Origin of the sequence: Corynebacterium sp. HMSC067D03 (genome assembly GCF_001811185.1) — a bacterium.
Classification (GTDB): Bacteria; Actinomycetota; Actinomycetes; order Mycobacteriales; family Mycobacteriaceae; genus Corynebacterium; species Corynebacterium coyleae.
In genome coordinates this window covers 1-57,671 of the sequence record NZ_KV803811.1, presented here as the reverse complement: position 1 = coordinate 57,671, position 57,671 = coordinate 1, and the positions used below count along the sequence as shown (strand labels likewise).

General features: G+C 62.1%; 48 protein-coding genes and 1 pseudogene (1 of these 49 running past the window's edge). 20 read left to right on the top strand and 29 right to left on the bottom strand.

Annotated features, from left to right (window positions below):
- Positions 1–2,072: the 3' portion of a Pls/PosA family non-ribosomal peptide synthetase gene (locus tag HMPREF2785_RS04830; protein WP_070614399.1), read on the top strand. 1,750 nt of this gene lie to the left of the window's left edge; the window shows 2,072 of its 3,822 coding nt (coding positions 1,751–3,822); its start codon lies beyond the left edge, outside the window; its stop codon occupies positions 2,070–2,072.
- Positions 2,073–2,119: 47 nt separating this feature from the next.
- Here the strand turns inward: HMPREF2785_RS04830 and HMPREF2785_RS04825 are convergent, their stop codons facing one another.
- The 4 genes from HMPREF2785_RS04825 to HMPREF2785_RS04810 all read right to left on the bottom strand — a co-directional run bounded on the left by HMPREF2785_RS04825 (position 2,120) and on the right by HMPREF2785_RS04810 (position 5,623).
- Positions 2,120–2,878: a hypothetical protein gene (locus HMPREF2785_RS04825; protein WP_070614398.1), complete on the bottom strand. Its 759-nt coding sequence runs from the start codon at positions 2,876–2,878 to the stop codon at positions 2,120–2,122.
- Positions 2,879–2,883: 5 nt separating this feature from the next.
- Positions 2,884–3,393: a hypothetical protein gene (locus tag HMPREF2785_RS04820; protein ID WP_070614397.1), complete on the bottom strand. Its 510-nt coding sequence runs from the start codon at positions 3,391–3,393 to the stop codon at positions 2,884–2,886.
- A 1,388-nt stretch (positions 3,394–4,781) separates the two neighbouring features.
- Positions 4,782–5,186 (bottom strand): DUF6036 family nucleotidyltransferase, encoded by a 405-nt coding sequence (locus HMPREF2785_RS04815; RefSeq protein WP_070614396.1) that lies wholly within the window; start codon positions 5,184–5,186, stop codon positions 4,782–4,784.
- Positions 5,187–5,200: 14 nt separating this feature from the next.
- Positions 5,201–5,623 (bottom strand): hypothetical protein, encoded by a 423-nt coding sequence (locus tag HMPREF2785_RS04810; RefSeq protein ID WP_101740970.1) that lies wholly within the window; start codon positions 5,621–5,623, stop codon positions 5,201–5,203.
- A gap of 322 nt (positions 5,624–5,945) precedes the next feature.
- Between HMPREF2785_RS04810 and HMPREF2785_RS04805 the strand changes: the two genes are divergently transcribed.
- The 4 genes from HMPREF2785_RS04805 to HMPREF2785_RS04790 are packed head-to-tail and all read left to right on the top strand — an operon-like array spanning position 5,946 to position 8,886.
- A complete protein-coding gene (locus HMPREF2785_RS04805; RefSeq protein ID WP_070614394.1) occupies positions 5,946–6,833 on the top strand; it encodes a transporter substrate-binding domain-containing protein in 888 nt (295 codons plus the stop codon).
- A gap of 3 nt (positions 6,834–6,836) precedes the next feature.
- Positions 6,837–7,490 (top strand): amino acid ABC transporter permease, encoded by a 654-nt coding sequence (locus HMPREF2785_RS04800; protein ID WP_070614393.1) that lies wholly within the window; start codon positions 6,837–6,839, stop codon positions 7,488–7,490.
- Positions 7,480–8,151 carry an amino acid ABC transporter permease gene (locus HMPREF2785_RS04795; RefSeq protein ID WP_070614392.1) on the top strand — a complete coding sequence of 224 codons (672 nt, stop codon included), beginning with the start codon at positions 7,480–7,482 and terminating at the stop codon, positions 8,149–8,151. Before HMPREF2785_RS04800 ends, HMPREF2785_RS04795 begins: the two co-directional genes overlap by 11 nt.
- Positions 8,152–8,886 (top strand): amino acid ABC transporter ATP-binding protein, encoded by a 735-nt coding sequence (locus HMPREF2785_RS04790; RefSeq protein ID WP_070614391.1) that lies wholly within the window; start codon positions 8,152–8,154, stop codon positions 8,884–8,886.
- Here HMPREF2785_RS04790 and HMPREF2785_RS04785 read toward each other — a convergent pair.
- The 11 genes from HMPREF2785_RS04785 to groL form a co-directional block, all read right to left on the bottom strand.
- Positions 8,883–9,407, bottom strand: a complete 525-nt coding sequence (locus HMPREF2785_RS04785) for a GNAT family N-acetyltransferase (RefSeq protein ID WP_141750639.1) — start codon at positions 9,405–9,407, stop codon at positions 8,883–8,885. The two genes, HMPREF2785_RS04790 and HMPREF2785_RS04785, sit on opposite strands and share 4 nt — an antisense overlap.
- Positions 9,397–9,681 carry a type II toxin-antitoxin system TacA family antitoxin gene (locus tag HMPREF2785_RS04780; protein ID WP_070422461.1) on the bottom strand — a complete coding sequence of 95 codons (285 nt, stop codon included), beginning with the start codon at positions 9,679–9,681 and terminating at the stop codon, positions 9,397–9,399. The genes HMPREF2785_RS04785 and HMPREF2785_RS04780 overlap by 11 nt, the downstream gene beginning before the upstream one ends.
- 222 nt (positions 9,682–9,903) lie before the next feature.
- Positions 9,904–10,995 carry an ImmA/IrrE family metallo-endopeptidase gene (locus HMPREF2785_RS04775; RefSeq protein ID WP_070614390.1) on the bottom strand — a complete coding sequence of 364 codons (1,092 nt, stop codon included), beginning with the start codon at positions 10,993–10,995 and terminating at the stop codon, positions 9,904–9,906.
- 363 nt (positions 10,996–11,358) lie between these two features.
- Complete coding sequence (locus tag HMPREF2785_RS04770) at positions 11,359–14,790, bottom strand: LPXTG cell wall anchor domain-containing protein (RefSeq protein ID WP_168164677.1); 3,432 nt, start codon at positions 14,788–14,790, stop codon at positions 11,359–11,361.
- A gap of 262 nt (positions 14,791–15,052) precedes the next feature.
- On the bottom strand, positions 15,053–15,952 hold the full coding sequence (locus HMPREF2785_RS04765; RefSeq protein WP_070614388.1) for a prealbumin-like fold domain-containing protein: 900 nt from the start codon (positions 15,950–15,952) through the stop codon (positions 15,053–15,055).
- Entirely contained in the window at positions 15,952–16,860 is a 909-nt protein-coding gene (locus tag HMPREF2785_RS04760; protein ID WP_070614387.1) for a class C sortase, read from the bottom strand. Before HMPREF2785_RS04760 ends, HMPREF2785_RS04765 begins: the two co-directional genes overlap by 1 nt.
- 175 nt (positions 16,861–17,035) lie before the next feature.
- Complete coding sequence (locus HMPREF2785_RS04755; RefSeq protein ID WP_070614386.1) at positions 17,036–18,499, bottom strand: SpaH/EbpB family LPXTG-anchored major pilin; 1,464 nt, start codon at positions 18,497–18,499, stop codon at positions 17,036–17,038.
- Positions 18,500–18,957: 458 nt separating this feature from the next.
- Entirely contained in the window at positions 18,958–19,857 is a 900-nt protein-coding gene (gene ppk2, locus HMPREF2785_RS04750; protein ID WP_070422455.1) for a polyphosphate kinase 2, read from the bottom strand.
- A 101-nt stretch (positions 19,858–19,958) separates the two neighbouring features.
- Positions 19,959–20,126, bottom strand: a complete 168-nt coding sequence (locus HMPREF2785_RS11955) for a hypothetical protein (RefSeq protein ID WP_168156425.1) — start codon at positions 20,124–20,126, stop codon at positions 19,959–19,961.
- A gap of 29 nt (positions 20,127–20,155) precedes the next feature.
- Positions 20,156–20,311: a hypothetical protein gene (locus HMPREF2785_RS11950; protein WP_168156426.1), complete on the bottom strand. Its 156-nt coding sequence runs from the start codon at positions 20,309–20,311 to the stop codon at positions 20,156–20,158.
- A gap of 400 nt (positions 20,312–20,711) precedes the next feature.
- Positions 20,712–22,349, bottom strand: coding sequence for a chaperonin GroEL (groL, locus tag HMPREF2785_RS04745; protein ID WP_070614385.1), 1,638 nt, complete (start codon positions 22,347–22,349; stop codon positions 20,712–20,714).
- A 225-nt stretch (positions 22,350–22,574) separates the two neighbouring features.
- Between groL and HMPREF2785_RS04740 the strand changes: the two genes are divergently transcribed.
- The 7 genes from HMPREF2785_RS04740 (at position 22,575) to HMPREF2785_RS04710 (ending at position 30,475) form a co-directional block, all read left to right on the top strand.
- Positions 22,575–23,945: a dipeptidase gene (locus tag HMPREF2785_RS04740; RefSeq protein WP_070614384.1), complete on the top strand. Its 1,371-nt coding sequence runs from the start codon at positions 22,575–22,577 to the stop codon at positions 23,943–23,945.
- A 160-nt stretch (positions 23,946–24,105) separates the two neighbouring features.
- On the top strand, positions 24,106–27,111 hold the full coding sequence (locus HMPREF2785_RS04735; RefSeq protein WP_070614383.1) for a Na+/H+ antiporter subunit A: 3,006 nt from the start codon (positions 24,106–24,108) through the stop codon (positions 27,109–27,111).
- Positions 27,112–27,573, top strand: coding sequence for a Na(+)/H(+) antiporter subunit C (locus HMPREF2785_RS04730; protein ID WP_070422451.1), 462 nt, complete (start codon positions 27,112–27,114; stop codon positions 27,571–27,573).
- A 1-nt stretch (position 27,574) separates the two neighbouring features.
- Positions 27,575–29,275, top strand: a complete 1,701-nt coding sequence (locus HMPREF2785_RS04725) for a Na+/H+ antiporter subunit D (RefSeq protein WP_083279427.1) — start codon at positions 27,575–27,577, stop codon at positions 29,273–29,275.
- Positions 29,275–29,796, top strand: a complete 522-nt coding sequence (locus tag HMPREF2785_RS04720) for a Na+/H+ antiporter subunit E (RefSeq protein WP_180950054.1) — start codon at positions 29,275–29,277, stop codon at positions 29,794–29,796. Before HMPREF2785_RS04725 ends, HMPREF2785_RS04720 begins: the two co-directional genes overlap by 1 nt.
- Positions 29,793–30,071 carry a monovalent cation/H+ antiporter complex subunit F gene (locus HMPREF2785_RS04715; protein WP_070422450.1) on the top strand — a complete coding sequence of 93 codons (279 nt, stop codon included), beginning with the start codon at positions 29,793–29,795 and terminating at the stop codon, positions 30,069–30,071. The genes HMPREF2785_RS04720 and HMPREF2785_RS04715 overlap by 4 nt, the downstream gene beginning before the upstream one ends.
- Positions 30,068–30,475 (top strand): monovalent cation/H(+) antiporter subunit G, encoded by a 408-nt coding sequence (locus HMPREF2785_RS04710; protein ID WP_070614382.1) that lies wholly within the window; start codon positions 30,068–30,070, stop codon positions 30,473–30,475. Before HMPREF2785_RS04715 ends, HMPREF2785_RS04710 begins: the two co-directional genes overlap by 4 nt.
- An 18-nt stretch (positions 30,476–30,493) precedes the next feature.
- Here the strand turns inward: HMPREF2785_RS04710 and HMPREF2785_RS04705 are convergent, their stop codons facing one another.
- The 3 genes from HMPREF2785_RS04705 to HMPREF2785_RS04695 all read right to left on the bottom strand — a co-directional run bounded on the left by HMPREF2785_RS04705 (position 30,494) and on the right by HMPREF2785_RS04695 (position 33,150).
- Entirely contained in the window at positions 30,494–31,624 is a 1,131-nt protein-coding gene (locus HMPREF2785_RS04705) for a glutamate--cysteine ligase (protein ID WP_070614381.1), read from the bottom strand.
- A 276-nt stretch (positions 31,625–31,900) separates the two neighbouring features.
- On the bottom strand, positions 31,901–32,893 hold the full coding sequence (locus HMPREF2785_RS04700) for a LytR C-terminal domain-containing protein (protein WP_168164676.1): 993 nt from the start codon (positions 32,891–32,893) through the stop codon (positions 31,901–31,903).
- Between the two features lie 50 nt (positions 32,894–32,943).
- The gene (locus HMPREF2785_RS04695) at positions 32,944–33,150 is read right to left on the bottom strand and encodes a DUF3263 domain-containing protein (protein ID WP_070422446.1); all 207 of its coding nucleotides are present in this window, start codon (positions 33,148–33,150) and stop codon (positions 32,944–32,946) included.
- 15 nt (positions 33,151–33,165) lie between these two features.
- Here HMPREF2785_RS04695 and HMPREF2785_RS04690 point away from each other — a divergent pair, with 15 nt between their 5' ends.
- The 5 genes from HMPREF2785_RS04690 to cls are packed head-to-tail and all read left to right on the top strand — an operon-like array spanning position 33,166 to position 37,722.
- Complete coding sequence (locus HMPREF2785_RS04690) at positions 33,166–33,738, top strand: peptide deformylase (RefSeq protein WP_070452812.1); 573 nt, start codon at positions 33,166–33,168, stop codon at positions 33,736–33,738.
- A gap of 43 nt (positions 33,739–33,781) precedes the next feature.
- On the top strand, positions 33,782–34,849 hold the full coding sequence (locus HMPREF2785_RS04685; protein ID WP_070614379.1) for a hypothetical protein: 1,068 nt from the start codon (positions 33,782–33,784) through the stop codon (positions 34,847–34,849).
- A 23-nt stretch (positions 34,850–34,872) separates the two neighbouring features.
- Positions 34,873–35,469 carry a GNAT family N-acetyltransferase, cg3035/Rv0428c family gene (locus HMPREF2785_RS04680; RefSeq protein WP_070614378.1) on the top strand — a complete coding sequence of 199 codons (597 nt, stop codon included), beginning with the start codon at positions 34,873–34,875 and terminating at the stop codon, positions 35,467–35,469.
- A gap of 4 nt (positions 35,470–35,473) precedes the next feature.
- Positions 35,474–36,265, top strand: coding sequence for an exodeoxyribonuclease III (locus HMPREF2785_RS04675; RefSeq protein ID WP_070452821.1), 792 nt, complete (start codon positions 35,474–35,476; stop codon positions 36,263–36,265).
- On the top strand, positions 36,262–37,722 hold the full coding sequence (gene cls / locus HMPREF2785_RS04670; RefSeq protein WP_070614377.1) for a cardiolipin synthase: 1,461 nt from the start codon (positions 36,262–36,264) through the stop codon (positions 37,720–37,722). Before HMPREF2785_RS04675 ends, cls begins: the two co-directional genes overlap by 4 nt.
- Before the next feature lie 181 nt (positions 37,723–37,903).
- Here the strand turns inward: cls and HMPREF2785_RS11555 are convergent, their stop codons facing one another.
- The 4 genes from HMPREF2785_RS11555 to HMPREF2785_RS04650 all read right to left on the bottom strand — a co-directional run bounded on the left by HMPREF2785_RS11555 (position 37,904) and on the right by HMPREF2785_RS04650 (position 41,184).
- Positions 37,904–38,815 (bottom strand): endonuclease domain-containing protein, encoded by a 912-nt coding sequence (locus tag HMPREF2785_RS11555; protein ID WP_167594470.1) that lies wholly within the window; start codon positions 38,813–38,815, stop codon positions 37,904–37,906.
- Positions 38,816–39,064: 249 nt separating this feature from the next.
- Complete coding sequence (locus HMPREF2785_RS04660) at positions 39,065–39,796, bottom strand: ABC transporter permease (RefSeq protein ID WP_070451094.1); 732 nt, start codon at positions 39,794–39,796, stop codon at positions 39,065–39,067.
- Positions 39,789–40,712 (bottom strand): ABC transporter ATP-binding protein, encoded by a 924-nt coding sequence (locus HMPREF2785_RS04655; protein ID WP_070614376.1) that lies wholly within the window; start codon positions 40,710–40,712, stop codon positions 39,789–39,791. The genes HMPREF2785_RS04660 and HMPREF2785_RS04655 overlap by 8 nt, the downstream gene beginning before the upstream one ends.
- Positions 40,705–41,184: an NUDIX hydrolase gene (locus tag HMPREF2785_RS04650; protein WP_070614375.1), complete on the bottom strand. Its 480-nt coding sequence runs from the start codon at positions 41,182–41,184 to the stop codon at positions 40,705–40,707. The genes HMPREF2785_RS04655 and HMPREF2785_RS04650 overlap by 8 nt, the downstream gene beginning before the upstream one ends.
- 42 nt (positions 41,185–41,226) lie before the next feature.
- Between HMPREF2785_RS04650 and HMPREF2785_RS04645 the strand changes: the two genes are divergently transcribed.
- From HMPREF2785_RS04645 to HMPREF2785_RS04635, 3 genes are read left to right on the top strand one after another with little or no spacing between them, the layout of a single operon-like run.
- Positions 41,227–42,624, top strand: coding sequence for a hypothetical protein (locus HMPREF2785_RS04645; RefSeq protein ID WP_083279425.1), 1,398 nt, complete (start codon positions 41,227–41,229; stop codon positions 42,622–42,624).
- A complete protein-coding gene (locus tag HMPREF2785_RS04640; protein ID WP_246821158.1) occupies positions 42,621–43,682 on the top strand; it encodes a glutamate ABC transporter substrate-binding protein in 1,062 nt (353 codons plus the stop codon). Before HMPREF2785_RS04645 ends, HMPREF2785_RS04640 begins: the two co-directional genes overlap by 4 nt.
- On the top strand, positions 43,675–46,083 hold the full coding sequence (locus HMPREF2785_RS04635; protein ID WP_070614374.1) for a serine/threonine protein kinase: 2,409 nt from the start codon (positions 43,675–43,677) through the stop codon (positions 46,081–46,083). Before HMPREF2785_RS04640 ends, HMPREF2785_RS04635 begins: the two co-directional genes overlap by 8 nt.
- A gap of 162 nt (positions 46,084–46,245) precedes the next feature.
- Here the strand turns inward: HMPREF2785_RS04635 and HMPREF2785_RS04630 are convergent, their stop codons facing one another.
- The 7 genes and pseudogenes from HMPREF2785_RS04630 to HMPREF2785_RS11945 all read right to left on the bottom strand — a co-directional run.
- Positions 46,246–48,687: a hypothetical protein gene (locus HMPREF2785_RS04630; RefSeq protein WP_070614373.1), complete on the bottom strand. Its 2,442-nt coding sequence runs from the start codon at positions 48,685–48,687 to the stop codon at positions 46,246–46,248.
- Between the two features lie 6 nt (positions 48,688–48,693).
- Positions 48,694–51,924 carry a YPDG domain-containing protein gene (locus tag HMPREF2785_RS04625; RefSeq protein ID WP_070614372.1) on the bottom strand — a complete coding sequence of 1,077 codons (3,231 nt, stop codon included), beginning with the start codon at positions 51,922–51,924 and terminating at the stop codon, positions 48,694–48,696.
- 99 nt (positions 51,925–52,023) lie between these two features.
- On the bottom strand, positions 52,024–53,226 hold the full coding sequence (locus HMPREF2785_RS04620; RefSeq protein ID WP_070451088.1) for an acetate kinase: 1,203 nt from the start codon (positions 53,224–53,226) through the stop codon (positions 52,024–52,026).
- Complete coding sequence (gene pta, locus HMPREF2785_RS04615; protein ID WP_070614371.1) at positions 53,227–54,573, bottom strand: phosphate acetyltransferase; 1,347 nt, start codon at positions 54,571–54,573, stop codon at positions 53,227–53,229.
- Positions 54,574–54,652: 79 nt separating this feature from the next.
- Positions 54,653–55,720, bottom strand: coding sequence for an ATP-grasp domain-containing protein (locus HMPREF2785_RS04610; protein WP_070614370.1), 1,068 nt, complete (start codon positions 55,718–55,720; stop codon positions 54,653–54,655).
- A gap of 306 nt (positions 55,721–56,026) precedes the next feature.
- On the bottom strand, positions 56,027–56,710 hold the full coding sequence (locus HMPREF2785_RS04605) for a hypothetical protein (RefSeq protein WP_070422429.1): 684 nt from the start codon (positions 56,708–56,710) through the stop codon (positions 56,027–56,029).
- A gap of 255 nt (positions 56,711–56,965) precedes the next feature.
- Positions 56,966–57,671: pseudogene (locus HMPREF2785_RS11945) on the bottom strand (hypothetical protein); the annotation flags it as partial.

Below are 57,671 nucleotides of genomic sequence, written 5' to 3'. Positions count from 1 at the left end.
CTCCAGTCTCGGGCGCGACCCGCCTGGCGCAGACGCTGCTCATGGTGCCGGTGATGACTTTGAAGGCAGCCACAGCGGTGACGTGGGTGGCGGTCGCAGCAAATGTGCTGGGGCTGACTGAGTTGTCCTGGACCTGGCTCGCCGTGGCGTTTGCGGTGCTGTGCACGCCGCTGGGCCGGATCCCGATCGGCGCGCTCGGAGCGCGTGCGATCCGGGGTCGGATCGGGCCTGGGGTGTATCCGCGCGGCGGCGCTGTGCATTTGCAGCTGTGGACCGCTGAGCGGTGGCTGGCGGCCTCCGGCGCGATGAACATCGCCAGCGCAAACGCCGCCAAGGTCACCGCCCGGCTACTGGACAACACGGTGGGCAAGGACGTGGACATGCACGCGTTCGCGCCGGTGACAGGCCTGGCCACCATCGGCGAAGGCGCAGCCATCGAGCCCGGCGTGGACCTCGGCGGGTATTGGCTCGACGGCGACGAACTCCACGTCGGCACCGTGGTCATCGGCCCCGACGCCCGCGTGGGCGCGCGCTCCACCCTCATGCCCGGCACCGAGATCCGCGAGGGCGCCCACGTGGAGGCGGGCTCCACCGTCACCGGCGACAAACCGGTGAAGAAGCACGCCCGCTGGGCCGGCTCGCCCGCCCGCAAGAAGGGGCGCTCCAAGCACCGCTTCCCCAACGAACGCCCGCCGCGCCGCCCCATGTGGGCGCTTGCGTACGGCCTGACCTCGCTGGTCCTGTCGGTGCTGCCCGCGCTGGCGGTGCTCGGCGGTGCGGCGGCCACGCTCGGCCTGGCGCGCCTGGTCGAGACTCGCTCCGTGTGGGGCCTGCTGGTCTTCGCACCCGTCGGCGGCGTGGTCTACATCGGGCTTGGCCTCGCCCTGACCTGGGCCGGCGTACGCCTTGCGCAACTCGGCGTCCAACCCGGCGTCTTCCCCGTCCGCTCCTTGCGCGGCTGGAGCCTCTGGACCGTCACCCGTCTCATGGACGACGCCCGCACCCGCTACTTCCCCATCTACGCCGGCGCCGCCACACCCGTCTGGCTGCGCCTGCTCGGCGCCGACATCGGCGAACACGCAGAAGTGTCCACCGCGGTCATGGTGCCGAAACTCACCGAAGTCCGCGAAGGCGCATTTCTTGCCGACGACACCCTCGCCGGCGGCTACGAAATCGGCGGAGGTTGGATCCGGACCGACCACGCCGTCGTGGGTAAGCGGTCATTCGTGGGCAACTCCGGCATGGTCGCCCCGGGCCGCAAACTGGCCAAACACTCCCTGGTGGCGGTGCTGTCCGCGAGCCCGAAGAAGTCCAAGGCGCACTCGAACTGGTGGGGATCCCCGCCCGAGCGCATGCGCCGCGTGGAAGTCGAAGCCGCAGGTGAAGCGACGTACGAACCGGCGAAGGGGTTGGTGCGCAGGCGTGGTGTCGTCGAGACGATGCGCCTTCTGGCACCCATGACCCAGGCGGTACTCGCGGCCCTGTTCGCGGCTTGCGTGGTGACGTTGCTTGAGCGCGTCGGCTGGTGGACGTACCTGCTCGGCGGGCTTACCTGGATGGGCGTGGGCGTCGTCGCGGTGGCCTCCGCCGTGGTGGCGAAGTGGGTCCTCGTGGGCAAACACCGCGCCGGCGAACACCCGCTGTACTCCTGGTTCGTGTGGTTTAACGAACTGCAAGACCAGTTCATCGAAGTCATCGCCGCACCCTGGTTCTTCAACTGGGCCACCGGCTCCGGCGAAATGAACCTCGCACTGCGAGCCCTGGGCGTCCGCATCGGGCCCGGCGCGTGGGTCGAGTCCTACTGGTTCCCCGAAACCGACCTGTGTTCCGTCGGCGCCGGCGCCACCGTCGGCCCGGGCACCGTCGTGCAAACGCACCTGTTCCAGGACCGCGTGATGTCCCTGGATACCGTCACCATCGAGCCGTCGGCCACCCTCGGCGCCCACTCCGTCTCCCTGCCGGGCTCCGTCATCGGCGCCGGCGCGACCGTGGGCCCCGGCTCGCTGGTCATGCGCGGCGACGAAGTGCCCGCGATGACGGTATGGCAAGGCAACCCGGTGGAGCCGCGGTAGGTGGGGGCGGCCCGTCCCTTTCGCGGAAGTCGGGGGCCGATCCCGACTCATCGCTTCTCGGGAGGCAAACGCGGCTGAATCAGCTCAGGTACTGATATAGGCCCCCGGGGACGCAACCGTCTGATCTCTTGAAGAGCCTCGCTCCAATGTTCCTGGTCCAAGGGCAGCCAATTTTCAATGTCGGACATGTAGGAACTCGAGAGAATGTTGTTTACCGCAACTCGCTCAGATTTTGTCAGCTCTCGTTTTACTTCCGTCCTATTAGCGCACGCCAGTAGTGCGAGCGCATCTTGAACGTGACGTTCACGGTTTCCATCGGCGAGCCGGAGGGCGTGGCCCTTTATTGAGATGGCAGACCAAACGTTTGGCAGGCGGACCGCCCGCTCGTCACTAACCGGTACCTCCAGAACATCCTTGAGCGTCCCATCCGAAAGGATGCCGAGTGCTGATTTGGACCCGGGACACTTTACGACGTTGTACCCGCGCCATCGGTCGGGCGTATTTTCACTGTCTTTCCCCATCACATCAACACGAAATCCCTGGCCACCGAGAAACTGGTGGAGGAACCCTTCTCTAGTTAGTGGCAAGACTGGCTCGTATCCGCTTTCCTCCAATTTTTGTGCCACACTGCCCAGAGTCGAATGGTTAACCGGATCCACGACTATGTCGACATCTTCTGTTGGCCTGGCGTAGCCAACCTCATTCAACGCGCAGTGCAGGTGGGTCATCGCCCCGCCAACGAGCAACCAGTCTTCCCCATCAAGCGCAGACGCAACCTTGAGGAGCAACAGACGAACGTGGTCCATAGTGGCTACGCTGCGAGTGTCGAGTGCTCTACCACATACGCTCGGACCGCCTGTTGCAGCCGAGCATCCCCAAGCATGTAAGCATCAGCGAGAGCTTGTTGCTCAGTGCAATCTGTTTCCCTGATGAGGACACCTACACGGGATGTTTGATTACACAGCCCATAGATCCCCGCATCGATCAGTTCGTCTCGCGAGGATGCTTGCACATACCGGCGTCCCCCTGGCGCAAGCCCCATTTTCCGGGTGTCCAGTAGTCCTGCCTCAGCCGGCCGGAATTGATCCACGAGGTTGAAATAGGTCGGTTCGACATAAACGAGATCCCAGGCAACAAACGATTGCTCAGCGCCGAAAAGCCTAGTGAACTCCTCGGAGACGAATCGCGACAACGCTTGCGCGAGCATGAGGTTAATGGTTCCGTGCTCATCCAACACTGCGCGTCCGCTCTTGACCACACGTCTCATGTCTTCTAAATCTGCGTGGAAGTTCTCGGCAGCTTGCTCCAACGTAACCCTCACCTCGCACCTCCTCACTTACGGACATAGGGGACGAACCACTTCTCAGGGCTTTTGCCTGAGCCTAGTGGTTCGATCTGCACCTTTCTAGTCCCCGTTCTACGAATTTCTCGGGGATCGCTGTCAATCGGGCTCGGTGTAGACCCGTCTCGTTGTTCTCGGCATCTAAGGCAATGCAATCCCGTCGAGCCGCGGTAGGGGGAGCGGGTCGGCGGTGCGGGCCGTGGTGCGGGCCGCGCGCTTTTCCGGCGGCCTTCCTCGCCCCTCCCCGCGTAAAGGTCGTTACCTGGAGCCCGTTAGTGCGACCCTAACCCCGTACTAACGGGTTCCAGGTAAAGACTTCTAGCAGCCGAAACGCGGCGTCAAATATCACCTATCTCGAGAAATATCCCCTTTTCTAGAGCTCCGCTGCAATGACTTCAACGAATAGTTCGACTGGCCCATCAACGCTGCCGAACTGTTTCACCGCTTGCTCAATGTCTTGAGCATTGCGTAACCCCAGGTGTTTCGCGAGAACAACCGCATCTGTTGCGACCGGCTATTTGGTAGCAGTGTCGTGACTATCCGGTAGCGCTTCAGTGAAGCATCCGGTAGCAGCTCAAATTGCATGGGGTGATGATGGTTCCTGTATCCGCTTCATTAGGGTGCGGGACGTTCCAGATGAAGTCCGCATTTGAAATTGGAGCTATGCTGCGGAAGCCTCCCCGACCGCCCCAACTCATCGGCACTAACGAAGCCGGGTTGCATTTCATCTCGCTTCAGGAGCGGCCCAAGTTCATCCTTGATACCTGTCGATTCGGAGTAGTTGGTACCACGATTCCGCGTAGTTGGTACCGGTGCTCCACGTACTCGGTACTGCAGATCTCTTTCACAGTTGATGCTGGAAGCACCCTGTTTCGGTGATGTTGTGTCAGCGTGACCTGTTATAAGAAGTAGACGTCTGGAGCCTGCTCGCGGACTGCACCGCTGTCTCGACACCAGGCCGACAACAGTGGTGGGCATTCTGGGCAGCCCGGGGTCCGAGCGTTCTAAGCGCCGAAGACACATTGAACCGTTGCAGGCAGGCAGGCAGTTGCGAGTAACGCTGCCGGTGAGCCGTCTGCAGCATAATGGCCACCGAATCCGCATAGAAGTCATCACCATGCGCAACGGCGCCGCCTCAGTGGGCTGCTCGAACGACTAATGCCTAACAGCCGGGGCCGTGCAGTCGGCTCGGTTCGGCTGTCCACGTACCAACTAATTGGAACGCGGCAGTACCGAGCCTTCAGGACGCCGGTACCAAACCCGCCCCTGACAACGCGGCCATCCCTGAATTCTTCACCGGCTCGCCGACGGTGCCGAGCCCGGGTGAGCCTCCGCTACCGGATGCTCACTCAGCCGCTACCAAATACTCACCACACCGCTACCATTTCAGTCTTCTGAACAGCAGCATCATCGAGGTCCTGCTCCGCCTGGCGAGTCGAAACCACCTTGGTAAACAACAGAAACTCTGCTGACGCAATCTCGACAGTGAGATTCGGACCAATAACTAGGAGATCCGGACTGTGATCGGCCGAAAAAGGTAACCCGAGATCGTGCACCTGTGAGTTCACCCAGTCTGTAGGTAACCCGAGTTTTACGGCTGTTTCTTCAACCGCATTTCGAACTTGCCGGTAGTTCCCAAAAACAGAATCGATATCTGCCGTTGCCCTAGTCGCGTCGTACCTCAGAGCAATTGCAGCGCCTCCGATAACGCGGAGCGTCGCCTTCGCTCCCTGATTTCCTAACTGTTTCTCGAGCTCTGCAAGCGCGTGCAAGAGCTAATCTCGCGTCAGATCCACGGGCGATCGTGATCCTTCGCCGTTCGTAGATTTCCCTCACCCAAGCAGATACTTCTTTTACGGAAGGAGATCGGAGTCCGTTCAAGGTTGAAAACGAACCGAGAAGGACGACTCGTCGGGTAGAACCAGGCCTCAGGAGGTTCGGAAATCTCAACAGACCATCCAGGGCTCTCCCCAGGGAAGCGTTCGGAGTACGTCATCTCAGCAGCAGCTCGAATGACACGATCCCAATCTGCATCTCCAGTCGTATCCGGTTCACGGTGCGCCGCTATGAACTCCTTGTGATCTTTAATATCCCGGATCTCTGACACAACACGCTTCAGCACACGCACCACAAAAGAGGAATCATTCTCGGCAGCAAGTTCACATTGCACCCATTGTGCAAAGCGTTCATAGGTATAAAACTGATCCATTTGCGCCTCCTTCCTCAATTCGAGCCTTCGGCTTCGATTATGACCCACTAGCGCCTCTGCGTACAGACCAAACTCGACTGCCATGCAGCGATGCCGACCAATCGGCTGCACCGTACCTCCCTCGCAAATGTCGTTACCGGGATGTCGTTCGTGCCACTTCAACCCCGCACCAACGAATTCCTGGTAACGACTTCTAGCAGCCGAAACGCGCCGCATGAATACAAAGCGAACACCCCAGTTCACAAAACTAGACAGACTGGTGTACTTTTACTGAACCAAGCGGTATCCGCCGCCGTAGTTTTACAAAAGAAAGTTCACTGTCATGTCGCTCTTCCCTTCTCGCAACACCCGCAAGGGCCTCGCCGCCAGCGCCGCCGCGGTCCTCGCCGCCATTACCCTCACCGCCTGCTCCGCGGAGTCCGGCGATACCGACGCCACGAACGGCGCGGAGCCGGCAGCAGGTTTCCGCGACGTGGCCACGATCCAGGAGGCCGGCTCGGTGAAGATCGGCGTGTTCTCGGATAAGTCCCCGTTCGGCTACGTCGACTCGAACGGCGAGTTCGCCGGTTACGACATCGAGTACGGCAATCGTTTGGGCGAGGACCTGGGCGTAAACGTCGAGTATGTGCCGGTAGAAGCCGCTTCGCGTGTGGAGTTCCTGGACACCAACAAGGTCGACATCATCCTGGCCAACTTCACGGTGACCCCGGAGCGCCAAGAGAAGGTGGATTACGCCAACCCGTACATGAAGGTGTCGTTGGGTGCGGTCACGCCGGACAACGCGCCGATCGATAGCGTGGAGGGCCTTGAGGGCAAGAACGTGATCGTCGTTAAGGGTACGACCGCGGAGGCGTACCTGGAGAAGAACCACCCGGAGATCAAGCTGACCAAGTTTGAGCAGTACACCGAGGCGACGAACGCGCTTCTCGACGGCCGCGGCGACGCCTGGGTCACCGACAACACGGAGGCTCTCGCATGGGCTGGTAAGACCGATGGTTTCTCCGCGACGATCCCGACGCTGGGTGAGACGGACACCATCGCGGGCGCGGTGGCGAAGGGTAACGACGACCTGCGCGAATGGATGAACAACGAACTGGTCGATCTTGGCAAGGAGAACTTCTTCCACGACGCTTACGAGAAGACCCTGAAGCCGGTGTACGGCGACGCGGTTTCCGCGGATGACCTGGTCGTTGAGGGTGGCCAGCTCTAACTCATGGACGTTTCGGTCATTACCGAGAACATCCCGGTTTATGCTTCGGCGGCAGTCCTCACGGTGAGGGTTGCCGCCAAAGGCATTTTGCTCGCCTTCATCGTGGGCGCGCTGGTGGCCGGGGTGCGGTTTTTCAAGGTGCCTGTGCTCAGCCAGGTCGCGCGGGTGTACATCGAGCTCTCGCGCAACACTCCCCTGTTGGTGCAGTTATTCTTCTTGTACTTCGGCCTGCCCAAGATGGGCGTCGTGCTGGAGAGTGAGACCTGCGCCGTGGTTGGCTTGGCCTTCCTGGGTGGCTCGTACATGGCGGAGGCGATCCGCGCTGGCCTGGAGGGGGTTGCCCCGATTCAGTTGCAGTCCAGTTTAAGCCTGGGCATGTCGCGGATGCAGGCGCTGCGTCACGTTGTCGCGCCGCAGGCCACGGCGCTTGCGCTGCCGGCGATTACGGCGAACATCATCTTCCTGATCAAGGAGACCTCGGTGGTCAGCATCGTGGCACTGCCGGATTTGGTCTACACCGCCAAGGAGCAGATCGGCCAGACCTACGAAACGCGCGAGGCGTTGCTGCTTTTGGTCACGTTCTACCTGATCATTTTGCTGCCGGTTTCGCTCATCGCGGGACGTGTGGAGAAGAAGGTGCGTGCGAATGTTTTCTGATCTGCAAGTCCTCGCCGACGGCAACAACTTCCAACGCCTCCTGATGGGCCTTGGCGTGTCCATCCAGATCGCGCTGGCGTCGATGGGGTTGTCGATTGTGTTGGGGACATTGTTGGGGGTGGTGATGTCGTCGAAAAGCAAAATTGTTCGCGTAATCACCCAAACCTACCTGCAGTTTGTGCGCATCATGCCGCAGTTGGTGCTGCTGTTTCTGGTGTACTTCGACGCCACGCGCGCGTGGGGGCTGAACCTGGATGCGCGGGTGGCGGCGGTGATTGTGTTTACGCTGTGGGGCACAGCTGAGCTGGGTGATTTGGTGCGCGCCGCCATCGAGTCGGTGCCGCGCCACCAGTACCTCTCCGCTGCGGCGCTGGGCATTGAGGGGCGCGCGCTTTATCGTCACGTTGTGCTGCCGCAGGCGCTGCGCGGGCTGATCCCCGCGACGATCAACCTGACCAACCGCATGATCATGACCACCTCGCTCGTCGCGCTGATTGGCGTGGTGGAGGTGCTCAAGGTGGCGCAGCAAATCATCGACGCCAACCGTTTCGAATACCCGTCCGCCGCCCTATGGATCTACGGCGTGGTGTTCCTGCTGTATTTTCTCGTCTGTTTTCCCATCTCGCTCGCCGCGCGCAAGCTGGAAGAAAGGTGGAGCTAGATGTCGCTTATCTCGCTCGAGCATGTCTCCAAGACGTACCCCAACGGGCACAAGGCGCTTAACGACGTCACCCTGTCCGTCAACCCCGGCGAAGTCCTCACCATCATCGGCCCGTCTGGCTGCGGCAAGTCCACGCTGCTGCGCACCGTCAACGGGTTGGAGCCGGTGGACTCCGGCCAGATCCTGGTCAACGGCCGCGACGTGACCGCCTCCTCAACCAAGCTCAAGGACGTGCGTTCCGACGTTGGCATGGTGTTCCAGTCCTACGACCTGTTCCCCCACCTGACCGTGATGGAGAACCTGCTGCTCGCCCCGAAGGTGGTCAAGGGCGCGGACAAGGATGAGGCCCGCTCGCGGGCGCTTGCGCTGCTCGAACGCGTGGGACTCGCCGCCAAAGCCGACGCTCGCCCGCGTGAACTTTCCGGTGGTCAGAAGCAGCGCGTGGCCATCGTGCGTGCGCTGATGATGCAGCCGAAGGCATTGCTTCTCGACGAAATCACCGCCTCCCTCGACCCCGAAATCGTCCGCGAAGTTCTCGACGTGGTGGTTGGCCTCGCCCGGGACGGCATGACCATGATCGTGGTCACCCACGAAATGGCGTTCGCCCGCGCGGTTGCCGACCGCATCGCGTTTATGGACGCCGGCCGCATCGTGGAGATCGCCCCGCCCGAGGAGTTCTTCGCCGCCCCGAAGTCCGAACGCGCGCAACGCTTCCTGGACCAGTTGGTGTTTTAGGCGGTTGCGGGCTGGGTCATAAACTGTTTGATGCCTCTAATCGGTAGCAAGAGATGTAACGGTTGCTCCGGCATCTCCTGAAATTCTGCGTACTGCATGTAGAACCGTTTCGCGTGTTCATCCAACGCGTGTACAACCACTGCCGCGGCTCCAATTTCTCCAGCCACAGTGAAGCACCGCGCTAGAGCGTCTCTCAGCAGCGCTTTCCCAACTCCTTTCCCCTGCGCATTCACATCTACCGCCAACCGCGCGAGAATTAACACTGGGATCGGATCGGGACGCCCTTTGGAAAACGATTCTGGCGCAGCTCCAGCAACGATCCCGCCCGTACAGACCGCATAGTACCCAGCGACGCGGTCATTCCACTTGGAAACGTAAACAACGCAGTTGTGTGCCCGTTGATTCTGCATGGCGTAGCGGCGAAACCACACATCGAGCGACACCTCACCACAATGAAAACTCGAACGATCATCCGCCTTAACAAGTTTCCGAGGCGACTGAAGCACACCGTCAGTCGCCAAATTGAAACTCCTTGCCAAATGGAGTCTCCTCAGCGAAAAGTTTGCCAAGCTTAGAGAAGTCGGCCGGCTGGTCGAGAAGTTCCTCAACACGAGAGAAACCTTCTTCCCCCAACACAAAAAGTCGCTGATCAGCAAGTACCATCAATGCGCGCTCCACGGCACTGTCGAGCACAAACTGTGACACCGAAGTGTTTGTCACCTCAGCGGCCCTGCGGAAAAACTCCTCTTGGTGTGCGGATGTACGCAAGTTCAAGCGCCGGTCTTTAACTGCCATTTCAAACTCCTTAAAGCGATGTACTCACAACGTACTCACGATCGAGGTCGATAGCAAGAGTGTTTAGAAAGGAGGAAATGGTAGCGGTGTGGTGAGTATCCGGTAGCGCTGTTTGCGACCGTGGTTTGCGCCGTCGGTCTTCGGCGCGTCGGAGATTGTCAGGAAATTCGTGCGTGAGGTGGCTTGTGTCAATCACGAGACAACGGGCGCAGCCGCTCTCACTCACGAGGCTTTTCTCCCTCGCGGTGGAATCCTCTCCGGCAGCTGCTCCTCAACGACTGCCCCGAAGAGCACTTCCAGAGTTTTCCCTGTCGTGAGCTTCCTCTGTTGATACGTGTTGAGCACCGCACTGCGATACAGGGGAGGAACTACATCCGGTTCTTTAACCATCGGGATTTCAAAACCAGCGTTTTGAAATTCTTGACTATCGGGCTTGCATTCCACCTCCAACGCATAGGTTTCACCGGTGATAACACCAAGGTTTGCAAGATGCCCAAGCGTCGCGCTCCAACTCACACCGCACTGAGCAGAGACCGCCAGCGCTAGCGCTCTCCTTTCTGCGTGCTTCGTCTCCATCCGTTCTACAAAGGAGCGCGGCATCAGCAGATGCGCAGCGAACGAATTCATAGCGCGTTCGACGTCTCCGTGGCCGCAGCCGGTTTCGGAAGACGTGCGATACACCCAGTGGCCGAGCTCGTGCGCAAGCGTGAACCTGGACCGGAGAAGCCCAGCACACTTATCCACAAGGGCAATACCAAACTCAGCACCTGGTTTGCGTTCGATCTCAGTTACCGCGCCTTCAAACGGAGATCCAAGGAAGGACTGGGCAAACACAAGCAAGCCAACGCGCTCACAGAACGCGGAGAAATCCACAATCGGCTCATCGCCTGCGTCTGCCCAATCGCGTACCTCAGCCGCGCGACGAGCAATGGCGTCATGGTCTACGTCCAAACGAAACCCTTGATGCGCTGCGTGTGCGATAATGCCTTCGCTCACCAGTTGTTCGACGTGTACAGACACCCGCTCGAGAGCAAGATCAAATGCCGGAGAGACGCCTCCCTCCGGTGCTGGCTTCCGGCTTGCAACAAGTTGTGGCCGTTCCTCTAAGAACCATCCAATTGGCAGTCCTGTCGACTCCGCGACCACTGCAATGTCGAGCGACCGAGGGAGATCATCACCGGATTCAATCGCGACTAGCCGCTCGGACGAGATCGACGATCCCTCAGTCGTCTCGGCGATGCTAAGTTCTGCAAGTTCTCGCGCCAACGCCATACGTTGCGCGATCTTCCTCGACTGCTTAACAGCATCAGTCATGCGAATATTCTGCCTCATCTTGAGATGCCGGGTTCTCGGTCCTCACCACAGTGCCGCTAAGCCAGCGGCCTAAACAGCGGAGGATCTAATTCCATTGACAAGGCCGGTATCTCGCGTAAGGTCGTCCGCATAACTCCCCCGTCCTCTTCGGAGGCGGGTTTTCTTTTACCCAAAAAACTCCTGCTTAAAAGCAAAACTCTCGGCCGAACGAACTTTCATTGGCGAAGAGCATCGGGATCGTTTCGACCTTCGGGCACCACTACCAACGCCATGGACGTTGCACTAAAACGAAAACGGGCGTTGCCCTAAACTTCGATGTTCAGAGCAACGCCCGTTTTCGACTATCTACGAGATCCGCGCCGGTTACGCCGCTACCTTACGACGTCCCACAAGCGCACCCGCAGCGATCAGCGCACCACCGAGCAGAATCGGCAGTTGGAGGCCAGCACCACCGGTCTTCGGGAGGTCGCCCTGGCGGACGTTGGCGACTTCTAGATACGCCGTCTGCTTGTCGGAGACGACGCTCCACACACCCTGGGTCGAAATATCGGAGACCCATTTGCCGTCCGATTCGTACTCAACCGCGACTCCTTGGTCCTGAACGGTCCCGCGGAACCGGACTGGTGCAGTGAGCAACGAGTACACAACGCCATCATCTTGTGTCGGTGCCTTCACCTCGACCAGGTCGTACTCCTTGCCTGGCTCAAGCACCGCGTCAAGGGTGTACGTGCCGCGTTCGGTACCTGGTTCGAGGTTCCACGTCTGGGGGTCCTTGCCTTCGGCTGCGGCAACCTCGCGGACTTCGAACTTCGCATCCGATAGTGTGTTGCTGCGGTTGTCCAGATCAACTTTCTTCACCTGGAGACCGAACTTCGGCTGGTCAGTCTTAGTGTTCGCGACGACGCAGAAAACCGTTGCAACGTCGTCACCACTGGTGTTCACCGGAACTCTGAAGCCCGTCGCGCCCGCGTTCTGAACTTCCAGAGAGGACTCCTCACCGTTGAGATACTGCGTACACACAGCATTCTTCTTATCGTTCTTCTCGCCACGCTGATATAGCTTGTAGCCATCTTGCTGGTACTCAGTAATCGTTGCCGTAGCCGGCTTGTCGGTGACCAGGTTCCAGGAAGCCTGCGGTTTGTCCGCACCTTCCTCTTTGGCGGTTTTCTTGGAATCCGCATAGACCAAGTCATTATTGCCCGCATCGATAATCGAACTGTTCGCCATCACCGAAAACTCCCAGTCCTTCGCACCGTCGGTGAGCACCTTGCCGTTGGCGTCGACGATCTGCTTTTGGACGATAATCCGCCCCTTGCAAAGTTGATTAATCTCGTTCGCGATTTTTTCAAGCTGACCGGCAAGCTGAGAATACTCGTTGATGTGAACCGTGCTACCCGTTCCGGAGATATCCTCACCCATTTCCTTTACGGTGCGGGTGCCGTACGTCCAGAGATGCTCTTGGTCGGTAACCTTCTTCCTTTTCGTGTTAACAATGTCCATCAGCCCATCGCTGCCTTTTTTCGTGTTGATAGCGGTTTCAGCGTTAACAATTAGATCCCACGAATTTGTACCGTTGCCTTTCGCATAGGCGGCACTCTCCCATCCCTCGTAGGCGGCATACTCCCCCTCGAGATCAATGAGGTAATCGCCGTTTCTTCCGCCCTTTTCATAAGCCCGGGTGCTTAGCAAGTCTTTGAGGATATAATCCTGCGTAACGGTGTTGTTGTTCCCGAGCGTGAGATCCACCATGACCGGCACGATCCTCGTGCCCTCCCGCTTCAATTCATTAGCTGCAAGGATCGCCCGGTTCAAAGAAGTAGCCTGCACGAATGCACCAGTGTTAGGAAGCAAAGCCTTGTTGGGATCCCGGTCATAGTTCTGCCAACCGCTGTTGTCGTATGTCGGCATACCGTCTGTAATGAAGTACACGATGTCGTAACCAGACCCCTGCACCTGCTTCAAACCAGCTTCCCAGTTTGTCGCATTACCGGCGTTTTCCTTCTTCCACTCGTTAATTGCGCTGGTGATTTTGGGGTTTACTTCCCCGTTAACTGCTACATCTACTGGTTTTTTCCCTGTGGTTCCTTTAGTACCGGCCTTGGTCGCAAAGTTATAGATACCAACTTGGGTGCCTGGCGCGTCCTTCAACGCATTGACCATTGCCGTAGCCGCGTCACGACTTCCCTTGAAACCGTCGACGCTGCCAACCGCATTCTGCAATGAGAGCGAGAGATCAGCCACGATGGCGATCTTCAAACCACATTTCTTCACCATTTCCGGGTTCGGAATTTGGTCGTTCATCCAATCCGATCCGTCAGGGTTGGTAGGTGGGAGGTCAGGGACTGGTTTCTCGGTGAGGGACGTACCGTGAATAGTCGCAACGACGTCGACGCTCTCCGGCTTATCGCTGAACTTCGAAGTCATCGTGAACTTCGCACCGTTCGGCACTTCGACAGAGTCGACCCGTGCTCCATTCTGCACTGGGTAGACCTCGTACTCGACGTAGTCGCTCGATACGCTGATCACTCGACGCTCGAATGACGTGCCCGGTTCAGTTTTGTCCAATTCGAAGGTGTACCCCTCAATCGCCAAAATGCTGTTAGGCGCGCTAACGCGAACAACCGCTTTCGAGAACGTCGACTTTCCATCCACAGTCGTGGTGGATTCGTAAGGGTTCTCGCCGGTGGTTTTCGCTGGGCTCAGACGAATTCCACCCTGCCCTTCCATAACGAATCGTTTCGTCTCATCGTCGATAGAGGGAGTCTCCTCCTCCGTCGGGGAGGTCTCCGGCGGTGTCGGTTCCGTCGGAATCCTGAAGGAGCCGTAGACCTCCACTGCGTAACGCTGGCGGAGAGTATCCAAGTTGTCGCTCCAGGCAGGAACACCATCGACGCCAATCTTTATGGAGTCCTGTCCCGAATAGATGATGAGCTGCTGAGCGACTGGCGATTCACCAGTTTCCGGGTCGAAAAAGGCTGCCTCAAAACCCTTGACGCGATTTTTCTCGTTCTTAAGTTCCGTAGCATCTTTGAAATAGAACTGTTCGTCAGCAGCGTCGTTCTTGACGATCATCGCTCTGTTATTAGGTTTGCGGGTGTTGTCCTCAATATTGCGAACGACAACACGCGTGATCCTGATGTCTCGCCCTACCTGGTCAGGGTGTTCGCCGGTTGGTCGAACTTCGAAATACGGCTCCGTACCAATATTCTCAAACTTCTGTTTGCCCGCAGCGACGATCTCAGAGCTGAGCTTGATTTCCTCGGACCATTTCGTGTCGTTCGTAGCACGAGCCTGACCAACACTGGTTGGGGCTCCGGCCACGGCAGCCCCCCGGTTCTGACCGTATCCAGAAGCGGACAATTCCCGCACCGTCGGAACATCGGCACTCTCGGCGATCGCGTACTCACCGGCGTCGGTCGTGCGGACCTTTACCTCGATGTGCTTCGGCGGCACCTCATCCAGTGCATTCAAGTCGAAGGCGATGTAGCCGCCCTCGGCGTTGTTGGTGAAGCCATAGCTCTCCGGATCGAGATTTTTGCCATCGGCAATGAGCGACAGAATCTCTTCAATTTCGCCATCGCCAATTCGCTTGATTCCGAAGATGTCTTCCTGCGAAGCTTTGCCGCCGAACCGCCATGCTTCGCCTGTGGGGTCGTCGATAGTGATTGCGTCAACCTCACCGAAGCGGGTGGTTTGTACGGCAGCTTTCTCCGCTACGGCAGGCTGCGTCGCGCTCATCGGCCCTGCGGTCTGTGCCGCCGGAGCTACTGCTTCCGCAACACCAGTTTCGGACACGGCAGGCTCCGCAGCAGCGGTCGTTTCCGAAGCGGTAGCAGTCTCCGACGCCTCCACGTGTTCCGAGGCCACAGCACTCTCAGCCGTAGTTGCAGAAGCAACCGGTTCCTGCGCGTCGACTGGGTAGGAGCCCAGGCCGGCGGCGAGCGCCAACGAGGCGACCACGGCAGCGACTCCACGAACGGAGCGACGGGCGCGCGAGCTCGCAGTGGCTGCAGGCTTCATTACGTTTCGCATAATCCTTGTTCCTAAATCCGCTTATCTACCGTGTCTGTTCTTCGTTTTTGTTTCGCCGGGCTAGTACGAATCCGATCAAAATCAACAACCCGCCGAGTCCCGCGGCCCACAGCACGTTCGCGCCTGTGGAGGCCAGGTCCCCGCCGCGGGTGTTATCCCCCGGTTTGGTCACGGTGGTCACGGAACTGGTTCGCGTGGTCACCACGGTGGTGGAGCCGTCGGGCCGGGTGGTGGTCAACGTGGTCTTGACCGGGGTAGTCACCGTGGTCACGGTGCTGCCCGAAGGTGTCGTTGTCCGCGCGGTGGTCCCTGGCGATGTCGGCGTTGTCGGTGTCGACGACCCCGGCGTCGGGGTTGGCGTCGGCGACGGCGACGGGGACAGGCCCGGATCGGTGTCCCACTTGGTCACGATGACGTTGTCGTAGGTGAAACGCTCACCCGACACGTCGCCAAGCGGCAGGATGATCAGCTGCGGGCTGGAGAGGTGGTACTCGTGGTCGTCGTCAGGCGCTTGCTCCTCGAGCAGGTACAGGCCAGGCTTGAGGTAGCTGAACTGCACGCGGCCCTTCGCGTCGGTGGTCGCCCTATCGGCGTCCTCCAGTCCACGCTTCCGAACATCCTCCATCGTGAGGTTCTTGGCGCCCTCGCGGCCTTCCTCCGTGGTCACGTCGATGCCCTTCACGCGGGAAAGCACGAAGATGGAGCCTTCGATGGCTGGTGGTTTCGCGCCGGCGGGGATGTCGTCGTTAGGGTTCGGCTCGTTCTTCTTCACCACCAGGAAGATCGGCTTGGTGGCGTCCACGCTGTTGGCGGGGATGTTTTTGTCGTTGCCGGAGACCACGCGGGCATCAGCAAGCGGCATGAGTGCGCCGGTGGCCAGGATGGACGCCGCGCCAAGAATCGCGACAATCTTCGAAGCTCGCATTAGGACTGAACCTCCTTGTTCATAGCGTCCTTGCGGTCGCTCTTCTTCTTTTCGCGGATGATCCACCAGATCAGGGCCAGCAGTACCAGCAGGGAGACGCCGCCGAGGGCCCACATCCACCACTGGAAGGTGGACGTGGATTCGTCGAGAATCTGCGCTTCGTCCGGATCCATCGGCACGCGCTCGGCGTGGACCAGCAGGCGGTGCGTATTGATGCCGTACGGGGTGCACGTGATCAGCGTGAGCAGGTCGCGGCCGGGCTCGGCGCGCAGGCTGTCGGTCTCGTCGGGGAGGACGACCTCGATGTCGTACACCTTGTACTTCATGCGCTCACCGAACGTGGAGACGTAGATGGCGTCGCCGACTTCGACGTCCACGAGGTCGTCGAAAAGCGTTGCAGTCGTGAGCCCCGTGTGGCCGGTGATCACAGAGTGGAAGCCTTCGCCACCGGTCGGCAGTGCGGAGCCGTACAGGTGGCCGAGCCCCTTTTGCAGGGTGTTTTCGCTGGTGCCGTGGAAGACGGGCAGGCGGACGTCGATAGACGGGATCGCAATTTGCGACATCGCCGACACCCCCGCCAACTGCGCCTCATACGCCTTGTACTCAGCGTTGTCTTCACTGATGCGCGCAAGCCACGGGTCCAGAATCGGACCGTCGGTATGCGCGCGGTTGTACGCGACCGCCGCCTCGTACGCGCGGTTGACCTGCTCCGGCGGTGCCGCCTCAAGCTGGTCTTCGTAGGTTTTCGCTACCTGTTCCTGTACGCGGTTGTTTAGCTGAGTAGCAACCACCGGGTACATCAGAACCGCCAGACCAACGAGAATGATGAGGACAGGCAGCGCGACACGCTGGAAGAACGACTTCTGCGCCGGTTGCTTCCGGTGCTTCGCCTTCACTGCTGTGGTCACGTTGTTGTCCTCTCTGGGGCCATCGCTTATCGACGACAACCCTTTCCTTCAAAACTGGAGCAGAAATTTAACGCCCTTCTGCTGGCGGGCGTGCGCTCCGGTTGGATCCGGAGCGCCTCCCGGGTTAGCGCTCGTTGGCGAGCACTAGCCCTGGAGTCCGCTTATGCGTTCTTGCTTATGCGGACTGGGAGTTGCGACGTGCCGCGTAGACACCGCCGCCGATGATCGCAAGACCAGCCAGGACGATGATCAGAACACCCATGCCACCCGTTCCAGGCAACAGCGGCTTGGTATTAACAACCGTCACGGTCTTCTGGACCTTCTCGTACTTAACGTCGCCTACCTGCAGATCCTCATTCAGATCGCTGTGCTTGAATTCGATCACAACCGGCTTGTTCAGCTTCTGGTAACCCTCTGGAGCCTGCGTCTCCACAGCGCAGTAACGCTTCGTTACTTCAGCAACTTTTTTATCGTCGATGTAGTCCGTAACGTGAAGCGACTTGTTGAACTTCACCAGACCATCCTGATCGGAAACAATGCCAGTTTCGATGGCTTCACCAGTAGTTTTACCGGACTCATCACAACGGAAGAGGTCGAACTTAGCACCCGCCAGCTTGGTGTTTCCACCATCAGTCTTCACGAGTCGAAGCTCGCCGAGGTAAGTCTTGACTTCGTCCCAAGGGGTTTCCTTGGGCTCGTCGGTCGACTTGGTGTTCGGGCCGCGAACGATGGAGCGCGCGTTGTTGACGATTTCGCCGTCGCCAATCTTCTGCATCGTTGCGGTGAGGTAGACCTTCACCTCTACCGCTTCTTGCTTGCTCACGCGATCCAGACCGGCGCCGACGAAATTCACCGTCTTAGTGGTGTCAGCATCAGCCGGTCCACCCTCGATGGTGCCGTCCACCACCTCGTATTCACGTGCCGGGACCTCTTCCCCACCGACCTCAACCTTCGTAACCTTCACATCGGTCAGCTCGCTCTTACGGAAAGCATCCTGAACCGCAAAGGAGGTCAGCTTGTTGCCCGCCGGAACCACCGGCGCATTTGCGCTAATAGTGTATTCGATGGTGTCGCCGGAGTTCTTGTCTTCATCCTTCACGGACTTTTCGACCTTCGTTTCCGTGTTCTTCGGATAGACAACCACTTCATTGATGTTCTTGGTGCCGTCTGCGGTAGTTACCGGAACGCTGACCAGGAAGGCCGGACCAGTGATGTAGTTACTGTCGGCCGGAACGCCAGTTTCCTTGACACGGTAAACACCTTCAGGCAGGTTGGTGAACCTCACTTTACCGTCGGCGTCCGTCGTGCCTTCTGCCGTTGCGCCACCTTGAACCGGGGTCGCGGCGCTTGCATCATTAATGTTGTCGGGATTCGGCGTCACCTGTTCGATGGAGAACTTGAAACCTGCACCAAGGTCAGTGCCGGGCGCTGCATCCAGGGCACCGCCGTTGTAGTTGCCGTTCTCTTGCCAGTTTCCGCCGCGCTTGTGAACAGTGAGCGAGTATGCGGTGGTCGCTTCGCCAACACCAGCGTTTACGTCTGCAGCGAATGCGTCCTGCGCGGCGATGCCGGCGGAACCGGCGAAGGTCAGGCCTGCGGCGATTGCGATCGCAGCGGTCTTCTTCATGGCAATTGCCATAGTGGTGGTCCTTTCGGAGAAATGTTTGTCGCTGGGCCCTATTGGTCAGCGAGAGAAGTCTGTTCGCACGACGTGTCCTTCGTGCGATTCTTCTGGGCCCAGCCTGGGCGCCATCGTAAAGTTTATTTGGTTGCACAACTTAAGTAAAGCGCAAATATGGGCCGTTTCCCCTCGTTAAGGATGGTTTCAGGCAAGTTTCCAAACCTTTGCGTTTGCTGCGAAAAGCGAGCTGGCCTTACAGGCAAATGACACCGAAAAACGGGTGTTCAACGTCACATATAAGGTGGGGTGGAGATGTTCGACACACTTTTTGCGTGAGTTTTTCAAGGGATTTCTTAGCAACCGCGCTAACCGCGTCAAACACTCCCCACCAGCACGTTTACCCCGCTATACAAACGCATGAAAAAGACCCTCTGCGCCGGAATCCCGGGGCAGAGGGTCGTCGCTAAGCAGGGACTCTAGTCGCCGATCTGGTCGCGGCCGCGCTTAACGATCAACGGGTCGGGCTCGCCAACCACGTCGTGGTCCTTGTTCGTGTACTCAAACTTGGACAGGATGTAGCGCATCGCATTCAGGCGAGCGCGCTTCTTGTCGTTGGACTTGATGGTGATCCAGGGGGACTCGTCAGTATCCGTGTAGCGGAACTGCTCCTCCTTCGCACGCGTGTAGTCCTCCCACTTATCCAGCGACGCCAAGTCCATCGGCGACAGCTTCCACTGACGCACCGGATCCACCTGGCGGATAGCAAAGCGGGTGCGCTGCTCCTTCTGGGTCACCGAGAACCAGAACTTGGTCAGCGAGATACCGGAGCCGAGGATCATGTTCTCCAGCATCGGCACCTCACGCAGGAACTCAGCGTGCTGCGACTCGGTACAGAAACCCATCACACGCTCAACGCCGGAGCGGTTGTACCAGGAACGGTCGAAGAACACGATCTCGCCCGCAGCCGGGAAGTGCTCAATGTAGCGCTGGAAGTACCACGACGTGCTCTCGCGTGGCGAAGGCTTCTCCAACGCAACCGTACGAGCACCACGGGGGTTGAGGTGCTCGTTAAAGCGCTTGATGGTGCCACCCTTACCGGCGGCATCGCGGCCCTCGAAAATAATGATGTGGCGCTGACCAGTATCCTTCGTCCAGTTCTGCCACTTCAGCAGCTCAATCTGGAGCGCGCGCTTCTCATGCTCATACTCATCGCGGGAGAGGCGCTCATCGTACGGGTAATTCTCGCGCCACGTCTGAATCGCAGTGCCATCCGGCATCAGCAGCACCGGATCGTCTTCATCGGTGTCGTCCACAACCCAGCCTTCGGTCTGGGCGAGGTCGATCATCGGCAGTTCGTCATCCTTGTGGTCAGCCATACCTCTCATCCTATTCCGCTTTGCCCCGCTGCGCTGGGAAAGCCCCCGAATAACAAAAATGCCCCGTCGCACGTAGCGACGAGGCACCTTACAGGTCGGTCTTATGCAACCAGACCAACGAGGTCGGCGAGAGCGCCTGCGAGGACGCCGAAGTTGCCAAGCAGCTCAACGAGAGCGCCCGGGATACGGGTGATTTCAGCCGGTTCGCCGTTCTGAACGCCGACGCCGGTGCCGGAGGAAAGTGCAACCCAGTTAGTCAATGCTTCCATGATATTTTCTCCTATTTAAAAAGATGCTCTTACTTGGTCGTCTTGCCGAGTTCCGGCTTCTCGGTAACCTTCGTTGCGAACGTCAGCAGAGACTCCGGGGTCTTGGTGAAGATCTTCTCGATCGCGGTTGCGAACGTCTTGAAGTCCTTGAGCGCCTTCTGGATGACCTTGAAATCTACAGGCATTACATGCTCCTAAAAGTTAGGTGCCAGTCTGTGTCTGGCTTTACTGACAGGTACTGACACCCATCGGGCGTCAGGGAGTTATTTTGCCATAGGTAACGATTACGTCAAGAGAAACTGCAGAATTGTTTTCAATGCTGACAGATATTTTTCAACACCTCACGTTTACCAAAACGTAACCATATTTCAGCTCTATCGCCTACCTGCCCAAATTCAACACAAGAGGTAAACGTCATATGAATTCGATGACGACTGTATAGACCATTCAGCGCCGAAACTCGCGACGGAAACGCCACAAACCGGAAATGGATGTGAGGGACTACACCTATTCAGGGGGTCGTCGACAAGCAAATGCGCAAAAGAAAAACGCGCCCCGAAGGACGCGTTGCTCATTAGGCGGGCACTACATCATGCCCATGGCCTCCGGGTCCATGCCCGGGTTCGCACCAGCCGGCTCCGGCTTGTCAGCCACAACCGCCTCAGTGGTCAGGAACAGCGCGGCGATGGACGCAGCGTTCTGCAGCGCGGAACGGGTCACCTTCGCCGGATCCGCAATGCCGTTAGCCAGCATGTCGACGTACTCGCCGGTCGCAGCGTTCAGACCCTCGCCATCCGGGAGGTTGGCAACCTTGTCAGCCACCACGCCCGGCTCCAGGCCAGCGTTCAGCGCGATCTGCTTCAGCGGAGCGGACAGGGCCTCGCGGACGATCTTCACGCCCGTAGCCTCGTCGCCCTCAAGGCCGAGGTCGCCCTCGAGCTCGTTGGCAGCCTGCAGCAGAGCCACGCCGCCACCAGCGACGATGCCCTCCTCCACAGCAGCCTTAGCGTTACGCACAGCATCCTCAATGCGCAGCTTCTGCTCCTTGAGCTCCACCTCAGTAGCAGCGCCAACCTTGATCACCGCAACACCGCCGGCCAGCTTGGCCAGGCGCTCCTGCAGCTTCTCGCGGTCGTAATCGGAGTCGGAGTTCTCGATCTCAGCGCGGATCTGCTTCACACGGCCGTCGATCTGCTCCTGCTGACCAGCACCTTGCACGATCGTGGTCTCATCCTTGGTCACCACAACCTTGCGAGCCTGACCCAGCAGCTCAACGCCAGCGGTCTCCAGGGACAGGCCGACCTCTTCGGAGATGACCTGGCCACCAGTCAGGATCGCCAGATCCTGCAGCATTGCCTTGCGACGATCACCGAAGCCCGGAGCCTTCACAGCCACAGACTTGAAGGTGCCGCGGATCTTGTTCACAACCAGTGTGGACAGGGCCTCGCCCTCAACGTCCTCGGCAATAATCAGCAGCGGCTTGCCGGACTGCATAACCTGCTCCAGCACCGGCACAAGCTCCTTGACGTTGGAGATCTTGCCGGACACCAGCAGGATGTACGGGTCCTCGAGCACGGCCTCGCCGCGCTCCATGTCGGTGGCGAAGTAAGCGGAGATGAAGCCCTTGTCAAAGCGCATACCTTCCGTAACCTCGAGGTCCACACCAAACGTGTTGGACTCCTCGACCGTGATCACGGACTCCTTGTTCACCGCACCGTTGCCGACGGCGTACATCGCCTCAGCAATCTTCTTGCCGATCTCCGGGTCGGAAGCCGAAATACCAGCGGTGGAAGCGATCTCCTCCTGGGTCTCAACTTCCTTCGCCTGGTCCAGCAGGTACTTGGATACCTTGTCGGTGGCAGCCTGGATGCCGCGCTTGATACCCATCGGGTTGGAGCCAGCAGCAACGTTGCGCAGGCCCTCGCGTACGAGTGCCTGGGCGAGAACGGTAGCGGTGGTGGTGCCGTCACCGGCGACGTCGTCGGTCTTCTTGGCGACTTCCTTGACCAGTTCCGCACCGATCTTCTCGTACGGATCTTCGAGGTCAATCTCGCGAGCGATGCTCACGCCGTCGTTGGTAATCATCGGAGCGCCCCAAGACTTCTCCAACACCACGTTGCGACCCTTCGGGCCCAACGTAACCTTAACGGCGTCAGCCAGGGTGTTCAGGCCGATCTCGAGGCCGCGACGTGCTTCCTCATCAAATGCAATCATCTTTGCCATGTGAGTGTGTCACTCCTTATATATAGGCGTACGTGGACGATCACTCAGTTCGTCGGTGCAAGCAGGCGCCCGCGACGGCACGGCTGACGAGTGGTCTCAGCCTCACCCGCTCTTCTTCGTTTATTTGGCACTCGATTGAGATGAGTGCCAGCCACATTTTTAGCACTCTCGGGGGTTGAGTGCAAGAGACGCAGGGGTTGGCTCGGTTGCTGCTAGCGTAGTGCCATGACTGACGCACAGAACAGCACAAGCAACAGCACAGCAACCTACGCACCGCAGCGCGACCGGATCTTCGCGGATCTGTCCAAGCTGGTATCCTTTAACTCCCCGCACTCCACCCCGGCCCTGAAGGACGAGCACGAGGCAGCGTGTGTGTGGACGGTCGAGGCGCTCAAGGATCTCGGCTTTGAGGTCACCCGCTACCCGACGGTGGACGACGCGGACACGATCGTCGCTACGAAGCCAGCGAAGAACGGCATGCCGACGGTGCTGCTGTACTCGCACTACGACGTCGTCCCGGCGAACGATCCAGAGGCTTGGACGAACAACCCGTTCGAACTCACCGAGCGTGACGGCCGTTGGTACGGGCGTGGCTCGGCGGACTGCAAGGGCAACCTGGCCATGCACCTGGAGGCGCTGCGCCTCGTCGAGGAAAACGGCGGCACGGACCTGGGGCTGAAGGTTGTCGTCGAGGGCTCCGAGGAGCTCGGTGGGGATGACGGTCTGGGTAAGTTGATCGTCGACAAGCCTGAGGTGTTTGAGGCGGACGCGATCCTGATCGCGGACTCCGGCAACGTCGCTGTCGGTGTGCCGACGCTGACCACTTCCCTGCGCGGCGGCGCCCAGATCAACGTGACGGTGGAAACACTCAAGGGCGCGATCCACTCCGGCGGTTTCGGCGGCGCGGCTCCGGATGCGGCGCACGCACTGATGGTCATTGCAACATCGCTTTTCGACGAGCACGGCCGCACCACCATCGACGGCGTGGACACCACTGCCAAGTGGGACGGCGACCCATACGACCCGGAAACCTTCCGCGGCGATGCGACCGTCCTGGACGGCGTGGAACTGCTGGGCACCGCCGACGACAACCCGGCCGACCTGGTGTGGGCGCGTCCGGCAGTGACCATGATCGGCTTTACCTCCACCCCGGTTGCAGAAGCGATGAACGCGGTGAACCCGCGCGCGGAGGCACAGTTCAACCTGCGTGTTCCGGCTGGCCAGGACTCCGCCGAGGTGGCGGAGAAGATGGTGGAGCACATCAAGGCGCACACCCCGTGGGGAGCCAAGGTGGACGTACAGGTCAGTGGCGTGAATCAGCCGTTTTCTACGGATGTGGAGGCGGAGGCCGTCGCAAAGCTTGGGCAGTGCCTGAAGGACGCGTACGGCGCAGACGAGCTGGCTGTCGTGGGCACCGGCGGCTCGATCCCGCTGACCATCACCCTGCAGGAGCAGTTCCCCAACGCCGAAATCGCACTGTACGGCGTGGAGGAGCCGCTGTGTGGCATTCACGGTGTCGACGAATCCGTTGACCCGACCGAGATCGAACACGTGGCCATCGCAGAGGCGATGTTCCTGCAGCAATACGGGAAGTAAGAAAAATTCGCTACAGTGGAACAAAGATGGCCGCGCCACTGGTGTTGACGCGTTGTATCTTGTTGCCGCGATGAGCAAGTTATTTCTGTGTGAACTGGAAAGCCCCTGAGGTTAGGCGCGCCAACGGTACGACCGACCTCAAAGGAGGGCTGCCAGAAAGGTGCTCACGTTACTTCTTGCGCTCATGGCTGCCAGCGCCATCGCCCCGGTGCTGCTGCGCAGCGTCGGCCGCTCGGCCTTCGCCATCTTGGCGTTGGTGCCGCTGGCCGGCTTCGTGTGGGTGGTCAAACTCTTCGCCGACGGGGTGTTCCGCGACGGCGGGGAGATCGTTTCCACGTTCACGTGGATGCCATCGACCAACCTCAACTTAGAGTTTCGCCTCGACGCCCTCGCAGCGCTTTTTAGCCTGATCATCCTGGGTGTCGGGGCGCTTGTGTTGTTCTACTGCTGGGGCTACTTCGACTCGAACCCGCGCAGGCTGGCCAAGTTCGGGTTTGAGCTCAGCGCCTTCGCCATGGCCATGTACGGCTTGGTCATCTCGGACAACTTCCTGCTCATGTACGTGTTCTGGGAGTTGACCTCGATCCTGTCGTACATGCTGGTGTCGTATTACGGGGAGCGGGCGACCTCCAGACGCGCAGCCATGCAGGCGCTGATGGTCACCACGATGGGTGGCCTGGCCATGCTGGTGGGCATCAACCTGCTCGGCTTCAACGCCGGCATCTGGCGCCTGTCCGAGGTGTCCCAGATCGCCGACATCGAGGGCACTCCGGCGATCTCCACGGCAATTGTGCTGATCATGCTGGGCGCGCTAACCAAGTCCGCGCAGGCTCCGTGGCACTTCTGGTTGCCCGGCGCGATGGCTGCTCCGACGCCGGTGTCGGCGTATCTGCACTCGGCGGCGATGGTCAAGGCGGGTATCTATCTCGTCGCTAGGCTTGCGCCCGACATGTCGGCGGTGACCACGTGGCACCTGCTGGTGCTGTCTACGGGTGGGTTCACCATGCTGCTGGGTGGCTGGATGGCGCTGAAGCAGCGCGACCTGAAGCTGGTGCTGGCGTACGGCACGGTGAGCCAGCTGGGCTTCATCATCACGGTGATCGGCGTGGGGTCGCGTGAGGCCGCGATGGCGGGGCTTGCGATCACGTTCGCGCACTCGCTGTTTAAGGCCGCGCTGTTCATGATTGTGGGCACGATCGACCACGCCACCGGCACGCGCGACATCCACGAACTGTCGGGGCTGGGCAAGAAGCAGCCGTTGTTGGCGGGGTTGGCCATTGTGTCGGCTGCGTCGATGGCTGGCATCCCGCCGCTGTTCGGGTTTGTGGCCAAGGAAGCCGCGCTGGAGATGATCCTGCACGAGGAGTTGCTCACCGGTATGCCGGGCAGGATCACGCTGGTAGTGATGGTCGCGGGTTCCATCCTGACCATGGCGTACTCGCTGTACTTCCTGCACGGTGCCTTTGCGACGAAACCAGAGCACGACCGCAAGCCCTCCGAAGCAGTGCGCGACATGCACCGGGTGGGCCCGACCCTGTGGCTCTCCCCAGCCATCCTGACTGCGGGCACGATCGTGTTTGGTCTGGTGCCGGCGCTGCTGTCGGACCCGATCAACAACCACCTCGACGCTCGCTTCCCGGACGTGGAGGGCGAAACGCTCGCGCTGTGGCACGGCATCAACGTTCCACTGATGCTGTCGGCTGTGATCATCACTGCGGGCGCGATCATGTTCTGGCAGCGCGACCTGGTGGCAAAGGCCCAGTTCGAACAGCCCGCGCTTGGTAACGCCAACGCCGTCTACGACACCATCCTGGCCAAGCTGCACCACTGGTCGATGCGCCTGACCGCGTCTACCCAGCGTGGTTCGTTGGCGATCAACCTGGGTGTCATCTTCGCCACCCTCATGGTTGTGCCGTTGGCTGCGCTGATCCTGGGCGCGTCGAACAACATCCGCATGATCGTGTGGGAAAACGTCTGGCAGGGCCTGATCGTGATCATCATGGCGGGCATGGCGTTCTTTGCCACCCTGCAGCGCAACCGCCTGTCGGCCGTGGTCATGGTCGGCATGACCGGCTACTGCCTGGCCATGATCTTCGCGCTGCACGGCGCACCGGACTTGGCGCTGACGCAGGCGCTGGTGGAAACCATTGTGATGGTCGTGTTCATGCTGGTGCTGCGCAAGATGCCCACAGAGGTCGAGCCGCGTAACGACGACAACCGTCTCCGCGCCTGGCTCGCCATCGGCACCGGTGTGTCGGTGGTGGTCGTGGCGATGACGGCGATGTCCGCGCGCGTGACCGATCCGATCTCCACAACCATGCCGGAGTTGGCCTACGAGATCGGCCACGGCCGCAACACCGTCAACGTGCTGCTGGTGGACCTGCGCGCCGCCGATACGCTCGGTGAGATCACCGTGCTGGTCATCGCCGCAGTTGGCGTGGCCAGCCTGATCTTCGGCACCGGCAAGTTTGAAACCCAGTCACGCCGCCCAACCCTGCAGACCACAAAGGCACGCTGGCTCGCATCCGGCGTCAACGACGAGACGGCGCAGAACCGTTCCCTGATGGTGGAGGTTGCCACCCGCATCCTGTTCCCGTCGATGATGCTGCTGTCGGCCTACTTCTTCTTCTCCGGCCACAACGCCCCCGGCGGCGGGTTCGCAGGCGGCCTTGTCGCCGCGCTCGCGCTCACGCTGCGCTACCTGGCGGGCGGCCGCAAGGAGATCGAAGCAACCCTGCCGGTGCACCCAAGCAAGGTGCTCGCAACCGGCCTGCTGCTGTCCGCCACCGCAGCGGTCGTGCCCATGTTCTTCGGCAACCCGCCACTGACCTCTGGATACGCCACGCTCAGCCTGCCGCTCATCGGCGAGTTCGACGTCCCATCCGCCCTGCTTTTCGACGCCGGCGTCTACGCCATCGTCGTCGGCCTCATCATGCACGTACTGGCCTCCATGGGCGCCCACATCGACCTCGAAGAAGAGTCCCGTAAGCAGCGCGCCCGCGACCGCGCCATCGAACTGCAAGAGAAGAACCGCAGGCGCCGCGAACAGCAAGAGCGTGATCGCCGGCAGCGGTTTGATGAGCGGGCGGCGGTGTCGTCGACAGGGTCCACGGTGACGGCAAGGTCCTCAGTTTCACCGTCGATTAGCAAGAGCTCGGAGAAGTAAATGGAAGCAAACCTGTTCTTACTCATCGGCTCAGGCGTACTCATCGCGGCCGGTGTATACCTCATGCTGGACAAAGTGATGACGCGCATGATCATGGGCGTGCTGCTCATCGGCAACGGCGCGAACCTGCTCCTGCTGCAGTCGGGCGGTCGCGCGGGCTCGCCGCCGATCCTCGGACGCGACTCCGTAGCAGCCGCCGACGCCGCCGATCCGCTCGCGCAGGCGATGATCCTGACCGCCATTGTCATCTCGATGGCGATGGTCGGATTTATGCTCGCGCTCGCCTACCGCCAGTACCGCTACCGCAGCGACGACGTGGTCGAACGCGACGAAGAGGACCGCGCAATTGCGGTGCGCCCAACCACGCCGACGGGCGACCGCGACGAAGAGGAAGCGGCCGGCAAGGCTGCTGCGTCGGCATCGTTCGAAGAGCCAGTAAAGGGGGCGGAGCGTGAGAAGTAGTATGTTAGCCCTCGCCGACTGGGCCCTGCCCGCAGTGCCGTACCTGACGGTGCTGATGATTCTGCTGCCGCTCATCTCCGCGGCGTTCATCCTGGTGTTCCGCGGCGTGAACCTGCAGCGCTTCATTGCCCTGCTGACCCTGGCCACACTGACGGTCATGTCGGCGGTGCTGATCATCGTCGCCGACATCCACGGCATCCAAACGGTGCAAATGGGCGGCTGGGAGGCGCCGATCGGGATTACGTTGGTGGCGGACAGGTTGTCGTCGATAATGTTGTTCGTCTCCTCGATCGTGCTGTTCGCGGTGATGTGGTACGGCATCTCCCAAGGTCTGCGCGATGGTGACGACGACGACCCAGTCGCCGTCTTCCTCCCCACCTACATGCTGCTGAGCATGGGCGTGAACCTATCATTCCTGGCAGGTGACCTGTTCAACCTGTACGTCGGGTTTGAGATCTTCCTCGTCGCCTCCTACGTGCTGCTCACCCTGGGCGCGTCGCCGCAGCGTGTGCGCGCCGGCATCGGTTACGTGATGGTGTCCATGGCGTCGTCGATGGTGTTCCTGTTTGCGCTTGCGCTCGTGTACGCGTCCGTGGGCACGGTGAACATGGCACAAGTCGGAATCCGCATGGCCGAACTACCCACCGGTACGCGCGCCGCAATCTTTGCGACGATCCTCGTCGCCTTCAGCATCAAAGCCGCCGTCTTCCCCCTCGACGCCTGGCTGCCGGACTCCTACCCCACCGCCGCCTCCATCGTGACCGCCGTGTTCGCAGGCCTCCTCACCAAAGTTGGCGTGTACGCGATCATCCGCATGCGCTCCACCGTGTTTACCGACGGCTCGCTCGACAACATGCTCATGTGGGTCGCCCTGTTGACCATGATCGTCGGCGTGATGGGCGCAATCGCCCAAAACGACATCAAACGTCTCATGTCGTTTACCCTGGTCAGCCACATCGGCTACATGATCTTCGGCGTGGCCCTCGGCTCCGTCGCAGGCCTATCCGGCGCGATCTTCTACGCCGTCCACCACATTCTGGTGCAGACGTCGCTGTTCCTGGTGATTGGGCTCGTCGAAAGGCAAGCAGGCTCCGCCCAACTGCGCCGCCTGGGCTCCCTGCTGTACACCGCACCCGTCATCGGCGTGCTGTACCTCATCCCGGCGCTCAACCTCGGCGGCATCCCACCCCTATCCGGCTTCCTGGGCAAAGTCATGCTCATCCAAGCCGGTGCCGAAGACGGCTCCTGGCTCGCCTGGACCCTCATCGGCGGCGCCGTGGTCACCTCGCTGCTCACCCTGTACGCCATGATGAACGTCTGGTCCAAAGGCTTCCTGCGTGATCGCGCCGACGCCCCCGAAGGCGACGTCGTCCTCGCCCGCCCCGCCAACCTTGCCGAGCGCGGCGAAACCGTCTCTGCCGGCGAACGCGACGACGTCGGCCGCATCCCCGTCGGCATGTTCCTCTCCACCGCACTGCTGGTACTCACCTCCACGTCGATCACGTTCCTGGCCGGTCCGATCTCCAACATCACCGACCGCGCCGCCCAATCCGCCCAAGACGTCACCATCTACCGCAGCGCAGTACTTATCGACGACCCCACCCAAGCCACCCGCAACCTCGACGCATTCACCGAACCCACCGACTCCCAAGGCGGGCACGACTCGCTGATGAACCGTCGCAACCAGGAGGTGCGTAACTGATGAGCCTGCTCACCGGTATAAAAAACCGCATGCGCCCCGCCTACATTGCGTGGCTGACCTTCATGTGGGTCCTGCTCATGGGCGAAGTGTCCTGGGGCAACGTCGCCGCCGGCCTCGCCTTAGGCGTCGTCATCGTGCTGGCCCTACCCCTGCCACGCGTCCCCCGCAGCGGCAACCGCATCCACTGGCCACGCCTGATCGCCTTCGTCGGTATCTGGCTGTGGGACCTCATCGTCGCCTCCGCCAAAGTGGCCTGGCTCTCGCTGCGGCCCCAACCCCAACCCAAAAACGCGATCCTGCGCGTGCCCATGCGCGTCAGCAACGAATTGGTGTTCTACCTGGCCACCTGCGCCTACAACCTGCAGCCCGGCGGCACCGTCACCGACATCGACCTGGCCAACCGCGAATGGACCATCCACGTCCTCGACGCGTCCACCCCGGCCGACATCGAACGCGAAATTGCCAACGTAGCCACCCTGGAACGCCAAATGATCGGGATCTTCGAAAGCAGGAGCAAATGAACGAAACGATCTACAACGTCTTCCTCGCCATAGCCGCCATCTTCATCTTCGCCGGCTTCTTCATCCTCGCCTGGCGAGTCATCGTCGGCCCCGACTCCCTCGACCGCGTCCTAGCTAACGACGGCATCACCGCCTCCCTCCAGTGCGCCCTCGCCCTCTACATCTGCTGGACCTTAGACACCACCGTGGTCAACGTGATGATCGTCATCGCACTCCTCGGCTTCATCGCCTCCCTGTCCGTCGCCCGCTTCCGCAAGAGGGATGGTTCCCTATGATCACCGACATCATCTCCCTGATCTTCATCCTGCCCGGCGCGTTCATGGTCTTCTCCGCCGCCGTCGGCACCGCACGCTTCAACTCCACCCTCGCGCGCGTCCACGCCATCACCAAACCCCAAACCACCGGGCTCGTGCTGTTCATGATCGGCACCATCATCCGAGTCACCACCGCCGAAGACTTCGGCGTCCACGAAAAAGGCGACATCGGCATCATGATCCTGCTGGTCATCTTCGCCCTGATGACCAACCCCGTCACCGGCCAACGCCTCGGCCGCATCGCCCGACGCGAAGGCCTCTACGGCGAAGAAGGCCAACTCACCCGCAACGATCGCCCCGCCAGCTACCACCCCAAGCGCATCAACCCCAACAAGCCCACCGAAACCGAACGGCCGGCGGGCTAAGGGCTGGCTGCTACGGCGCTACGGCGTGAGTTCCCACATTTCGTCGCAGGTCGCGTCCACAACCGCCTTCCAATCACCCGTGCGCTGGTAAATCTCCCGCTGGCGCTGGTAGCCGGCGCCACGCTCGACGATCTCGCCGACCAGCCGTAGCTCGTCGAGGCAGTTGAGGTCTTGGGCCGTGGGCGTGAGTTCGTCGATAAGCAATTGCAGCTCGTGCTTAATCCAGTCCTCGTCCGTATCGCGGCTAGTGATCACGAGCGCGTCCATGCCATAGCGAGCGCCGCGCCACTTATTCTCCGCGACGTGCCACTGCTGCAGGGTGGGCAGGGACTCGCCGCGATCCAACATGCGGTCGTAGTGGACCACGAGACAGTGCGTGAGCGCCACGACCGCGGCAAGCTCGCGCAGGTTAGACGTCGCATCCGAAATGCGAACCTCGATCGTGCCCCACTTCGCGGCCGGACGGACATCGAAATGCATCGAACCCGTGTGATTAATCACGCCCGAAGTCTGCTGATCGCGCATAAACGCAACCCACTCATCCCAATCCTGGAACTGATACGGCATACCCGCGGTGGGCAACTGCTGGTAAAGCATCGTGCGGTTCGAAGCGTAACCCGTATCGATGCCGTCCCAACCCGGACTCGAGGCGCTTATCGCGAGCAGGTGCGGGTACTTCGTCATCACCGCATTAATGATCGGCCACACCTTGTCCTCATGACTGATGCCCACGTGGCAGTGGATACCCCACAACAACATGTGCTGACCCCAATACTGGGTGCGATCCGCGATCTCCTGATACGTGTTCTTCGGACTCAACGGATTCGTGCGGAAATCCGAAAACGGGTGGCCGCCGCTCGCCCACAGGCGGAGGTTCTTCTCATCCGCGACCTCCTTGATCGCTTTGAGGTCGCGCTGGAGGGCGTCGACCGCCTCCCTGGTATTCGTGCAGATCGGCGTGACAAGCTCGATCGTGTTCTGCAGAAACTCCGGCTCCAGGTGCACGTCCGGATTGCGCTTCTGCACCTCCTCGATCACCTCAGCCGCACGCGGCACAAGGTCGCGCGTTTCCGGGTCGACGAGACAAATCTCCCACTCGACACCGAGGGTAGGGGCGGCCGACCTGGCAAAATCGCGAAACGGATCCATAGTCAGCCAGCCTAACCGCTTCGGTTCCCGGGACTGGCATGGCGAAGCGGTTTATATGCGGGGCGGTGCTGTTGGGGTTCCGCCTTCCACACAGATGGTGAGGACGCAACGGAGAGCTTGCCGATTTTTGGCCATCTTCACCCTTGCATTCTCACCATGTGTTGGGGTGGTGCCGGGGTGGTGTCGTCGTAAAGCTAAACGGCGCCTCCTACACGGCATATTTCGCTAATTTTCGACGAAATGCACCGTGTAGGAGGCGCCGTTTGGAGGCTAAAACTAGCCGGCGAGGACGACCGCGACCGCACTGCGGTTATTCGCGGCCTGCTCCGGAAGGCCGACGGCGCCCTCCGGGATGTCATTCTTGGCGCGGGCGGTGCCACCGACGCGGCGGGCGATGTCGGCAGCGACCTGCTCAGCACCCGGAGTGGCCGGGTCGAAGAACACGTAGGTCTCCGGGAAGATGCCGTACTGCTGCTCAGGCATGTTCATCGTCGCAGCGTCCTGGGACTGATTAGCGACGTTGAACTGGCTCTTAAGCTGATCCGCCGTGCGATTAGCCAGGTCAGCGATGCCGGAGTTGTTGTAGACGAAGACCTGCGCGCTCGCATTGTCGAGCTGCGCGCCCTGCGGGGCCGGAGCCGGAGCCGGTGCCGGGGTCTCGGCGTTCGGGTCTTGCGCGTTGGGGTCCTGGGCCTGGTCACCTTCGCGCTGTTCAGCGTTCGGGTCCTGCGGCGCGTTCGGATCCTGGGAGGCGTTGGGATCCTGGGCGCCCTGGCCCTGGCCCTCGCCAGGCTGGGCCGCGGACGGGGCGGCCTCGGCGGTAGCGGAGGTGGAGGTTTCGGACGAGGCGGAGGATGCGGCGTTGTTGTCGTCGCCCTTCTGGGTCATCGCCCACAGGGCCCAGAGCAGCAGCAACGCAGCAACGGCGATAAGGATCATGGCGAGGCCACGGCGGGGCAGGCCGCCCTGGGCAGCGGCGCCCGCCCCAGCACCGGCTCCAGCAGCGGCGCCGCCAGCGGTGACGGCGGTCGAGCCGGCACCAGCACCTGCACCAGCACCGGCACCGGCACCGGCACCGGCGGCGTAGCCTGCGTACGCCTCGTCGTAGGCCTCGTCATAGTCATAGTCGGCGTCGTCGTCGCGACGGTGCGCGCCGCGGTATTCCTCGGCGGGTGCGTCGGTGGGGGTGTCGTCGATAATTTCGGCGTCGAGGGGCTCGTCGCCCACGTTGTCGTAGCGGGGGTCGTTGCCATACTGATCTTTAGTCACAGCAGCAACAATAGCCACACCTGGTGGGGGAAGGGAGGCAACACACCGGGTTAGGCGTCGCGAAGCCGTTGCAATCGCCGCACCAACTGAGGCTCCGCCGCGAGCGCCTCCGGATTATCCAAAAGGACGTTGAGGCGCTGGTAGTAGCGGATCGGCGTCATGCCAAGTTCAGCGCGGATGGCGTCCTCGCGCTTGCCGAGGGACCGCGGGGCGCGCGCGGCGAAACGGAGCACGGCGAGGTCGGTGTCGGAAAGCATGCCTAATATATTGGCATGACCATCCGACCCATCGTTATCCACGGCGACCCTGTGCTGCACGAACCGACCAAACAGGTCACGCAGCCCGTTGAGGAACTGCAGGAACTCATCGCCGACATGCACGAAACCATGGACGCCGCCCACGGCGTGGGCCTGGCCGCCAACCAGATTGGTGTGCCGCTGCGCCTGTTCGTCTACCACTGCCCCGACGGCGACGAGATGCGCCGCGGCACCGTGATCAACCCGGTGCTGGAAACTTCCGAAATTCCGAAGACAATGCCTAGCGACGACGGCGAGGACGACGAAGGCTGCCTCTCCGTCCCGGGCTACTCGTGGCCGACCGGCCGCGCCGACTGGGCCAAAGTCACCGGCCTGGACGAGAACGGCAACGAGATCGAGGTGGAGGGCACCGGCTTCTTCGCCCGCTGCCTGCAGCACGAGGTCGGCCACCTGGACGGCTTCCTGTACACCGACGTACTCACCGGCCGTTACAAGAAGGAAGCGAAGCGCGAAATCCGCGACAAGGGCTGGCGCGAGCCGGGCAACACGTGGCTTCCAGGCACCGACGAGGATCCGTTCGGCCACTAACGCGGTATGATGTGCGGGACTGTCTATTTTTCCGGAGGCACCCATGCGCATCCCCGCCGTCATCGCCGCGACTGCGATCACGCTGACCACTCCCGCTGCGCCCGAAACGCCGCTCGAGCAGCTGCTTAGCGACGTCACCGAGACCCGCACCACCTCCCTCACCGCACTTAAGGAAGCGGATGGGGAGGACGAGGTCCGCGAGATCCTCACCGATTGGCGCAAGAACCTCATCGAGGCCGCTGACGACCTTGAGGAGCTTCGCGAGGACGCCGGCGACCTGACCGACGAGGAAGAAGCCGAGTTCGACGAGGCAGCCGACGCCCTCAAGGCCGAGCGCGCCGGTGTGCGTAAGTTGCGCTCAGAGCTTTTGCTTAACGACGACACCGTCGTCCTCCCCTCCGCCCTCAAGAGCCTCGACGGCATCTTGGGCACCACCGCCTTCGACGCCTTCGAGCGTTCTGACAACGGCGACGCCCGCATCATCTACGGCATCCCGGGCGGCGAGGAAGAGGCTGCCGGGGAGACCGTGGAGGATGCGACTGCGGAGAAGGCTGGCGAGAAGGCTTCGGAGAAGGCGGCGGTGCCGGCGACCACGGTGTCGACCACCCCGAAGACCACCGAGCCGAGCAGCAAGGCGCCGAAGACGTCTGAGTCGCTGAGCCTGCGCGCCGAGCGGATGCAGGACACCACCACCTCGGAGACCACTGAGTCCACCACCACCGAGAACACCAGCGAGACGACTACGACGAATACGTCGTCCGGCACCGAGACCACCACCAGTACGACTACCGGGCAGACCACAACCTCCGGCACTTCGTCGAGCACGACGTCTAGCGCGACCGCCACGACCTCGTCGTCTTCGTCTTCCTCTTCGTCGACGACGTCGGCGTCGGTGCTGCAGAACCGCACCACCTCTGCAACGTCGAGCACCACGCGTTCGACCACGTCCTCCTCGAGCACCTCGCGCACCACGACCAGCACCGAAGACGAGCGCGACGGCGACCTCGCCGACACCGGCACGCCGATGCGCGGGCTGATCGGCCTGGGCATGCTCGCGCTGCTGGCCGGTGTGGCGTTTATGTTGCCGGGTGCGGGTAGGGCTCGTCGATAAGAAGCGCGCGAGAAGCACAGCATATGTCGCGTATTTTCCGCTCGGATGACGTGGTGGTGGGTGACCGCGTCGTGGTCAGGCAGCGGCGCGGCGAGCACGCCAGTGACATCATCGGGCACGTCGTGTCGCTCGACCCGCTGGTCGTGCGGCCGCAGGAGGTGGGTGGCTTCCCGTCGTCGAAGGAGGCGATCGAGGTGGCCAACGTGCACATCATTAAGAAGCTGTCGGCGAGAACGGTGCGCAACTCCGAGATCCGCGCGTTGGAACGCCGCATTGCCGACGACATCCCCACCACCGAAGAAGCCTGGGCCGAAGGGTGGCTCATGCGCACCGGCGAGACCGACGAGGCGAACTCGGCCGTGCCGCTCGGACCGTCGGCGGGCCTGCAACCCGTACCTATCGACGCCATCCGCGCCTTCTACCGCGACCGCAACCTGCCAGTGCGCCTTATGATCCCGGAGCGGATCGGGAAACCCGCGCTGAAACTCCTCACCGACGAATGGACGCTTGCGGAGGAGCAGGTGGCGTGGGTGGACGGTGAGGGATACGGGGTGTCGTCGATTAGCAATGTGCCCGAGGGAGCACTCGAGCACCACCGTCGGCGGCTGGCGCTAGGCTAGGCGCATGCGAATCGCCACCTGGAACGTCAACTCCGTGCGCACCCGCGCGGAACGCATCGCCGCATTCCTCGAACGCAACGACGTGGACGTACTCGCGATGCAAGAAACCAAAACCGCAGACGCGACATTCCCCTACGCCACCTTCGAAGCCGCAGGCTACGAGGTTGCGCACGTGGGCGTGAACCAGTGGAACGGCGTGGCCATCGCCTCCCGAGTGGGGTTGGACAACGTGCGCGACCACTTCGACGGCCAACCCGCATTTGCGAAGAAGGGCGAGCCCGAGGTGGAAGCGCGCGCGGTCGGCGCTGACTGCGGCGGCGTGGAAGTGTGGAGCCTGTACGTGCCCAACGGCCGCGAGATCGGCGACCCGCACTACGACTACAAACTGCAATTCCTGTGGTCCCTGGCGGAATCGGTGCGCCCCGGAGACCTGCAGGTATTCATGGGAGACTTCAACGTCGCACCCCGCGACGAAGACGTGTGGGACGTCGCCTGGTTCGAAGGCAAAACCCACGTCACCGAACCCGAACGCGCCGCGTTCCAGATGCTGCTGGAGGCGGGGTTGTACGAAATTCGTCACGACAACCCCTACACGTTCTGGGACTACAAATCCGCGCGCTTCCAACACAACGAAGGCATGCTCATCGACTTCCAACTCGCCACTGCCCCCATGCGCGACCTAGTCAAACGCGCCTGGGTGGACGTCGACGAACGCCGCGGTAAAGGCGCATCCGACCACGCACCCGTGATCGTCGATTACGACACGCGCGGCCTCTCCTATAATGAGGTCCGATGAATATCGACCTCGGATGGTGGCAATTCGCCGCAATGGTCCTCGACTACGCCATCAAATTCGTCATGATCGGTGTGGTGCCGGGCGGGCGCAAACCGTCGTCGGCAAACGCGTGGCTTTTGCTCATCCTGCTGCTGCCCGTCGTCGGGCTGCCGCTGTACCTCCTCATGGGCTCCACGTTCGTGTCGCGACGCCGCCACCGCATCCAAGTTGAAGCACGCCGACACATCGACGACACCAACCTCAACGTCGCCGACTTCCCCGCCGACGTACCCCTGCCCGACGTCACCACCTCCATCGTGCGCCTCAACCGCACCCTCACCGGCTACCCCGCCGTCCACGCCGACGTACGCGCACTCTGGACCGACTACCGCAAAACGATGCACCGCATGGCATCGCTCATCGACGACTCCACCTCCCACGTCAACATCGAAATCTACGCCGTAGCCTGGGACGACACCACCGACGTCGTCTTCCGCGCCATCGAACGAGCCGTCGCCCGCGGCGTCCACGTCCGCCTCCTCTTCGACCACATCGGCAGCCAAAAATACCCCGGGTTCCGGAAACTGAAACGCCGACTGACCGAAATCGGCGTCGACTGGCACATGATGCTGCCACTCGCCCCACTCCGCGGCCGCTGGCGCCGCCCCGACCTACGCAACCACCGCAAACTCCTCGTCGTCGACTCACGCGTAGCCATGCTCGGATCCTTCAACCTCATCGACCGCTCCTACCTCGTCCGCCAACACCGCCGCGCCGGCCGCCAATGGGTCGACGCGTTTGTCGAACTCGAAGGCCCCATCGTCGCGTCCGCCGACTCCATGTTCGCCACAGACTGGTACACAGAATCTGGCGAGGTGATAGAGCAGGCGCCGGTGAGGGAGTCGTCGACAAGCAATGGCGTGCTCCAACTCGTCCCCTCGGGACCCGGATACCTCACCGAACCGAACCTGCGCATGTTCGTATCCATGATCCACAACGCAAAAACGCACGTCACGCTCTGTTCGCCCTACTTCGTACCCGACGACTCGCTGCTAGAAGCCATCACCTCCGCCTGCTACCGCGGCGTACACGTCGACCTCCTCGTCAGCGCCAAATCCGACCAATTCATGGTCCAACACGCCCAATCCGCCTACTACGAACAACTCCTCAAAGCCGGCGTGCGCATCTGGGAATTCCCCGCGCCATTCGTGCTCCACACCAAGTTCGTACTTATCGACGACGGCCTCCCCGGCTCCTCCGCCGTCGTCGGATCCTCCAACATGGACATCCGCTCCTTCAGCCTCAACTACGAATCCTCCCTCTTCGTCGCCTCCGGGACGCTGCTGCACATGCTGTCCGAACTCGGCACGTGTTATCTAGCCGTGTCGCGGGAGCTTACTTTGGAGCGGTGGGATCAGCGGCCCTGGTACAGGCGCTACATCGACAACGTGATGAAACTGACCTCCGCCCTGCAGTAGGGGGTTTGGGCTGGGTGCGTGGGGTGGCTGGGTGGCTGGGTGGCTGGGCGGCCTGCCCCAGCCCGGCCCTTGCCGTCCGCCCGGCCCCTTTAACGCAAACGGCATATCCTGCACGGTACATTTCGCTAATTTTCCGCGGAATGCGCCGTGTTAGATGTGCCGTTTGGCTAAGTTTGGTGCCTCACCACGCGGGCAGAGCCTCAACCGACGCCGGGCCGATCTTCTCCGAACGACGCTTTGCCGCAACAATGCGGTGAAGCACCTTTTCCTCATCCGCCCATATTTCTTTAGGCGTGATGCGGATGATCCAGTAGCCGGCCTCCCGAAGCTGATTTTCACGATGAATGTGCTGTTGAGCGGCACGTGACGCATCCTCCTCAAACTTGATGGCACCGTCGACCTCAATGACCAGCTGGCCCCACAGCAAATCCACCCGGTATTTGCCGATGCGCATCTGCTCCTGCGCCACGACACCGACGCGCCGAAGCAGAAGGCGAACGAGCGTCTCATACGGAGACTCCGACAGCATCGACAATTGCCCAAACGCCTCTCGGGCCTGTTCAATGCCGCGGTTACCGCTAAGGCGGTGGATTGTTTCCTCCAGCTCAGTGTGGATGCCCCCCTTGAACGCGTCGAGTTTCCCGAAGAACAGGCTGTCCATCGCGACCACGCCTTCTTTCACGCCGTGCCACCGAGCAATGTCGACTGCCGTGCGCACCGGGGTCGTGAGTTTCACCTCGTCGTTCTGGCCTAACGCGGTGATGTCCATGCCTGGTACGACGATTCGTCGATAGGTAACGCCCGAAGGACGCTGCGAGTGTCGGGGAACGCGCCCCTTCGGGTTTGCCATCTCCACCTCAAACGTGCGGGGCAGAACCCACATTCCGTGCGCCGTCGCCGCAGCACGTCCCACCAGTATCGACGTGTGTGCCGCCGCCCCCGCTGCCCAGCACCGTAGGAACTGTTGTTCGTGGGGCTTCAGTTTTACCCATTCCGTGCGCGCGATAAACCTTGTCGACGACAGCTTCACACAAACTTGTTCAGCAGCCTTGCCGCGTCCAACTAGTTTCCCCACCAAATCTTGTCTAATCATGTTGCCCCCTCCCCGAGACGCGCTTGAGTGTAGCGCAGTAGGGTGCGGCGCGGGGTGTCTCAAAGCTAAACGGCGCATCCTGCACGGTACATTTCGCTAATTTTCGACGAAATGCGCCGTGTAGGATGCGCCGTTTGCGGGAGGTGGCGCGCCGGGGTGGCGGCACCAGCGCGGCACCAGGGTGGCGGCGCCAACGCGGCGCCGGGGTGGCGGCACCAGCGGCACCGGCGGCACCCGCCCCGCAAGCCCCTACGCGTCGCGGGACTCGAGCGCCACCAGGCCCGCGATCCAGAGCCCCACCGCCCACACGGCGAAGACCAGCAGCGATACGCCGAGGCCCCAGTGGCCGTTGGGCTGGTTGACCATGAAGGAGGTGAGGTTGCCGAAGGGCAGGAACTTGGCCACGTCGGCACCGAAGCGCGGGATGAAGCCGACGATGGTTTCTACCAGCAGCATCATGCTGATGCAGGCCACGATGGTGCCGGAGGTGTTGCGCACCAGCCAGCCGACGCCCTGGGTGAACATGGTGATCAGCGCCATGCCAAGCGGGACGGCCCAGAGGGCGCGTTGGGTGGCGGGGTTGGTGGTCCAGTTGGCGGGGACGGAGGCGGTGAGGTCGCCAAGAATGAAGGCGAGCACCAGCGCGACCAGCGCCACGATAGCGGCCAATACGGCCCCGAGCAGCACCTTCGCTACGGCGAGTTGCCAGCGTTGGGCGACGACGCGGAAGTTGGTGGCGGGGATGCCGTAGCGGTATTCGGTGGTGACGGTCATGGCGGCCTGCACGATCACGATGATGGCGATGGTGGTTGCCACGGATGCGATGACGGTCAGGGGCGCGTAGGGCATGCCGCTGGTGCGGGAGGCGTAGCCGAATAGGAGGCCGTAGAGGGCGGAGATGACCAGGGTGATGCCGGTGGTCCAGAAGAAGGATGCGGTGGTGCGCAGTTTGGTCCACTCGGCTTGGATGAGGTTATGCATTGGGGGCCTCCGCGGATACGTACTGGGCTTGGTCTTGGGTGCTGTGCATGTAGGCCTCTTCGAGGGAGGCGCGGCGTTCGGTGAGTTCGGCGAGTTGGATGCCGGCGGCGAAGGCGAGGGCGCCGATGTCGTCGGAGGTGCGGTCGGCGATTTCGAGTGTCGCGCGCCCTTCACTATCGACGACGCGCGTAAACGGCACCCCAGCCAACGCCGCTTCGAGCGCTTGCGTGTCTACGGCGCGCACCACGGTGGTCACGCCGGAGTTGTTACGGATGAATTCGGCGACGGAGGTGTCGGCGACGAGGCGGCCGCGGCCGATGATGATGAGGTTGTCGGCGGTTTGGGCCATCTCGGCGAGGAGGTGGGAGGACACGAGCACGGTGCGGCCCTCCGCTGCCAGGGACTTCAGTAGGCCGCGGACCCAGCGGATGCCGGCGGGGTCGAGGCCGTTGACGGGTTCGTCGAGGATGAGGTATTCGGGGTCGCCGAGCAGTGCGGCGGCGATGCCGAGGCGCTGGCCCATGCCGAGGGAGAATCCGCCGACGCGTTTGCCGGCGGCGTCGGTGAGGCCGACGAGGTCGAGGACTTCGTCGACACGCTTGCGCGCAATGCCGGCTGCCTGGGCTTGCCAGAGCAGGGTGGCGCGTGCGGAGCGGTTGGGGTGGACCCCTTTGGCGTCGAGGAGGGCGCCGACTTTGCGGGTGGGGTTGGGGATGTTGCGGTAGGGGGTGCCGTCGATAAGCGAATGGCCCGAGGTGGGTTTATCCAGCCCCAGGATCATGCGCATGGTGGTGGATTTGCCGGCGCCGTTGGGGCCGAGGAAGCCGGTGACCACACCTGGTTTGACCGTGAAGGTGAGGTCATCGACGGCTTGGACGGAGCCGTAGCGCTTTGTCAGTCCTTGGACTTCAATCATGCGGTTTAGTATGCACCATCGCGCGCGCAAGCACTGTGTCTAGGGAGGCGGCGAAGGCGGGGTGCAGCGGAAAATTGCGCAGAGTGTCCAGGGGGACCCAGCGCAGTTCTTCGGATTCTTCGTTGGGGGTGGTGGGCAGGGGCTCGTCGCAAAGCGCGAGCACTGTTGTGTAGGACCAGTTGGGGAACTCCGCAGTGCGCAGCGTATCGACGACCGCCACCTCCCCGGGGTCAATCGCACACTCCTCCACCGACTCGCGGATGGCGGCCTCGGCGGGGGTTTCGTGCGAATCGATCGCGCCGCCGGGGATACCCCACGTGTCGCCCTGGGCGGTCCAGGCGGCGCGGTGTTGCAGCAGCACACGCGCGTTTTCGCCGGTCCCCGCGATAAGGAAGAGGCCAGCGGCCCCGTGAAGACCCCAGAATTTTGTGCCGTTGGGTGCGGTGACCCAGCCGTTTCCGTCGCCAAGCATGCCCCCACTGTAGGTGGAAGCGGTTATTATTGCGGAATGGTAATGCGGGCGACGGCCTCGGCTGCGGGGCTGGAGGAGACGAGCGCGGACGCATGGCTCGATGAGCTGGAGCCGCGCCGCGAACGTGCCCGCTTCTTGCAGGGGCGGCTTGTGCGGCCGATGGCGATGGGGCGCCGGGGCAAGGCGTTTCTACAGACCACGCCCGGCAAGTTGATCGTGGTGATGGTGGTGCTGACCACCTCAATGCTGGCGGCCGGGCTGTCCATGAGCCAGTCCATGTCGCTGCGCAACCAGTCGCTGGACACGGTGCTGAATGCCACGGAGCCGATGAGTGCGGCGGCGCACGTGCTGTCCACGTCGCTGCTGCGGGCGGATACGATCGCCGCGGGGTCCTACGTGCAGGCGGGGCCTATGTCGGAGGACGACATGCGCACGTATACGGCGGCGCTGGATCAGGCGGTCAGTTCCGCCTCCGAGATTTACAAGGGCGCGGTGGAGGCCGATTCTGCCTCGAGCCGGGAGATCGAGGACCTGGTGATTAACATCCAGCGCGACCTGCCCGTCTACAGCGGCCTGAACGCGCGGGCGCAGGTGAACCAGCGCATGGGCAACCCGGTGGGCGTGGCGTACATGTCGCAGGCCAGTGCGATTATGCGTACGCGGATGCTGTCGGCGGCGCAGGAGATCAATACGCTCACCCGCCAGGACGTTGCCGACGAGATGCGCCGACTGTCCCAACCGCAGTGGGTGACCCTGTCCGGCTTCCTGGCGGCGCTGGGGTTCCTGTTGCTGGCGCAGTGGTGGCTGTGGCTGACGTTCCGCCGCCGTTTCAACCGCGGATTCCTCGCCGCCACGCTGGCGCTGCTCATCGCGATCAGTTGGGCCGGGGTGTCTAACTTCCAGTCCTGGCGCTCCGGTTCCGTGGCGTACGCGCGGGCGGCGCAGCCCTGGGAGGAACTCACTGCGGCGCGCATCGACGCCCTGGAGACCCGCACCGACGAAACCTTCGCGTTGCTGCGCCGCGAAACCGCCGCCCAGTCCGCCCGCGACTTCACCGAGACCTACTCGTCGGTCGCCGGCGCGGTGCATACGGCGGAGGATTACGGCATGAACAAGCAACTTATCGACGACTCCCGCTCCCACCTCAACGCTTGGTCCAACGAACACGCCGAACTGGTCGGGGCGCTGAACTCCGGCAGTTACGACCAGGCGGCGGCGCTGTTGAGCACGCGTAGCGACGCCGACGGGGAGGCTTCCTTCCGTGGCCTCGACGGGTCCCTGGCGGAACTGATTGCGTCCTCGAGGGAGAACACGCGGCTCTACATTGCGGAGTCGTTGGACGCGACCCGGCGCGTCTCCGCCGCCGTGGCGCTGCTGTCTGTGCTGGCAGTGGTGTGTATCTGGTGGGGCATCCGCCGCAGGTTGGGTGAGTACCTATGATGCGCGCTCGGTTCGGCTCGCGTGTGGTTGCGGCATGTGCGGTGGCGGCGCTTGCGGTGCCGTCGTTGGTGGCGTGCGCCGGCGGTGAGGGGCATGAGGGGAAGGTATCGGCGACGATCGAAACGCCGTCGCCGACCCGCGAGATGGTGCCGCTGCCGCCGGGCGCCCAGTTGGATCCGGCGGCCGGTCCCCCGGCGGATCCGTTCACGCCGGACGAGTTCGAGTGGGAGGGGTCGTTGGACCCGCGCGGGGGCGCTGGAAGTGAAGCGGACGGTGCCGAGGAGGAGGCCCCGAAGCCGAACGTGGAGCGCATCCGCCAGCGCGGCCGCATCATCGTCGGCATCGACCAGTCTTTGTACCTGCTGTCCTACCGCGACACGGACTCCGGCCGTTTGCGTGGGTTAGAGGTGGACCTGGCGCGGGCCATTGCGCGTGACATTTTCGACGACGAGCAGGACCTGCGCGTCGATTTCCGCTTCGTCGATTCGGCGGCCCGCACGGAGGCGCTCAACTCGGGTGAGGTGGACATCATTATCCGGACGATGTCGATTACGCCCGAGCGGGCTGAGGTGATTGAGTTTTCTACGCCGTACCTGACGTCGTCGGTAAGAGTGCTCGTGCCCAAGGACCGCGACGTGAATAGCTTGGAGGACCTCGCCGGGCGCACCGCCTGCATCGTCGACGGGACAAACCTGCTGCGTATCGCCAAAACCTACGTGCCGGATTCGAACATTTTGCGCACCCGCTCCTGGTCGGATTGCCTGATGGCGGTGCAGCAGTTTAGGGCGGAGGCGATCGTGGCGGATGATGCGATCCTCGCCGGCCTGGCCGCGCAGGACCCCCACACGACCATTCTGGACGGCGCGTTTGCCACCCAGTACTACGGCGTCGGCGTGGCCAAGGGGCAGGACGATCTGGTGCGGCAGGTCAACGCCACCCTGGAACGGATGCGCAACGACGGCTCCTGGTACACCCTCTACAACACCTGGCTCGGCGGGTCTATAGCTGAATCCTCACCGCCGCCGCTGCGGTACCGGAAGGAGGACAACGATGGCTAAGCCACACGACCACGACGACGTCCAGCCCACCGAGGCGGTCGCCTTCGACCCCTTCGCGGATGATGAACCAGGCACCGAAGCCGTCGCCTTCGACCCGTTCGCCGACGATGATGATCTTGACGACGACTCCGACGCCGCATACGCCGGCCTCGGCGAAATGGCCGGGCTGCTCAAAGACCTGGACAAGTTGCGTAAGGGGTCGGGGCGCGAGGATACGTCGCAACGCTCGCGCCAAGCTGCGCTGGACACCTTCCGCGAGCGCCGCGGCACCCGGCGCGCCAGCCGCATCATCGCCGACGGCATGGTGGAGCTGCCGTGGGTGGAGCCAACCGAACCACGCGAGGCGCTGATCGACCCGGAGCCAGCCGTGGTGAAGAAGGGCATTGCGCCGCCGGTGCTGCACCCCGGCGACATCGTGGCTGGCCAGTACGAGATCACCGGCGTGATCGCGCACGGCGGCATGGGCTGGATCTACCTTGCTCAGGACCACTACGTGGCCGGGCGCGTGGTGGTGCTCAAGGGCCTGCACTCCACCGACAACCCCGACGAGGCCGCAGCCGCCGAAGCAGAGCGCGAGTTCCTGGCGGACATCACCCACCCCGGGATCGTGAAAATCTTCAACTTTATCGACGACCCCCGCGTCCCCGGAGGCTTCACCGTCATGGAGTACGTGGGTGGGCCGTCGCTCAGGGCGAGAAGGAATTCGTCGCCAAGCGGAGTGCTCGAACCCGACATCGCCATCGCATACATCCTGGAAGTACTGCCCGCGCTGGATTATCTGCACTCGCGCGGGGTGGTGTACAACGACCTGAAGCCCGACAACATCATTGTCACCGAAGACCAGGTGAAACTCATCGACATGGGTGCGGTGTCCGGCATCGGCGCGTATGGGTTTATTTACGGCACGAAGGGGTTCCAGGCGCCCGAGGTGGCCACGGAGGGCCCGTCGATCGCGTCCGATATTTACACGGTGGGGCGCACGCTTGCCTCGCTGGTGGCGGACCTGCCGCAAACCGACGGCATCTACGACCCCGGCCTGCCCACGCCCACCGACGAGCCACTCTTCCGCCAGTACACCTCCCTGTACCGGCTGCTCGCGCGGTGCTGCAACGAAGACCCCGCCCGGCGGTTCGATAGCGTCTCCGAACTGGAAAGCCAGCTGCTCGGCGTACTGCGCGAGGTGGTAGCAGTTCGCGACGGCCGCACCTACCCCGCCCAACACTCCCTCTTCTCCCCACAACGCCGTACCTTTGGCACCAAACACCTGGTGTTCCGCACCGACCAACTCATCGACGGCATCTCCCGCACCGTCGACATCACCCCACAAGAAGTCGTCGCCGCCCTGCCATCCCCGCTGATCAACCGTGACGACGTCGGCGCCGCCATGCTCCAAGGCTCCTCCTACGCCGAACCGCGCGAAACCCTGGAAACCCTGCGCCAAGCCATGACCACCCCGCAATACGAACACTCCGTGGAAATCCCGTTCGGCGTGGTGCGCACCATGATCGACCTCGGCCTCACCTCCCAAGCCCGCTCCTGGCTGCTCACCCTCCAGGACCGCTTCGGCGACACCTGGCGCTTCTCGTGGTACTCCGGCGTCGTGGAAATGCTGCTCGGCGACTTCCCCACCGCCACCCGCTCCTTCTCCGAAGTGCTCAACCAACTCCCCGGCGAGGCCGCCCCCAAACTCGCACTCGCCGCCGTTTCCGAGTTGTTGCTGCAAGAGCGAGGCCTCCAAGAGCAATCGCTTATCGACGACTCCCTCGCCCGCACCGCCACCAACCTCGAACACCCCCTCTCCAACGTCCCCACCACCGTGCTTCGCGCCATGGTGGAAAACGGCCAAATGGACCCCACCTGGACCGTCACCGCCCTCGAACCCGGCGCGCTACGCTTCCACGCGATCCGGCTGTACTCCCTGGTGTGGCTCACTAACCCCACCACCGTCTCCTCCGCCTTCGGACTCGCCCGCATGCTCATGCGCGAAGGGGAAACCGATTTGGCGTTGCGGGCCCTGGACAAGGTGCCCAACGCCTCGCGCCACTCCCGCATGGCCCAACTCACCGCCATCCTCTACCTGGTCCTACCCGTCGCAGGCACCGGCGCCGACCCCACCGAAGCGCAAATCCGGGAGGCCGCCGCCCGCCTCGACCAGATCCCCACCACCGAGCCACGCTTCCTGCAGATCAAGACCGCCGTCCTCGACGCCGCCCTGCACTACCTGGTCACCGAAGGCTCCGCCAACACCCCCACCCTTTTCGAATACTCCTTCACCGAACGCGAAATCCGCCACGGCCTCGCCCAAACCCTGCGCGCCCAGGCCCGCGTCGCCCCCTACGCCCAGCACCGCTACGCGCTTGTGGACATGGCGAACAAGGTCCGCCCCGCCACCTGGTTCTGAGGGTGGTGGCTGGTGGGGCCGGTGGGGCCGGTCAAAAGCTAAACGGCGCATCCTACACGGCATATTTCGCTGATTTTCGACGAAATGCACCGTGTAGGATGCGCCGTTTGGGTCCACGGGCCGGGGGCCGAGCAGCCGGGGGCCGGGCGCCCCGGCGCGTGGCTAGCGGTTCATGTACGCGGCCGCGGCACCGCCGAGGCCCAGCACCGCCAGGATCGCGATGATGATGCCGACGATCGCGCCCGGTGAGGAGCTAGAGCCGCTTCCGGAGCTGCCAGAGCTGCCAGAGCTGCCGGAGGCCTGCGGCTCGACGGTGGAGGTCGGCTTGGTCGCGGTGGGGCCAGGGGTGGTGTAGACCGTCTTGGAAGGCTTGGTTGGCCGCGGCGTGGTCGGCTTCGGGCCCAGGGAGGTGATCGCCGGGTCGCGCTGGCCGGGCAGGACCGGCAGGTTGGTGGCAGTTGGGATCGGCGGGGCCTGGGTCAGGGTCGGCTTGGACGGGTCGGGCTTGGCCAGGATGTCGCGGACCTGGTCGGCCTTCTCTGGGTTGGTTTTCTCCAGGTCGGCGATGAGGTCTTGCATGTCCTTGGCGGAGTAGTTGAGGACGGAGAAGTTGACGGTTTGGTCCTCGACAAGCAGGCCTTCCTCGTTGAAGACGCGGAACTGGATCGGCATTTCGGCTTCGTCGTAGCCGATGGTGTTGGTGATCGGTACTTCGATGGGCAGGGCTGCGTTTTCGGTCAGGGCGCCTTCGACCGGGTATTCCCTGCGGAAGTCGCCGCCGGGGTAGTTCACCTGGAGGGTGAATTTGTGCAGGTCGATGCCGAGGTTGGAGAGTTCGACGTTGACGCGGGAGTCGTAACGATTAGCCACGATGTAGGACGGGTTGTCCTTCAGGCTGAGCATGCGCAGGCCCGCCTTGCCGTTGTTGCGTTCGGCGGACAGGGCGACGAGTTGGCTCACGGAGGGGTGGGTGTGGCCGGATTCGTCGGGGTCCTCGTCGGCGACGCCGGAGGTGCCGGTGGCCTTGCGGATTTCGCCGTTGACCAGGTCGAGGTTGTCCCAGTCGGGGGCGATGCTGTAGTTGCCCTTGAAGCATTCGACGGAGCCGTCGGTGCACTTGGCCGGCAGCGGCTTTGTGCTGTCGGGCGTGGCGGTTTCTTTGGAGTAGTTGAACACGCTGAACTGGTAGAGGTAGTTCATGACCGATTCGTAGTGCGGGACGTACTCGCTGTCGGGGCGCTTTACTTTCGACGAGCCCGAGTGGGTCAGGCCGAGGTTGTGGCCGAACTCGTGCAGGATGGTGTTGCGGAGTTGTTCCTGCGAGGTCATGCGTTCGTTTTTGGCGATGTAGAAGGCGCCGTCGGCAAGTAGGGCGTTGCCGGAGGACGGGTTGTCTGCGGCTTGGCTGTCGCCGATGACACCGACGCGGAAGATGTTTTTGCGGTCGCCGAGCAGGCGGTCGCGGTCCTTGATCATCCTGACTGCCGGGTTTTCGCCGGCGAAGTAGTACTCCGCGTAGTCCTCGGTTGGCCCGCCGTGGGGTTCGAGGCCGGGGATGTTGTTGTAGTAGACGCCGGCGTCGATGTGCAGGTTGTAGCCCTCTTTGTCGAAGAGGTCGACGAGGTCGTTCAGCGTTTGGCGCGAGGGGCGGTACACGTTGGTGTTCGCATTGGCGCATTCCTGGAACTTGTCAAAGTCTTCTTCGGTGGGCGCGTACTTGCGCTTGTCGGAGCAGCCCAGGGATTCCCATTCGGATTTCATCCAGTTGAGTTGGAGGAACAGGTCTGGGCGCGTGGGGTCGGCGCCCCAGCGGTGGAGTGGGAATTCTTTGCCGTCGGCGGAGGTGAAGCCGTTGCGTTCCCATTCGTCGGGGAAGCCGTCGCCGTCGGTGTCTTTTAGCGCTTCGCTGGCGGTGCCTTGGAAGGTGACGGTGGCTTCGAGGGTTTCGCCTGGTGCGACGGTGTTTTCCCATTTGCCGGTTTGGAAGCGGCTGGCGTTGTTGGCGCCGGCGAGCGCGTTGTTGAGGGTGTCGCCGGTTGCGGTGGTGGTGGGGTCGTCGAAAAGCGTGTGCACGTTGTAGCGTCCGCCGACGGAGACCTCGTACCCGTTGTTTTTGGGGGTGGCGGTGAGGTCGTAGTCGTAGGACATCATGCCTGCGGTGAGGTCGATGGCCAGGGGGCTCGGTGCGTCGGTGACGTTGCGTGCGACGACGTTGACGGTGACTTCTTTGGCGGTGACGGTGAAGGTGCGGGTGAGCTCGACGCCGTTTTTGGTGTGCGTGAGCGTGATGGTGTCTACGCCGTTTTTGCTGGAGGTTTTGACGTCGGTGTCGTTGCCGACGTATTGGACGCGGGTGCCGTCGTTAAACGCGTCGATGTAGAGGGCGGTGGGCAGGCTGCCGTAGGTGGGGTTGTTGTAGGTCAGCCAGCTGACGCGGCCTTTGTTGGCTTCGACGGTTTGGAAGCCTTCGAATGCGCCGGTTTTCGCGTCGACGGAGAACGGACGCGTCTGCTCAATGACGGCGCCTGCCTGTATTGGCACTACGAGCCCTGCACCGAGGCTCGCGGCAACCGCGGCGGCGGCGACTTTCTTGTGTACTCGCATGTTCTCCTACTTCCACCAGACTAGGAATTGTTGGTAAAACTCTCGGTTTTCGTACAGGGCGTAGTTGGCTGCCCCGATGAGGCCGAGGATGGCAAGCAGCCCGGCGATCCAGCCTATCGCGTGGGTGTCTACGGAGCTATTGCTTGTCGACGACTCCACCGCTCGTGTCGCCTCCACCGTCACCGTGAACTTGCCACGGGACCCGTCGAGGTATTCGACGAACACCGGCACGGCCTTCGCATGGCCCTCCGCACCTGTGGGGATGCTGGCGGTGAGTTCGCCGGTGGCGTGGTCGATGCCGAAGGTCCAGCCGTCGGATTCGGTTTGGCCGAGCGAGAACGGGTGGTCGATGGCGGTCTCCGGGCGCGTCAGGGCGAAGCGGGAGGTCTCGCCAGCGGTACCTTTGACCAGCATGTTCTCCAGCTTCGCGTCTTTGGCCAGGGTGGCCGCGCCGTTGGCGGTGAGCACCTGGACGGGCGCGGAGGTGAACAGTTCCGAGCCGTCGCTGAAGCTAATACGCACGGGCACCTCGCGGATGCCGGGCAGGGTATCTGGGGTGGCCTTGACGGTGAGCACGCCGTTTTCCGGGTCGATGGCGGTGTGCAGCCCCTCCACCGGGGTGACCAGGGAGAAGGATCCCTTGTGCTTGGTGGGGGTCAGTACACGTTCCGCGCCTGCGCGGACGTTGCCGCCGAGGTATTCGATGCCGGTGAGGGCGGCCTCGCCACGCACGGCGGTGGCCGGGACCTCGACGATGCGCTGGGAGCCGTCGGTGAACGTGACCACGATCGGGATCAGGGTGGCCAGCGCGTTGCTCCTCGCCGCCTTGCCGCCGTCAATGGCGGCGGTGATGGCGCCGGTGGTTTCGTCGACATGGACGCGCCAGCCAGGCTCGCTAAACGACGCCGCCAGCCCGTACCGCGCCCCCTCCGGTGCAGCGGTGGGCAGTTTGGTGGTCGGATCGCCGCCCTCGGTGAGTTTCAGCGGCGCCCACGACACGGCCTTGCCTTTGGCTTCGGAGCGGGTGGTCACCGGTACGACGACTTCCTGGGTGGAGCCGTCCGGCAGTGTCAGTTTGATCGGTACGTCGAAGGGTGCGTCGGCCGGTGCGTCGGTTGGCACCTTGATCGTGATCTCACCGGTGTTCTCGTCAAGCTCTACCGGCAGGGTGGTCAGGCCGTCTGCCTCGAACTTCGTGCCTTCCGGCACGGAGCCGGTGGGGGTGATCCGGATGTTGCCTTCGGCGTCGAACACCGGCTTGTACTCCAGGCTGCGGACACCGTCGGCGAGGGTGTCGCCGGTGAGGGCGTCGATACGCACGGTGGCAGCTTCGCCGCCTTCGCGCCCCTTATCGTCGATGGTGCCGTCCGAGTACAGCGCGCGGACCTGCACCTCGATCGGCTTGGCGTTGTCCTTCGGCGCGGTCGCGCGAATCAGGCCGGAATCCAGGTCGACGGCAACATCCCAGCCCTCGAGTTCGGCGTGCGGGGTGGCCAGCACGTACTCCGCATCCTCAGGCATCTTGCCAATCTGGCGGATCAGCACCGTCTTGCCTGGCTGCGCGCCCTTGTTCTGCTCGTAGGCGGGCTGGTAGGTGACGTTGTGCGGGGCGGGGTCCACGATGAACTTCGCATAACGCTCCGCGATGGTGTCATCCGGGAATGTGATCCGCACGCGGACGTCGAAGTTTTCGGTGCGTGGCTTTGTCACCGTGATCACGCCGGTGTCCTTGTCCATTTCAAGGCCCGTGGAATCACCCAGAATCTCGAACTTCGTGCCGGCAGGCAGCGGCTGGTTGCGGTAGCTGCGGCCGCCCTCGGTCAGCTTCGCGGTCGGTGCGCTGTTGTTGCCGGTCTCGCCGTAGCGCAGGTAGCCCGGGCGGTACTCGGGCCAGTAGCGGGAGGCGTCGGTGTTGGGGGGTTGGACGTCGATGGTGACGGTGCTGCGCGTGCCGTCGTCGGTAATCACGCCAAACTTGTACTCCCCCGGGGCCAGGTCGCGCGGCGGGACTGCCTTGATCACGCCGTCGACGCCAACGGTGACCCACTCGGGCGCATCGTCGGCGGCGCGGATGCCCATGCTTGTCGACGGCACCCTCGACGGCGCAGCCTCTACATCCTCACCAGCGCGCACCGTGATTGGATGCCACGCGAAGCCGTCAGCCACGGACACCGAGATCTCAAGGTGCTCCTCCAACAACCTGTCGTCTTCGGTGATGACCTCCACGACCACGTCGTAGTCGCCCGGCTCCTTGGGGGTACCGGTGATGACGCTGTTTTCCTCGTCGTAAATCACACCGTCCGGCAGGCCCTGGACGTCCACGGAGGAGGCGTTTTCGGTGTCGACGGGGATCTCCAACTTCTCACCGGGCCGGACGGTGCCGTCCGGCGGGGTGGTCAGCTTCTCCCGGACCGGATCAGGAAGCTCCGAGGTGTCCTTGACGGTGATGGTGAACATGGAGGTGACGACGTTGCCTGCGGTATCGACGAGCGGGCTGCCGTCTTCGCCCAGCACACGCGCAGTGACGTTGTAGGTGCCCGGAGTAGTCGGGGCGCCCTTGAGGTAGACGTTCTGGACACGGCCCTTGGCGCGGGAGGTGTCGGCGGTGATGCCTTCGGGGAGGGTGGAGGCGTCGATAGTCAATGTGGCGCCATCGGGAACCCGCAGCGCGCGAACGGGGACCGGCTTGATGCGCTTGTGCGCCCAGAAGGTGCGGTCCTCGACCCGCATGAAGTACGGGTCCGCAGAAAGCACGATGTCGAACGGCACGATCTTGTGGTCGCCGTCCTTGTACACCGCCATGATGTTGATGGTCTCTTCATCCGGCAGCTCTTCAGCCTTGGACGGATCCGGGGTGATGGTCACGGTGCCCGAATCGCCGTCGATCTCAGCACCCCAGGCTGGGTTGACGGCATCGGGATGTTCAAAGCGGTAGTGCACCGGCTTGTTGATGTACGACTCGAGGAAACCGAGGACAGGTTGCGTGGAGGTGGTTTGGCCAAGGCGCACCTTAGCCGCTGGGTAGGAGACGCCGGACCAGCCCTCGTCGACCTCGGGGGGATTCACCGGGTCTGCAACCGGCTCCGGTGCGGGTTCCGTGGCTTCCGTGGGTTCCGTAGTTTCGGCCGCCTGCACCGGTTGCACCGCGCCTGCGATGAGCGACAGGCCGATGGCACATGCTGCGATTGAGGTTCCACGTCGGCGCACACTGGAAACGTTGCGGTGCTGCTCGGCCATCTGCCCATCCCCTTTGACGGTATGTTCAGCCCGCAATGCGGGCGTTGTTACTACACGTCAATATATCGGCTTAGGGTAAGTTGTTACAACATTTTGCTTTTATACCCGTGCGGCGACGGCGGCGGCCTTCTGCGCGATGGCCAACTCCTCGTTGGTAGGCACGACGAGAACCTTCACGGTGGAGTCGTCGGTGGAGATGATGCGTGGGCCGTCGTTAGGCAAATCGTTCTTCGCCGGATCGATCTCGATGCCGTAGTGCTTCAGGTTGTCCAGCGAATCCATGCGAACAAACTTATCGTTCTCGCCAACACCGGCGGTGAACGTAATGGCGTCCACGCGGCCAAGCGCGATCATGTAGGAACCGATGAAGCGGCGCAGCTGGTTGAGATACACGTTGTAGGCCAACCAGGCGTTCTCGTCCTCGTTTTCGATCATGGCGCGCAGTTCGCGGAAGTCGTTCACGCCCGACAGGCCCTTGACGCCGGATTGGCGGTTGAGGAGGTTGTCGATCTCGTCGATAGTCATGCCACTTTGACGCACCAGGTGGAAGATGATGCCCGGGTCGATATCGCCGGAGCGGGTACCCATGACCAGGCCGGCCAGCGGCGTCATGCCCATGGAGGTGTCGATCGGGTGGCCGTTGGCAACCGCGGAAGCGGAAGCGCCGTTGCCCAGGTGGAGCACGATCTGACGGGTGTGCGCCGGGTCGCGGCCGATGAGTTCCGGCACCTGGGAGGACACGAACTCGTGTGAGGTGCCGTGGAAGCCGTAGCGACGAATCAGGTTGCGCTCGGAGACCTCAGCGTTGATGGCGTACAGCGCTGCGGCCGGGGGCAGGTCGCGGAAGAAGCCGGTGTCGAACACCGCGACGTGTGGGATGTCCGGCAGCAACTCGCGGGCGACCTCGATGCCGTCGATGTTGGCCGGGTTGTGCAGCGGCGCCAGCGGGATGAGGTCCCGGATCATGTCGACGACCGGGTCCAGGATCAGCTCTGGCTCGGAGAACACCATGCCGCCGTGGACAACACGGTGGCCTGCGGCGACGATGTCGAGTTGGGTCGGGCCGACGCCTTTGGCGTCGAGAAGTTTGAACGTCTCCTGCAAACCGGACGCGTGAGAGGGCACGGCCTTTTGCACGACGTGCTTCTGGCCGTCGTACTTGATGGTGATGCGGCCCTGGGGCTCACCGATCTGCTCGACAAGACCCGAGACGAACGGGTCCGCCGACGCGTCGGAGGTCGGGTCGACGATCTGGAACTTGATCGAGGACGAGCCGGAGTTGATAACCAGTACGTAAGACATTTACTTCGCCCCTGCCTGAATCGCGGTAATAGCTACGGTGTTCACGATATCTGGCACGGTGGCGCCGCGGGACAAATCGTTGACCGGTTTATTCAGACCCTGCAGCACCGGGCCGACGGCGAGGGCGCCTGCGGTGCGCTGGGCGATCTTGTAGCCCGCGTTGCCGGCCTCCAGGTCGGGGAAGATGAACACGTTGGCCTGGCCCGCCACCGGGGAGTCGGGGGCCTTCTTCGCGCCCACGCCCGGGTCGCAGGCGGCGTCGAACTGCAGCGGGCCGTCGATGGCAACGTCCGGGGCGAGTTCCTTCGCCTTCGCGGTGGCCTCGACGGCGCGCTCCACGTCCGGGCCCGCACCGGAGGAGCCGGTGGAGTACGACAGGATGGCCACCTTCGGATCAATGCCGAACTGGGCGGCGGTCTTGGCGGACACGGCGGCGATCTCGCCGATCTGCTCGGCGGTCGGGTTCGGGTTCACGGCGCAATCGCCGAATGCCCAGAGGCGGTCCTGCATGACCATGAGGAAGATCGAGGACACCACGGACGCACCCGGGGCGGTTTTGATGATCTGGAACGACGGCTTAATCGTGTGCGCGGTGGTGTGCGCCGCACCGGAGACCATGCCGTCTGCCAGGCCCTTGTGCACCATCATGGTGCCAAAGTAGGAGACGTCCTTCATGGTCTCGCGGGCCTCCTCGAGCGTCACGCCCTTCTTCTTGCGCAGCTCCGCAAAGTCGGCGGCGAACTCCTCAAGCAGGTCGGATTCGAGATGGTTGAGCAGGTTCGCGCCGCTCAGGTCCAGGCCGAGGTCGGCGGCGCGGCGGTTCATGTCGGCGACATCGCCAAGAATCGTGATCTGTGCAATCCCCTGGCGCAGCAGCTGATCCGCGGCCTGCAGAATGCGGTCGTCCTCGCCCTCCGGCAGCACCACGTGCGAGCCGGCGGCCTTGGCCTGCTCCAGCAGTTGGTGTTCGAACACGGTGGGGCTCATGACCTGCTTGGCCTCGACAGCAGCGGGTTCGAAGGTGTCCACTTCGCCACCGCTAATCGACGACACCACAACCGCCCCGAACTCCTCCACGCGGCGCTTGGCCAGGGGTGCGGTGGTGTCGTCGCTAGTAATGAGCACCACGGGCACCCCGAGAGCTGCGGCAAGCTCGCCGTCAAAGTTGTAGTCACCAGTGCCCTGGATCAGTTTCGCGTCGCCGAAGAGTGCGCCGGAGTTGAAGATCTCCGCCACGCTGTCGCCTTCGGCGCGCACCAGTTCGAGGCCGAGACGGCCGGCGAGCTGTTGCAGATCCACACCCTCGAAGGTGCGGTTTGCAAGGGTTACAAGCAGGGTCTGGGACATTGTCTCACCTTTCGTTGTGGGGCAAACAGTGCATAGTTTACCGGCACTGCCGACACGGCGAGACACTATATGGTGTGACCTACATCTTCTTCATGGCGCGCGCCGCGTCATCGGTACGCACACGCGCCTCAGCGGCCGAATCCGCGGTGGAAAGAATCAACACATCCGGGCCGAACATGCGCACTGTGGTCTCCTCCACCTCCATCGCGGCAGCGATAGCCCCCAACGAGGGGGTTACGCCCGGCAGGAAGCGCACGGCACCGGGGCTGACCAGCGTCGAATCGATGGGCAACTCCTGCGTCGCACGCGCCTGCAGATCAAACTGATTGACGCGCTGCGTGGCAAGCGTGACCAACCCATCACGGCTCGGGCGTGGGGTGACTTGGGAGAAGTAGACATCGTCGCCAGAGACAAACAGCTCAATGGAGTACACGCCGCAACTTGCAAGCCCACCCATGATGCGCGCGGCAATCGAGCGCGCGTTGTCCATCGCAGCTTCCGGCATCGGCGCAGGCTGCCACGCCTCCACCAGTTTGCCCTCGCGGTGGCGGGTGCCGATCGGCTCGCAGAACCACGTAGCCAACTCGCCCGTGTTCGGGTCGATGGAGCGCGCCGCGAGGATCGTGGCCTCGAAATCAAAGTCGATGTAGCGCTCCACCACCACACCGTCACCCTCCCCTTCCGAGGCGATACTCCAGGCCTCCGCAAGGTCGGCGTTGCTGTGCACCGTGGAAAACCCCTGCCCGTCGCGGGATGTCGGCGACTTCACCACACACGGAAACCCGAGGCGCTCCACCGCGTCCTGCATTTCCTGCGGCGTGGTCACAAACTCACAATCCAGCGTGGGCAAGCCCAGTTCCTCGCTCGCCTGGGTGCGCACCGCCATGCGGTCCGCAGTACGGCGGCATGCGCTTGTCGACGGCGCCACCGCCGCCCCGGCAGCCTCCGCCGCCACCTCAACCTCTTCGAGCGTGTCCGGCGAATCCCCCGTGGTCACAATGATGTCCGGGTGGAACTGATCAGCCAGCGACACAGCACCAATCTGAGTCTCAAACCCGAGGCGCTGGTAAGCCTGCTCAAGCTCGCGGGCCATCGGCGACGTGCCAAGGATCAGCGCGCGACGCTGTGCAGAAGATGGAACAGTCATAACGCCAGATTGTCCCACACTTATATGTCGCGCAGGTAGCCGAGAGCACGTGCAAAAAGAGGCTCAATAAATCCGCTCGACACTTCACGACTGAGTCCCCACTGAGCCCCCAAGACATTATCCACCCCCAACATGGGGTACGAAAACCGCCTTAGTCGATCGTTCGCACTGGTCAAACGACCCTTGCGTCCGTAATAGAAAATACATATAGCGTCAGGCTATCCTCTAGACAGAGGCGACGCCCTCGCCAGAAGTTTCTGGGGACAGCGAACCGCCCAGATCCCGTCGAGCTGCTGGCCGGCGGGATCATTCATTTTCAACTTTCTTATCTAGATCAATAACGAACGAATGGTCTTCAAGATAAAGCTTGAAATAAAGCCCGGTCCGGTCATGGTGCGTTTTTGAACGCCGGAGGGCCATGGCCGAAAGGTCGGGGAGCCACAGCAGATGTTCTTCCTTGGGCGATTCATGAAGAACCTGCGTATAGCGCGATATTGCACCGACAGAGCGTAAGTGTTTTATCAGACGACGGTCAGCATCATTTTCCGTGTGCCTTTGTCGTTTTTCCATCACGACAAGCCGGGTTCCAGGGTAATTCTGCTGGACGGCTACTAACAACGCCTTTAAGCAATCATCACGCGCTTGAGCAACCGACACCTCATTTTCCTCACCTATTTGAGTCAAGTCCTTTTTGTAGGCAAAAATATGTTGGTCGCCGACATCATTGCAGTATGTGAGCAGCCCCTCAGCCTTTTGCCGCCCCTCGGCACTCTGCAATGCTTCCGTAGTGTGCCAGTATCCTCCATCAACAATCTCACGTATGTCCTCTCGAGTGGCATCCAAGAACCTGGCACTAATTAGGACCCCGCAAATCAAATAAAAGGAACGGCCGAGGTTTTCTTCTGGCCGGTTATATGTTTCATCCACATAGAGGACGTAATGATCCTCATTGAGGTTTCTGTAGGCAGCCTCGAGGGCACGTTTCTCCACGGGACATCCTTGTTATCTTACTTCTAGATTTATTGGCTAGATAGCCTACAGGCAGTGCAAGTTGTCCAATGTCACGCTTTTCTGTCATTTCCTAGCTCGCTCAGTTGCCTTGCGATACACGACCAATCGGACACCCGCTTAATTAAAGTAAGGACAATCACAGCACCAAACGCCGTTGCCCCGCCCACCGGGTTGGTGAGCGGGGCAACGGCGTTTCGAGGAAGGCGCCTTCATTGAAGGCGTTGGGCTACCGAATTACTTCTTCGGCTGTGCCTTCTCCTCCTTGGAAGAGCCGGCGTAGGTCTTGCCGGAAGAACCCTTCAGTTCCAGGTCCTTCACGGAAGAGCCACCACCTGGGGTGCAGTTGTCGTAGATGATCGTGCCGGCGAGGATGCCAGCGGCGATCAGAGCCAGACCACCGGCGACCGTCGCAATGTCGGTGCCGTACTGCCCCAGCTGCTTGTTCAGACCCTCAACCTGTGCAGCGAGCTGCGGGTTGAAGATGCCCAGCTGCTGCTGCAGCTGCGTGTTGGCGTTCTGGATCTGTGCGTTCGCCTGTGCGGCGAAGTCGGACAGACCCGGGATCTCAATCTGGGTTGCCAGACCAAGCGGCAGCAGTGCGATCAGCGGCAGGCCGAACCCGACAGAGGTTGCAACACACTTGCCGGTGTCGATGGTTTCACCGATCTGGATCTTGAAGCGGTGGATCTCCTTGCCGTCTTCCTTAACGACGACCCAAGCCTCGCCGGCCGGGGTGCCCTCCGGGACGGAGACAATGATGTTGCCATCCTTGTCAATGGTGACCTTGGCGTCCTTGATCAGGTTGCCATCCTTATCGACGAGCTCGCCAGTCAGTTCACCCTTCTTGTCAGAGTTACCCTGATCGACCTTGCCGACGTTCTGGCCCTTGCCGTTCGGCGTGACCGTGCTCTTGCCCGGGGAGACGGTGGTGTTGTCGTTG

Bases quoted from the DNA above. Each gene is read 5' to 3' on its own strand.
- HMPREF2785_RS04610 (WP_070614370.1), bottom strand. From the start codon at position 55,720: ATGACTGTTCCATCTTCTGCACAGCGTCGCGCGCTGATCCTTGGCACG.
- HMPREF2785_RS04675 (WP_070452821.1), top strand. From the start codon at position 35,474: ATGCGAATCGCCACCTGGAACGTCAACTCCGTGCGCACCCGCGCGGAA.
- HMPREF2785_RS04720 (WP_180950054.1), top strand. From the start codon at position 29,275: ATGAGCCTGCTCACCGGTATAAAAAACCGCATGCGCCCCGCCTACATT.
- HMPREF2785_RS04690 (WP_070452812.1), top strand. From the start codon at position 33,166: ATGACCATCCGACCCATCGTTATCCACGGCGACCCTGTGCTGCACGAA.
- HMPREF2785_RS04725 (WP_083279427.1), top strand. From the start codon at position 27,575: ATGTTAGCCCTCGCCGACTGGGCCCTGCCCGCAGTGCCGTACCTGACG.
- pta (WP_070614371.1), bottom strand. From the start codon at position 54,573: ATGTCCCAGACCCTGCTTGTAACCCTTGCAAACCGCACCTTCGAGGGT.
- ppk2 (WP_070422455.1), bottom strand. From the start codon at position 19,857: ATGGCTGACCACAAGGATGACGAACTGCCGATGATCGACCTCGCCCAG.
- HMPREF2785_RS04790 (WP_070614391.1), top strand. From the start codon at position 8,152: ATGTCGCTTATCTCGCTCGAGCATGTCTCCAAGACGTACCCCAACGGG.
- HMPREF2785_RS04730 (WP_070422451.1), top strand. From the start codon at position 27,112: ATGGAAGCAAACCTGTTCTTACTCATCGGCTCAGGCGTACTCATCGCG.
- groL (WP_070614385.1), bottom strand. From the start codon at position 22,349: ATGGCAAAGATGATTGCATTTGATGAGGAAGCACGTCGCGGCCTCGAG.
- HMPREF2785_RS04625 (WP_070614372.1), bottom strand. From the start codon at position 51,924: ATGGCCGAGCAGCACCGCAACGTTTCCAGTGTGCGCCGACGTGGAACC.
- HMPREF2785_RS04825 (WP_070614398.1), bottom strand. From the start codon at position 2,878: ATGGACCACGTTCGTCTGTTGCTCCTCAAGGTTGCGTCTGCGCTTGAT.
- HMPREF2785_RS04805 (WP_070614394.1), top strand. From the start codon at position 5,946: ATGTCGCTCTTCCCTTCTCGCAACACCCGCAAGGGCCTCGCCGCCAGC.
- HMPREF2785_RS04780 (WP_070422461.1), bottom strand. From the start codon at position 9,681: ATGGCAGTTAAAGACCGGCGCTTGAACTTGCGTACATCCGCACACCAA.
- HMPREF2785_RS04705 (WP_070614381.1), bottom strand. From the start codon at position 31,624: ATGGATCCGTTTCGCGATTTTGCCAGGTCGGCCGCCCCTACCCTCGGT.
- HMPREF2785_RS04710 (WP_070614382.1), top strand. From the start codon at position 30,068: ATGATCACCGACATCATCTCCCTGATCTTCATCCTGCCCGGCGCGTTC.
- HMPREF2785_RS04680 (WP_070614378.1), top strand. From the start codon at position 34,873: ATGTCGCGTATTTTCCGCTCGGATGACGTGGTGGTGGGTGACCGCGTC.
- HMPREF2785_RS04740 (WP_070614384.1), top strand. From the start codon at position 22,575: ATGACTGACGCACAGAACAGCACAAGCAACAGCACAGCAACCTACGCA.
- HMPREF2785_RS04630 (WP_070614373.1), bottom strand. From the start codon at position 48,687: ATGCGAGTACACAAGAAAGTCGCCGCCGCCGCGGTTGCCGCGAGCCTC.
- HMPREF2785_RS04660 (WP_070451094.1), bottom strand. From the start codon at position 39,796: ATGCATAACCTCATCCAAGCCGAGTGGACCAAACTGCGCACCACCGCA.
- HMPREF2785_RS04650 (WP_070614375.1), bottom strand. From the start codon at position 41,184: ATGCTTGGCGACGGAAACGGCTGGGTCACCGCACCCAACGGCACAAAA.
- HMPREF2785_RS04685 (WP_070614379.1), top strand. From the start codon at position 33,782: ATGCGCATCCCCGCCGTCATCGCCGCGACTGCGATCACGCTGACCACT.
- HMPREF2785_RS04645 (WP_083279425.1), top strand. From the start codon at position 41,227: ATGCGGGCGACGGCCTCGGCTGCGGGGCTGGAGGAGACGAGCGCGGAC.
- HMPREF2785_RS04620 (WP_070451088.1), bottom strand. From the start codon at position 53,226: ATGTCTTACGTACTGGTTATCAACTCCGGCTCGTCCTCGATCAAGTTC.
- HMPREF2785_RS04755 (WP_070614386.1), bottom strand. From the start codon at position 18,499: ATGGCAATTGCCATGAAGAAGACCGCTGCGATCGCAATCGCCGCAGGC.
- HMPREF2785_RS11955 (WP_168156425.1), bottom strand. From the start codon at position 20,126: ATGGAAGCATTGACTAACTGGGTTGCACTTTCCTCCGGCACCGGCGTC.
- HMPREF2785_RS04655 (WP_070614376.1), bottom strand. From the start codon at position 40,712: ATGATTGAAGTCCAAGGACTGACAAAGCGCTACGGCTCCGTCCAAGCC.
- HMPREF2785_RS04775 (WP_070614390.1), bottom strand. From the start codon at position 10,995: ATGACTGATGCTGTTAAGCAGTCGAGGAAGATCGCGCAACGTATGGCG.
- cls (WP_070614377.1), top strand. From the start codon at position 36,262: ATGAATATCGACCTCGGATGGTGGCAATTCGCCGCAATGGTCCTCGAC.
- HMPREF2785_RS11950 (WP_168156426.1), bottom strand. From the start codon at position 20,311: ATGCCTGTAGATTTCAAGGTCATCCAGAAGGCGCTCAAGGACTTCAAG.
- HMPREF2785_RS04635 (WP_070614374.1), top strand. From the start codon at position 43,675: ATGGCTAAGCCACACGACCACGACGACGTCCAGCCCACCGAGGCGGTC.
- HMPREF2785_RS04800 (WP_070614393.1), top strand. From the start codon at position 6,837: ATGGACGTTTCGGTCATTACCGAGAACATCCCGGTTTATGCTTCGGCG.
- HMPREF2785_RS11555 (WP_167594470.1), bottom strand. From the start codon at position 38,815: ATGATTAGACAAGATTTGGTGGGGAAACTAGTTGGACGCGGCAAGGCT.
- HMPREF2785_RS04765 (WP_070614388.1), bottom strand. From the start codon at position 15,952: ATGCGAGCTTCGAAGATTGTCGCGATTCTTGGCGCGGCGTCCATCCTG.
- HMPREF2785_RS04715 (WP_070422450.1), top strand. From the start codon at position 29,793: ATGAACGAAACGATCTACAACGTCTTCCTCGCCATAGCCGCCATCTTC.
- HMPREF2785_RS04640 (WP_246821158.1), top strand. From the start codon at position 42,621: ATGATGCGCGCTCGGTTCGGCTCGCGTGTGGTTGCGGCATGTGCGGTG.
- HMPREF2785_RS04795 (WP_070614392.1), top strand. From the start codon at position 7,480: ATGTTTTCTGATCTGCAAGTCCTCGCCGACGGCAACAACTTCCAACGC.
- HMPREF2785_RS04810 (WP_101740970.1), bottom strand. From the start codon at position 5,623: ATGGATCAGTTTTATACCTATGAACGCTTTGCACAATGGGTGCAATGT.
- HMPREF2785_RS04695 (WP_070422446.1), bottom strand. From the start codon at position 33,150: ATGCTTTCCGACACCGACCTCGCCGTGCTCCGTTTCGCCGCGCGCGCC.